This window comes from Micromonospora sp. NPDC004540 (assembly GCF_040610095.1).
Lineage (GTDB): Bacteria > Actinomycetota > Actinomycetes > Mycobacteriales > Micromonosporaceae > Micromonospora.
On the sequence record NZ_JBEXLR010000026.1, the window covers coordinates 1 to 56,198 of the forward strand.

General features: G+C 75.0%; 53 protein-coding genes and 1 pseudogene (1 of these 54 running past the window's edge). 16 read left to right on the forward strand and 38 right to left on the reverse strand.

What is annotated here, in order from left to right; genetic code table 11:
* Positions 1–1,101 (forward strand): alkaline phosphatase PhoX (locus ABZV78_RS11825; RefSeq protein ID WP_355637790.1); only part of this gene is annotated, 1,101 nt, incomplete at its 5' end.
* A 128-nt stretch (positions 1,102–1,229) separates the two neighbouring features.
* Here the strand turns inward: ABZV78_RS11825 and ABZV78_RS11830 are convergent.
* The gene (locus ABZV78_RS11830) at positions 1,230–1,811 is read right to left on the reverse strand and encodes a TetR/AcrR family transcriptional regulator (protein ID WP_355637792.1); all 582 of its coding nucleotides are present in this window, start codon (positions 1,809–1,811) and stop codon (positions 1,230–1,232) included.
* Positions 1,812–2,096: 285 nt separating this feature from the next.
* Here ABZV78_RS11830 and ABZV78_RS11835 point away from each other — a divergent pair, with 285 nt between their 5' ends.
* The gene (locus ABZV78_RS11835) at positions 2,097–3,557 is read left to right on the forward strand and encodes an MFS transporter (protein WP_355637794.1); all 1,461 of its coding nucleotides are present in this window, start codon (positions 2,097–2,099) and stop codon (positions 3,555–3,557) included.
* Positions 3,558–3,640: 83 nt separating this feature from the next.
* On the opposite strand, the gene ABZV78_RS11840 is transcribed toward ABZV78_RS11835, so the two are convergent.
* Positions 3,641–4,426, reverse strand: a complete 786-nt coding sequence (locus tag ABZV78_RS11840; protein ID WP_355637796.1) for an SGNH/GDSL hydrolase family protein — start codon at positions 4,424–4,426, stop codon at positions 3,641–3,643.
* A 200-nt stretch (positions 4,427–4,626) separates the two neighbouring features.
* Between ABZV78_RS11840 and ABZV78_RS11845 the strand changes: the two genes are divergently transcribed.
* Entirely contained in the window at positions 4,627–6,162 is a 1,536-nt protein-coding gene (locus ABZV78_RS11845) for a M1 family metallopeptidase (RefSeq protein ID WP_355637798.1), read from the forward strand.
* Positions 6,163–6,211: 49 nt separating this feature from the next.
* Here ABZV78_RS11845 and ABZV78_RS11850 read toward each other — a convergent pair whose 3' ends face one another.
* The 4 genes from ABZV78_RS11850 to gltB all read right to left on the reverse strand — a co-directional run bounded on the left by ABZV78_RS11850 (position 6,212) and on the right by gltB (position 14,882).
* Positions 6,212–6,724: a hypothetical protein gene (locus ABZV78_RS11850; RefSeq protein WP_355637800.1), complete on the reverse strand. Its 513-nt coding sequence runs from the start codon at positions 6,722–6,724 to the stop codon at positions 6,212–6,214.
* A gap of 92 nt (positions 6,725–6,816) precedes the next feature.
* Entirely contained in the window at positions 6,817–8,475 is a 1,659-nt protein-coding gene (locus ABZV78_RS11855) for an MFS transporter (protein WP_355637802.1), read from the reverse strand.
* A gap of 211 nt (positions 8,476–8,686) precedes the next feature.
* A complete protein-coding gene (locus ABZV78_RS11860) occupies positions 8,687–10,195 on the reverse strand; it encodes a glutamate synthase subunit beta (RefSeq protein WP_355637804.1) in 1,509 nt (502 codons plus the stop codon).
* Positions 10,188–14,882, reverse strand: a complete 4,695-nt coding sequence (gene gltB, locus ABZV78_RS11865; RefSeq protein ID WP_355637806.1) for a glutamate synthase large subunit — start codon at positions 14,880–14,882, stop codon at positions 10,188–10,190. Before gltB ends, ABZV78_RS11860 begins: the two co-directional genes overlap by 8 nt.
* A 146-nt stretch (positions 14,883–15,028) precedes the next feature.
* Between gltB and ABZV78_RS11870 the strand changes: the two genes are divergently transcribed.
* Positions 15,029–15,874, forward strand: a complete 846-nt coding sequence (locus ABZV78_RS11870; RefSeq protein WP_355637808.1) for a GNAT family N-acetyltransferase — start codon at positions 15,029–15,031, stop codon at positions 15,872–15,874.
* A gap of 8 nt (positions 15,875–15,882) precedes the next feature.
* Here the strand turns inward: ABZV78_RS11870 and ABZV78_RS11875 are convergent, their stop codons facing one another.
* Together ABZV78_RS11875 and lgt are read right to left on the reverse strand one after the other, a co-directional pair.
* Positions 15,883–17,070 carry an NAD(P)/FAD-dependent oxidoreductase gene (locus ABZV78_RS11875; RefSeq protein ID WP_355637810.1) on the reverse strand — a complete coding sequence of 396 codons (1,188 nt, stop codon included), beginning with the start codon at positions 17,068–17,070 and terminating at the stop codon, positions 15,883–15,885.
* An 11-nt stretch (positions 17,071–17,081) separates the two neighbouring features.
* Positions 17,082–18,338: a prolipoprotein diacylglyceryl transferase gene (gene lgt, locus ABZV78_RS11880; protein ID WP_355637812.1), complete on the reverse strand. Its 1,257-nt coding sequence runs from the start codon at positions 18,336–18,338 to the stop codon at positions 17,082–17,084.
* A 103-nt stretch (positions 18,339–18,441) separates the two neighbouring features.
* On the opposite strand from lgt, the gene ABZV78_RS11885 reads away from it, so the two are divergent.
* Positions 18,442–18,978, forward strand: coding sequence for an NUDIX hydrolase (locus tag ABZV78_RS11885; protein ID WP_355637813.1), 537 nt, complete (start codon positions 18,442–18,444; stop codon positions 18,976–18,978).
* 19 nt (positions 18,979–18,997) lie between these two features.
* Here the strand turns inward: ABZV78_RS11885 and trpA are convergent, their stop codons facing one another.
* The 3 genes from trpA to trpC are packed head-to-tail and all read right to left on the reverse strand — an operon-like array spanning position 18,998 to position 21,882.
* Positions 18,998–19,801: a tryptophan synthase subunit alpha gene (gene trpA / locus ABZV78_RS11890; protein ID WP_355637815.1), complete on the reverse strand. Its 804-nt coding sequence runs from the start codon at positions 19,799–19,801 to the stop codon at positions 18,998–19,000.
* 4 nt (positions 19,802–19,805) lie between these two features.
* Positions 19,806–21,038 (reverse strand): tryptophan synthase subunit beta, encoded by a 1,233-nt coding sequence (gene trpB, locus ABZV78_RS11895; protein WP_355637817.1) that lies wholly within the window; start codon positions 21,036–21,038, stop codon positions 19,806–19,808.
* Between the two features lie 40 nt (positions 21,039–21,078).
* Positions 21,079–21,882 (reverse strand): indole-3-glycerol phosphate synthase TrpC, encoded by an 804-nt coding sequence (trpC, locus tag ABZV78_RS11900; RefSeq protein WP_208863091.1) that lies wholly within the window; start codon positions 21,880–21,882, stop codon positions 21,079–21,081.
* A gap of 489 nt (positions 21,883–22,371) precedes the next feature.
* On the opposite strand from trpC, the gene ABZV78_RS11905 reads away from it, so the two are divergent.
* Complete coding sequence (locus ABZV78_RS11905) at positions 22,372–22,656, forward strand: hypothetical protein (protein ID WP_355637819.1); 285 nt, start codon at positions 22,372–22,374, stop codon at positions 22,654–22,656.
* A 24-nt stretch (positions 22,657–22,680) separates the two neighbouring features.
* Here ABZV78_RS11905 and ABZV78_RS11910 read toward each other — a convergent pair whose 3' ends face one another.
* The 6 genes and pseudogenes from ABZV78_RS11910 to ABZV78_RS11935 all read right to left on the reverse strand — a co-directional run bounded on the left by ABZV78_RS11910 (position 22,681) and on the right by ABZV78_RS11935 (position 27,683).
* On the reverse strand, positions 22,681–23,244 hold the full coding sequence (locus ABZV78_RS11910) for a Trp biosynthesis-associated membrane protein (protein WP_355637821.1): 564 nt from the start codon (positions 23,242–23,244) through the stop codon (positions 22,681–22,683).
* Positions 23,241–24,794 carry an anthranilate synthase component I gene (locus tag ABZV78_RS11915; protein WP_355637823.1) on the reverse strand — a complete coding sequence of 518 codons (1,554 nt, stop codon included), beginning with the start codon at positions 24,792–24,794 and terminating at the stop codon, positions 23,241–23,243. The genes ABZV78_RS11910 and ABZV78_RS11915 overlap by 4 nt, the downstream gene beginning before the upstream one ends.
* Entirely contained in the window at positions 24,791–25,225 is a 435-nt protein-coding gene (hisI, locus tag ABZV78_RS11920) for a phosphoribosyl-AMP cyclohydrolase (protein ID WP_355637886.1), read from the reverse strand. Before hisI ends, ABZV78_RS11915 begins: the two co-directional genes overlap by 4 nt.
* 180 nt (positions 25,226–25,405) lie before the next feature.
* Positions 25,406–26,077 (reverse strand): annotated as a pseudogene (locus tag ABZV78_RS11925) (phosphoribosyl-AMP cyclohydrolase); the annotation flags it as partial.
* Positions 26,078–26,292: 215 nt separating this feature from the next.
* Entirely contained in the window at positions 26,293–27,297 is a 1,005-nt protein-coding gene (locus ABZV78_RS11930) for an aldo/keto reductase (RefSeq protein WP_355637825.1), read from the reverse strand.
* Positions 27,294–27,683, reverse strand: coding sequence for a MerR family transcriptional regulator (locus tag ABZV78_RS11935; RefSeq protein WP_154227799.1), 390 nt, complete (start codon positions 27,681–27,683; stop codon positions 27,294–27,296). The genes ABZV78_RS11930 and ABZV78_RS11935 overlap by 4 nt, the downstream gene beginning before the upstream one ends.
* Before the next feature lie 105 nt (positions 27,684–27,788).
* Here ABZV78_RS11935 and ABZV78_RS11940 point away from each other — a divergent pair, with 105 nt between their 5' ends.
* Genes ABZV78_RS11940 through ABZV78_RS11950 form a run of 3 tightly spaced genes read left to right on the forward strand, consistent with a single transcriptional unit; the run spans position 27,789 to position 29,859 of the window.
* Positions 27,789–28,514, forward strand: a complete 726-nt coding sequence (locus ABZV78_RS11940) for an ABC transporter ATP-binding protein (protein WP_355637827.1) — start codon at positions 27,789–27,791, stop codon at positions 28,512–28,514.
* The gene (locus ABZV78_RS11945; protein ID WP_355637829.1) at positions 28,511–29,266 is read left to right on the forward strand and encodes an ABC transporter permease; all 756 of its coding nucleotides are present in this window, start codon (positions 28,511–28,513) and stop codon (positions 29,264–29,266) included. Before ABZV78_RS11940 ends, ABZV78_RS11945 begins: the two co-directional genes overlap by 4 nt.
* A complete protein-coding gene (locus ABZV78_RS11950) occupies positions 29,266–29,859 on the forward strand; it encodes a TetR family transcriptional regulator (RefSeq protein WP_355637831.1) in 594 nt (197 codons plus the stop codon). The genes ABZV78_RS11945 and ABZV78_RS11950 overlap by 1 nt, the downstream gene beginning before the upstream one ends.
* Positions 29,860–29,863: 4 nt before the next feature.
* Here ABZV78_RS11950 and ABZV78_RS11955 read toward each other — a convergent pair whose 3' ends face one another.
* Positions 29,864–30,610, reverse strand: a complete 747-nt coding sequence (locus tag ABZV78_RS11955) for a DUF2470 domain-containing protein (protein ID WP_355637833.1) — start codon at positions 30,608–30,610, stop codon at positions 29,864–29,866.
* A 68-nt stretch (positions 30,611–30,678) separates the two neighbouring features.
* Here ABZV78_RS11955 and rpsD point away from each other — a divergent pair, with 68 nt between their 5' ends.
* Positions 30,679–31,287, forward strand: a complete 609-nt coding sequence (gene rpsD / locus ABZV78_RS11960) for a 30S ribosomal protein S4 (protein ID WP_355637835.1) — start codon at positions 30,679–30,681, stop codon at positions 31,285–31,287.
* A 47-nt stretch (positions 31,288–31,334) separates the two neighbouring features.
* Here rpsD and ABZV78_RS11965 read toward each other — a convergent pair whose 3' ends face one another.
* Positions 31,335–33,110, reverse strand: a complete 1,776-nt coding sequence (locus ABZV78_RS11965) for an ABC transporter ATP-binding protein (RefSeq protein WP_355637837.1) — start codon at positions 33,108–33,110, stop codon at positions 31,335–31,337.
* Positions 33,107–34,981: an ABC transporter ATP-binding protein gene (locus ABZV78_RS11970; protein ID WP_355637839.1), complete on the reverse strand. Its 1,875-nt coding sequence runs from the start codon at positions 34,979–34,981 to the stop codon at positions 33,107–33,109. Before ABZV78_RS11970 ends, ABZV78_RS11965 begins: the two co-directional genes overlap by 4 nt.
* A gap of 217 nt (positions 34,982–35,198) precedes the next feature.
* On the opposite strand from ABZV78_RS11970, the gene ABZV78_RS11975 reads away from it, so the two are divergent.
* The 3 genes from ABZV78_RS11975 (at position 35,199) to ABZV78_RS11985 (ending at position 38,871) form a co-directional block, all read left to right on the forward strand.
* Positions 35,199–35,828 carry a TIGR03085 family metal-binding protein gene (locus tag ABZV78_RS11975; RefSeq protein WP_355637840.1) on the forward strand — a complete coding sequence of 210 codons (630 nt, stop codon included), beginning with the start codon at positions 35,199–35,201 and terminating at the stop codon, positions 35,826–35,828.
* 124 nt (positions 35,829–35,952) lie between these two features.
* Entirely contained in the window at positions 35,953–36,903 is a 951-nt protein-coding gene (locus tag ABZV78_RS11980; protein WP_355637842.1) for a terpene synthase, read from the forward strand.
* Positions 36,904–37,044: 141 nt separating this feature from the next.
* On the forward strand, positions 37,045–38,871 hold the full coding sequence (locus ABZV78_RS11985) for a long-chain fatty acid--CoA ligase (RefSeq protein ID WP_355637844.1): 1,827 nt from the start codon (positions 37,045–37,047) through the stop codon (positions 38,869–38,871).
* A gap of 72 nt (positions 38,872–38,943) precedes the next feature.
* Here ABZV78_RS11985 and ABZV78_RS11990 read toward each other — a convergent pair whose 3' ends face one another.
* From ABZV78_RS11990 to ABZV78_RS12000, 3 genes are all read right to left on the reverse strand, one after another.
* Positions 38,944–40,215, reverse strand: a complete 1,272-nt coding sequence (locus ABZV78_RS11990; protein ID WP_355637888.1) for a low temperature requirement protein A — start codon at positions 40,213–40,215, stop codon at positions 38,944–38,946.
* Between the two features lie 104 nt (positions 40,216–40,319).
* On the reverse strand, positions 40,320–41,597 hold the full coding sequence (locus ABZV78_RS11995) for a low temperature requirement protein A (protein WP_355637846.1): 1,278 nt from the start codon (positions 41,595–41,597) through the stop codon (positions 40,320–40,322).
* 68 nt (positions 41,598–41,665) lie between these two features.
* Positions 41,666–43,123: a PLP-dependent aminotransferase family protein gene (locus ABZV78_RS12000; protein WP_355637847.1), complete on the reverse strand. Its 1,458-nt coding sequence runs from the start codon at positions 43,121–43,123 to the stop codon at positions 41,666–41,668.
* Positions 43,124–43,181: 58 nt separating this feature from the next.
* On the opposite strand from ABZV78_RS12000, the gene ABZV78_RS12005 reads away from it, so the two are divergent.
* Positions 43,182–43,847: a hypothetical protein gene (locus tag ABZV78_RS12005; protein WP_355637849.1), complete on the forward strand. Its 666-nt coding sequence runs from the start codon at positions 43,182–43,184 to the stop codon at positions 43,845–43,847.
* Positions 43,848–43,987: 140 nt separating this feature from the next.
* Complete coding sequence (locus ABZV78_RS12010) at positions 43,988–44,449, forward strand: hypothetical protein (RefSeq protein WP_355637851.1); 462 nt, start codon at positions 43,988–43,990, stop codon at positions 44,447–44,449.
* Positions 44,450–44,510: 61 nt separating this feature from the next.
* Here the strand turns inward: ABZV78_RS12010 and hisF are convergent, their stop codons facing one another.
* From hisF to hisD, 12 genes are all read right to left on the reverse strand, one after another.
* Positions 44,511–45,278, reverse strand: coding sequence for an imidazole glycerol phosphate synthase subunit HisF (gene hisF, locus ABZV78_RS12015; protein ID WP_355637853.1), 768 nt, complete (start codon positions 45,276–45,278; stop codon positions 44,511–44,513).
* A gap of 71 nt (positions 45,279–45,349) precedes the next feature.
* Positions 45,350–46,348, reverse strand: coding sequence for an NADP-dependent oxidoreductase (locus ABZV78_RS12020; RefSeq protein ID WP_355637855.1), 999 nt, complete (start codon positions 46,346–46,348; stop codon positions 45,350–45,352).
* Complete coding sequence (locus ABZV78_RS12025; RefSeq protein WP_355637890.1) at positions 46,345–46,770, reverse strand: organic hydroperoxide resistance protein; 426 nt, start codon at positions 46,768–46,770, stop codon at positions 46,345–46,347. Before ABZV78_RS12025 ends, ABZV78_RS12020 begins: the two co-directional genes overlap by 4 nt.
* A gap of 5 nt (positions 46,771–46,775) precedes the next feature.
* Positions 46,776–47,222, reverse strand: a complete 447-nt coding sequence (locus ABZV78_RS12030) for a MarR family transcriptional regulator (RefSeq protein WP_355637857.1) — start codon at positions 47,220–47,222, stop codon at positions 46,776–46,778.
* 82 nt (positions 47,223–47,304) lie between these two features.
* Positions 47,305–47,748 carry a RidA family protein gene (locus tag ABZV78_RS12035; RefSeq protein WP_355637858.1) on the reverse strand — a complete coding sequence of 148 codons (444 nt, stop codon included), beginning with the start codon at positions 47,746–47,748 and terminating at the stop codon, positions 47,305–47,307.
* The gene (gene priA / locus ABZV78_RS12040) at positions 47,745–48,473 is read right to left on the reverse strand and encodes a bifunctional 1-(5-phosphoribosyl)-5-((5-phosphoribosylamino)methylideneamino)imidazole-4-carboxamide isomerase/phosphoribosylanthranilate isomerase PriA (protein ID WP_355637860.1); all 729 of its coding nucleotides are present in this window, start codon (positions 48,471–48,473) and stop codon (positions 47,745–47,747) included. The genes ABZV78_RS12035 and priA overlap by 4 nt, the downstream gene beginning before the upstream one ends.
* 19 nt (positions 48,474–48,492) lie before the next feature.
* A complete protein-coding gene (locus ABZV78_RS12045; RefSeq protein ID WP_355637862.1) occupies positions 48,493–48,813 on the reverse strand; it encodes a hypothetical protein in 321 nt (106 codons plus the stop codon).
* Complete coding sequence (gene hisH / locus ABZV78_RS12050; RefSeq protein ID WP_355637864.1) at positions 48,810–49,433, reverse strand: imidazole glycerol phosphate synthase subunit HisH; 624 nt, start codon at positions 49,431–49,433, stop codon at positions 48,810–48,812. Before hisH ends, ABZV78_RS12045 begins: the two co-directional genes overlap by 4 nt.
* A 76-nt stretch (positions 49,434–49,509) precedes the next feature.
* Entirely contained in the window at positions 49,510–49,683 is a 174-nt protein-coding gene (locus ABZV78_RS12055; RefSeq protein ID WP_355637865.1) for a hypothetical protein, read from the reverse strand.
* Between the two features lie 58 nt (positions 49,684–49,741).
* Positions 49,742–50,353 (reverse strand): imidazoleglycerol-phosphate dehydratase HisB, encoded by a 612-nt coding sequence (gene hisB, locus ABZV78_RS12060; RefSeq protein ID WP_355058556.1) that lies wholly within the window; start codon positions 50,351–50,353, stop codon positions 49,742–49,744.
* Between the two features lie 55 nt (positions 50,354–50,408).
* A complete protein-coding gene (locus ABZV78_RS12065; protein WP_355637867.1) occupies positions 50,409–51,479 on the reverse strand; it encodes a histidinol-phosphate transaminase in 1,071 nt (356 codons plus the stop codon).
* Entirely contained in the window at positions 51,476–52,798 is a 1,323-nt protein-coding gene (hisD, locus tag ABZV78_RS12070) for a histidinol dehydrogenase (RefSeq protein ID WP_355637868.1), read from the reverse strand. The genes ABZV78_RS12065 and hisD overlap by 4 nt, the downstream gene beginning before the upstream one ends.
* A 107-nt stretch (positions 52,799–52,905) precedes the next feature.
* Between hisD and ABZV78_RS12075 the strand changes: the two genes are divergently transcribed.
* Entirely contained in the window at positions 52,906–53,616 is a 711-nt protein-coding gene (locus ABZV78_RS12075) for an LON peptidase substrate-binding domain-containing protein (RefSeq protein ID WP_355637869.1), read from the forward strand.
* On the opposite strand, the gene ABZV78_RS12080 is transcribed toward ABZV78_RS12075, so the two are convergent.
* The 3 genes from ABZV78_RS12080 to ABZV78_RS12090 all read right to left on the reverse strand — a co-directional run.
* Positions 53,582–54,490 (reverse strand): DUF2567 domain-containing protein, encoded by a 909-nt coding sequence (locus tag ABZV78_RS12080; RefSeq protein ID WP_355637871.1) that lies wholly within the window; start codon positions 54,488–54,490, stop codon positions 53,582–53,584. The genes ABZV78_RS12075 and ABZV78_RS12080 overlap by 35 nt on opposite strands.
* 47 nt (positions 54,491–54,537) lie before the next feature.
* Positions 54,538–56,019 carry an AAA family ATPase gene (locus ABZV78_RS12085; RefSeq protein ID WP_355637873.1) on the reverse strand — a complete coding sequence of 494 codons (1,482 nt, stop codon included), beginning with the start codon at positions 56,017–56,019 and terminating at the stop codon, positions 54,538–54,540.
* A gap of 117 nt (positions 56,020–56,136) precedes the next feature.
* A protein-coding gene (locus tag ABZV78_RS12090; protein WP_355637875.1) for a hypothetical protein crosses the window boundary here: on the reverse strand, positions 56,137–56,198 show its final stretch. Its footprint extends 799 nt past the window's final position; the window shows 62 of its 861 coding nt (coding positions 800–861); its start codon lies beyond the right edge, outside the window; its stop codon occupies positions 56,137–56,139.

The window sequence follows — 56,198 nt, forward strand, 5'->3', positions numbered from 1 at the left end:
GGCGGCAGCGAGCCGTTCCCGGTGCCGGCGCTGGCCGGCCTGACCTACGACCCGGGTGCCCGGGGCGGCACCACCACCATCGAGGTGGACCAGCAGGGCCGGCGGCTGCGCGAGTACGTCAGCGTGGCCGGCACGCACAACAACTGCGCCGGCGGCATCACTCCGTGGGGCACCTGGCTGACCTGCGAGGAGACCGAGCAGAAGGCCGGCGGGCAGTACCTGAAGGACCACGGGTACGTCTTCGAGGTGGACCCGCACGACCGGGCCGCCAACCAGAACCCGGTGGCGCTCAAGTTCCTCGGCCGCTACTCGCACGAGGCGGTGGCGGTGGACCCGTACACCCACGCGATCTACCTGACCGAGGACGCGGGCGGCCCGAACGGCCTCTACTTCCGCTGGACCCCGCCGGCCGGCTTCCGGGCCGGCAAGGGCGCCCTGCGCGCGCTCGCCCAGCGCCCGGACGGCGACACCGCCGGCAGCCTCCAGGCGATGAGCTGCTTCCGCGGCAGCCAGCACGTGGCCGACCTCTCCGAGGCCACCACCCCGGGCACCCGCTACAAGGTGGAGTGGGTGGACGTGCCGGACCGGGACGCGAAGACGGTCTCCGTGCGCAAGCAGTTCACCGACGACGAGGTGACCCGCAGCCGCAAGCTGGAGGGCGCCTGGTGGGCCGACGGCGGCGCGTACTTCGTGGCGAGCTTCGCCCGGCACGACGACGGCAGCGTCAACGAGCACGACGGCCAGGTCTGGTTCTACGACCCGCGCACCGAGACGGTGACGCTGAAGACCATCTTCGGCGTCAACCCCGACCCGGACGCGGACAAGGGCAACTACGACGGCCCGGACAACATCACCGTCTCGCCGTACGGCGGCGTGATCCTGGCCGAGGACGGCGAGGGCGTGTCGCACCTGGTCGGCGTGACCGAGCAGGGCAAGGCGTACCCGCTGGCCCGCAACGAGCTCAACGACAGCGAGTTCACCGGCCCGACGTTCAGCGCGGACGGGAAGATCCTGTTCGCCAACATCCAGTCGCCGGGCTACGTCTTCGCGATCACCGGCCCGTGGGGTCGGCCGAGCAACGCGGATGTCGACGCGTCCTGAGTCGACGGTGACGGCCGGCGGCGCCACGGGGGTCGCCGGCCGTCACGCCGTCAGCGGGGGCGGCCGCCCGGATCCGGGCCGCCGTCGGCCACCCGGCCGATCCAGGTGAACGCCGCCGGCCGCGGGCGTCAGCGGGGCGTGGCGGGGTGGCGCAGGCCGTCCAGGGCGATGGTCAGGACCCGGTCGCGCTGGGCCGGCTCGAAGAACTGGTACGCCATGATGCCGCTGACCAGCCGCACCACGTCGTCGAAGGTGGCGTCCGGCCGAGCCGCCCCGGCCTGCTGGGCGCGGCGCAGCAGCGGCTCGCCCGCGGCGTAGATCTCGGTGCGGCAGCTGCGGAACACCTCGGAGTCGTGCACCAACTCCTCGGCGAGGGCCCGCTTGGTGCCGACGTAGGCGACGAACCGGTGCAGCCAGGCGACCAGGGCGTCCCACGGGGGACGGTCCGCCAGGTCGGCGGCGGAGGCGCTGAGCGCCCGCACCTCCTCGACGTAGACCGCCTCGAACAGGTCCCGCCGCTTCGGGAAGTTCCGGTAGAGCGTGCCGATGCCCACGCCGGCCCGCCGGGCGATCTCCTCCAGGGACGCGCCGGCGCCACACTCGCCGAACACCTCCTGGGCGGCGGCGATCAGCGCGTCGTAGTTGCGCCGGGCATCGGCCCGCTTCGGGCGCCGGGCGAAGACCTCGCCCAGCTGGTCAGCGCTGGCCATGACGGGCGTCACCCCTCTCCCCTTGCAAACGGAGGCACCCCTCCGCTACGTTAGTGGAGGCACCCCTCCGGAACTGACCGGAGCCTTGCCTCCGGATAGCTTACTCCGGCTTTCCCCGCCGATCCCACCCACCGCGGTCGGCGAACCAGACATCGGACCCGGGAGGTCCCACCATGCCCGCAACCCGCTGAGACACCTCAGCCCGCCGAGGCCGCCACCGTCGCTGATCCGCGCGAGCGGCCCCCGGAACACCTTTCCCACGTCATGCGAACGGGAGCCATTTCCGTGATCGACACCGTCCGGCGCGACTCGCGCCGGTTGACCTTCCTCGTCCTCGCGGCCGGCGCCGGCTTCTTCGCGATGCTCCAGTCGCTGATCACCCCGGTGCTGCCCACCATCCAGCACGACCTGCACACCTCGCAGAACACCGTGACCTGGGTGCTGACCGCCTACCTGCTGTCCGCGTCGATCTTCACCCCGGTCCTCGGCCGGGTCGGTGACATGGTCGGCAAGGAGCGGACCCTGGTCGTCTCCCTCGCCGCGCTCGCGCTGGGCTGCCTGCTGGCGGCCGTCGCGCCCAACATCGGCATGCTCGTCGTCGCCCGGATCGTCCAGGGCATCGGTGGCGCGGTCTTCCCGCTCTCCTTCGGCATCATCCGCGACGAGTTCCCCGCGGCCCGGGTGAGCTCGGCCGTCGCGGCGATCTCGGCGATCGTCGCCGCCGGCGGCGGCCTCGGCGTCGTGCTGGCCGGGCCGATCGTCGCCACCCTGGGCTACCGCTGGCTGTTCTGGATCCCGATGGTCGTCGTCGGCCTCACCGCGCTCGCGGCGCACCGGTTCGTGCCGGAGTCGCCGGTGCGCACCCCGGGCCGGGTCAGCTGGGCGGCCACCCTGCTCCTCTCCGGCTGGCTGGTGGCCCTGCTGCTGCCGGTCAGCAAGGGCGCCGCCTGGGGCTGGACGTCCGGCCGGGTGATCGGCCTGCTGGCGCTCGCCGGCGTGCTCCTGGCCGGCTGGCTGGTGGCCGAGACCCGCTCGGCGAGCCCGCTCATCGACATGCGGATGATGCGCCTGCCCGCGGTCTGGACGACCAACCTGGTCGCCCTGCTCTACGGCGCCTCGATGTTCTCCGTCTACGCCTTCCTGCCGCAGTTCGTGCAGATCCCGACCAGCGCCGGCTACGGCTTCGGCGCGAGCGTCACCCAGGCCGGGCTGCTCATGCTGCCCATGCTGGTCGGCATGTTCGTGGCCGGCCTCGTCGCCGGCCGACTGTCGGCCCGGTTCAGCACCAAGGCGCAGCTGGCCACGGGCGCCGTGTTCAACGTGCTCGCCGCGGCGATGCTGACCGTCGCGCACGACACCCGCTGGGAGATCGGCGTGGCCGGCGCCCTGGTGGGGCTCGGCATCGGGCTGGCCTTCGCCTCGATGGCCAACCTCATCGTGGCCAGCGTGCCGGCCCGGCAGACCGGCGTGGCGACCGGCATGAACGCCAACATCCGCACCATCGGCGGCGCGATCGGCGCCGCGGTGGCCAGCAGCGTGATCACCGCCCACCCGCAGGCGAGCGGGCTGCCCCGGGAGGCCGGCTTCACCATGGGCTTCCTGCTGCTCACCGGCATCTCGGTGGCCGCCGCGCTGGCCGCCCTGGCCGTTCCGTCCGGCCGCCGGGCGGCGCGCGGACGGCACGCCGAGCCGCCGGTGCGGAGCACCGGGCCGGAGCTGACCGGCGAACTCGTGCCGGCGCGCTGATCGGCCGGAGCCCGGGACGAACCGTCCCGGGCCGGCGGGCGGCCGGCGGTCCATCGCGGACCGCCGGCCGCCGTCGCGTCGGGTCAGCCGATGGCGGACGTCAGCGCGGCCAGGTAGCCGTAGCGGTAGCCGTCGGCGTCCGGGTGGTACGCCTCGATGAGCCCGCTGACGTCGTTGATCCACGGGTCGGCGGCACAGACGCCGTGGCCGGCGAAGAACTGCCGGGTGTCGACGAAGGTGGCCCCGGCGGCCCGGGCCCGGTCGGCGATCACCGTGGCGAGCAGGTCGGCGGCCTGGTTGAGGATGGTCCGCTTGTAGGTGCTCATGGCCAGCAGCCCGAAGTAGTTCGTCTCGAACAGCCGCGGGTAGCCCAGCACCACCAGCCGGGCGTTGGGCGCCCGGTTCCGGATGGCGGCGTAGGTGTTGTCGAGCCGGCCGGGCAGGGTGGCGGTGGCGAAGGCCCGGGCGTCGTTGACGGCGCTCTCGCAGGTCGAGGTGCTGCCGAACCGGCAGCTCGTGATGACGTCGGCGAAGCCGGCGTCGTTGCCACCGATGGTGACGGTGACCAGGGTGGTGCCGGTGCTCAGCGAGTTCACCTGGCTGCCGATGACGTCGGCGGTGACCGCGCCGCCGCAGGCCGGGAACCTGAAGCTGGTGACCGCGTGCGCGGCGGCCCAGAGCGGGGCGTACGACTTCTGGCTGCGCAGGCAGGTCGAGAGGTCGTACGGGCCGGCCCCGACGCCGGAGGAGTAGGAGTCGCCGAGGGCGACGTAGTTGACGGTGGCCGCCTTGGCGACGCCGGGGACGAGCACGGCGCCGAGGACGGCCGCGAGCAGTGCGGCCAGGGCGGTGCGGACGCGACGGGACATGACAGGACCTCCACGGGACAGGGGTGGTGGAGCCCGTAGACCGCGCGCGTGGCCAGGGGTCGGTGCCTTGTTACTAGTCGGTAATACTATCGAAACATCGGCATAAATTGAATAGCGCTCGGTCGCGTTCGGAGGCAGGCGCGTTCACAACCGTCGATTAGGTTGGCGGTGCGTACACCCCGATGGAGGGAGTCCACCCCGTGCGACGCGCTCTCACGGCGGCCATCGCCGCCCTGACCGTCACCACCGCCGGCACCGTCGTGACCGGCACCCCCGGCCAGGCCGCCCTACCGGGCTGGGGCCGGCCGAAGCCCGCGGCGGCCACCCCGACCCCGGGCAGCCCCGGGCTGGGCGACAGCTACTTCCCCGACTACGGCAACGGCGGCTACGACGTCGGCCACTACGACATCCGGCTGCGCTACGAGCCGGCCACCGACCGGGTCAGCGGCACCACGACGATCCTGGCCACCGCCACCCAGGACCTGTCCCGGTTCAACCTCGACTTCCTCCTCGGCGTCGAGTCGGTCCGGGTCAACGGCTGGTCGGCCGGCTTCGCCCGGGAGGGCGTCCACGAACTGGCGGTCACCCCGCCCCGGCCGATCCTCAAGGGACAGCAGCTCACCGTCGTGGTGAGATACGCCGGCATCCCGTCCGAGACGCTGGTCCAGGGCTACACGGGCTGGACCCGGGTGGCCGACGGCGCCCTCGCCGTCAACGAGCCCGAGTCGGCCTGGTGGTGGTTCCCGAGCAACGACCACCCCACCGACAAGGCCACCTGGGACGTCTCCGTCTCGGTGCCGACCGGCGTCGAGGTGGTCAGCAACGGCGTGCAGCCGCGCGACCCGCTGCCCGAGGCCGGCAACCGCACCCGGTGGAGCTGGCGCAGCGTCAAGCCGGGCGCCACCTACCAGGCGTTCCTGGCCATCGGGCAGTACGACATCGTCACCGACACCGCGCCGAACGGGCAGCCGGTGGTGAACGCGTACAGCACCACGCTGGGCGAGCGCGGGCCGGCCGCCCGGGCCAGCATCGAGCGCAGCGCCGAGGTGGTCGACTGGGCGAGCGGCCTGTTCGGGCCGTACCCGTTCGAGGCGCAGGGCGGCGTCGCCGGCCCCGTCGACGGCATCGGCTTCGCCCTCGAGACGCAGAGCCGCCCGGTCTACGGCCCCAGCTTCTGGCGACGCGGTTCCAACGCGTACGTCGTGGTGCACGAGAACGCCCACCAGTGGTTCGGCGACTCGGTCTCGGTGGCCGACTGGCGCGACATCTGGCTGAACGAGGGCTTCGCCTCCTACGCCGAGTGGCTCTGGTCGGAGGAGCAGGGCGAGGGCACCGCCCAGGAGCTGTTCGACTTCACCTACGCCAGCTACCCGGCCGACTCGGAGTTCTGGCAGGTCCTCCCCGGTGACCCGGGGGCCGGCGACATCTTCGCCGACGCGGTCTACGACCGGGGCGCGATGGCGCTGCACCAGCTCCGGCTGGCCGTCGGCGACGAGGCGTTCCTCCGGATCCTGCCGGCCTGGACCGCCGAGCACCGCTACGGCAACGGCACCATCGCCCGGTTCCAGGCGCTCGCCGAGCGGATCTCCGGCCGCGACCTCGACGCCGTCTTCACCACCTGGCTGTTCACCGCCGGGCGGCCGGAGCCGGCCACCGCGGCACGCCTCGCGCTCGCCCCGGTGCGACCGAGGTCGTGGGCGACGATCCGGGCCGCGCACGAGCTGCTGGAGCGCTGACCGGCGCCGGCCGGGGCCCGCTGCGCCACCGCGGGCAGGCCCCGGCCGGTCAGGCCGGCACGGGCGTGGCGGCCGCCGGGGCGGCCGCCTCGATCGCCCGGATGTGCCGGTAGGCGAACCAGAGCGGCGGGAACGCGCCGACCGCGAAGGAGAGGTCGACCAGCGTCCAGAACCAGGGGATGTCGCGCACCGGCCCGCAGATCAGCGCGAGCGGCACGATCCCGGCGCAGGCGATCATGCCGAGCTGCACCACCCAGACGTTGCGCACCGGGTCACGCAGCGGCCCCCAGAACGCCACCGCGAGCACCAGGTGCGCGAAGGCGAGCCAGTCGGTGCCGTAGAGCATGAACGGGTAGCGCTCGCCGGTCTCGACCAGTCCGGTGTGGACCCGCTCGATCCAGGCCACCAGCGCCGGGAACTGGCCGGCGAGCGGGTCCAGCGCCCGGAGCAGCCAGCGCACCTCCAGCTCCAGCGGGAACGCGGTCACCCCGCTGAGGAACAGACCCACCACCACGACCCAGAGCCACCGGCGGATTCGCCGCAGGCGTACCTCGACGTCCATACCGGCAGCGTAGTGACGATCTTCGCGCCGCCGGGCCCCGCCCGGCCCGGCGGCGGCATGACCTCGCTCACCGGGGGCCGGGCGGCGCCGGCTCAGGCGGCCGGGCAGCCGTCGCGGTGCGCGAACGGCGAGCGCAGGCTGGTCCACCGGGAGCGGCGCCGGCCCCGGCGGGGCGCACAGGCCGCGCAGTCCTGGACGGCGCGGGCGGCCCGGCTGGACCGGAGCCGGCCGGCACCGGGACGCGCGCCGGTCGCGGCGCCGGGCAGCGCCACCGGGGAGCCGCCGGCCAGCACGGCCGGCCGGGGCAGTGCCACGGCGGTTGCCGCGACCAGCCCCACACCGGCCGGACGAACGACCCCGGGGGCGGAATTGGCGACGACCGCACCGGCCGGGCGGACCACCCGGGCGGCGGTGGCGGTCGCCGCGACGAGCCCCGCACCGGCCGGGCGGACGACCCGGGCGGCGGTGACGGCGACCCGGCGGACCGGGCGGGCGGCGGGCCCGGCCAGCACCAGGGTGAGCCGGTGGCGCAGCCGCCGCTCGCGGAGCCGGTCCAGGGTCACCCCGGCCGCCGCGGTAGCCACCGCCGTGACCACGCCGGCCAGCACCAGGGTCTGCCGGGGGCCGGCGTGCTCGGCGAGCCAGCCGAGCAGCGGCGCGCCCACGGCCGCCGACACCGAGCCGGTGACCGCCAGGGCGGCCAGCACCCGGCCGCGCATGGCGTAGTCGGTGTCGAGCTGGGCCCGGGCGCCGACAGTGGTGTCGATGACCACCGCCGCGGCCGCCACCGGCAGGATCACCGCGGCGAAGCTCAGCGTGCCCGGGGCCAGTCCGGCGACAATCTGCAGCCCGCTGGCCAGCAGGCCGGCCCCGACGAGCACCGCGTAGCCGAGGTCCGCGCGGCGCGCCGCGAACAGGGCGCCGAGCACCGTGCCGACGGCGAAGACGGTGGAGAGGAAGCCGTAGCCGGACGCGCCGCCGTGCAGCGGCCCGTCGCTCATCGCGGCCATGGTGACCTGGTAGTTGCGGCCCAGGCTGCCGAGCACGAAGGAGAGCGCCAGGGCCACCAGCACGACCGGCTGGCCCAGCAGGTAGCGGAAGCCGGCCCGGATGCCGCCGTCGGCCGGGGCCGCGTCGGCCGACGCCGCCGCACCGGCGTGCCGCTCCCCCTCGCGTACGGCGAACAGGGCCACGACGACCGCGACGAAGCTGGCGGCGTTCACGGCGAAGAGCAGGGCGGGGCCGACGGCAGCGACCACGACGGCGCCGAGGCTCATGCCGAGGATCCGCCCGGCGGAGTTGGTGAGCGAGCCGAGCGCGAGGGCGTTGCCGAGGCTCTCCCGGTCCACCAGGGTGGAGGCCCAGCGGCCCATCACCGGCCCCTCGATCGCCGACACCGCCCCGGTGGCCAGCGAGATCGCGTAGATCGCCGGGAGGCCGCCGGTGCCCGTGACGGCGACCACGGCCAGCCCGGCGGCGAGCAGCGCGTGCGCGGCCTGGGCGCCGATCAGCAGCGGCTTGGCGGGCACCCGGTCGGCCAGCGCGCCGCCCCAGACGCTCAGCACCAGGGTGGGCAGCGCCTGGAGCAGGACGGTGAACCCCATCGAGGTGGCCGATCCGGTTTCCGCCAGCACGTACCAGTTGACGCCGAGCACCTGCATCCAGGTGCCGATGACCGACACGAACCCGGCCGCGGCCCAGATCCGGTAGTTGCGGTGGCGCAGCGCGGCGAACGTGGCGCCGAGGGCCATGAGTGTTTCCCCGTCCAGACGGTGACACGACGAAGCCGGACCCCCGCGGGTCCGGCCAGCGGACAAGTCTGGCGGCCGGTAAACCTCCCGACGACAGTTGGTGAGAGGGTTCACGACGGAGGTCGGGCGCGCGGGACGGCCGGGCACGAACCGGGCCCGGACGCACGACACCCCGGTCCGCCGGGGACCGGGGTGTCGGTGCTGTGCCGGGTCAGCGGGCGGCGAGCGGCTGGCGCGCCGGGTCGACCGGCGCGGGCAGCGTGCCGACCCCGCCCAGGTACGCGTGGATGGCCGCGGCGGCGGCCCGGCCCTCGGCGATCGCCCAGACGATCAGCGAGGCGCCCCGGTGCATGTCCCCGGCCACGAACACGCCGTCGGCGCCGGTCTGCCAGTCGGGGCGGGCGTCGACGGCGCCCCGGCCGTTGCGGGTCACCCCGAGCTGGGCCAGCAGCGGCTGGTCCTCGGTGCCCTCGAAGCCGATGGCGAGCAGCACCAGGTCGGCCGGGATCTCCCGCTCCGAGCCCGGCAGCGCCGTGACGATCCGCCGGCCGTCGACCTTCTCGACGGTCACCTCGGCGATCCGGACCGCCCGGACCTGGCCGGTGCCGTCGTCGACGAACTCCTGCACCGCCACGGCAAAGACCCGATCGCCGCCCTCCTCGTGCGCCGGATAGCTGCGCAGCACCCATGGCCAGGTGGGCCACGGGTCGCGGGCGGCGTCCCGGTCGGCCGGGGGCTCCGGGTAGAGGTCGAGCTGGTGCACGCCGGCCGCGCCCTGGCGGTGGGCGACGCCGAGGCAGTCGGCGGCCGTGTCGCCACCACCGATGATCACCACGTGCTTGCCGGCCGCGTCGATCGGCGTGCCGTCCGGGAGCGTGGCGAGGGCGGGCTGGCCCTCACCCGCCGCCGCGACCACCCGGTTCGCGGCCACCAGGTGCGCCATGGCCTGGTGTACGCCGCGCAGCGCCCGCCCCGGCGTCTCCGGCGTGTCCCGGCCCTGGAGCGCGCCGCAGGCGAGCAGCACGGCGTCGTGCTCGGCCCGCAGTTGCTCGGCGGTGACGTCGACGCCGACATCCACCCCGGTGCGGAAGCGCACCCCCTCGGCGGCGAGCTGCGCCAGCCGCCGGTCGACGTGCCGCTTCTCCAGCTTGAAGTCGGGGATGCCGTAGCGGAGCAGCCCACCGAGCGCGTCGTCCCGCTCGTACACGGTGACGGCGTGACCGGCGCGGGCGAGCTGCTGCGCGGCGGCGAGCCCGGCGGGGCCGGAGCCGACCACGGCGACGGACCGCCCGGTCGGCGCCGGCGCCGGCTGCGGGCGCAACCCGCCCCGGGCCGCCGCGGCGTCGGCGATCTCCACCTCGACCTGCTTGATGGTGACCGGCTGCTGGCCGCCCAGGCCGAGCACGCAGGCCGCCTCGCAGGGCGCCGGACAGAGCCGGCCGGTGAACTCGGGGAAGTTGTTGGTGGCGTGGAGCGACTCCACCGCGGCGTCCCAGCCGCCGGTGCGGACCAGGTCGTTCCAGTCCGGGATCCGGTTGCCGAGCGGGCAGCCGTCGTGACAGAAAGGGATGCCGCAGTCCATGCAGCGGGTGGCCTGCTCGCGGGTCAGCTCCTCGCCGGCCGGCGGGTAGACCTCCCGCCAGTCCATGATCCGCACCGGGACCGGGCGGCGGGCGGGCAGCCGCCGGTCGTAGCGCAGGAAACCGTTCGGGTCAGGCACGAGCCACCTCCTGGGCGACCGCCCGCGGGGCGGGCGGCATGGACGCGGCGGAGGCCGCCTGCGGAGCTGCTGCGGCGGCCGTCGCCGCCAGTGCGCTCATCACCGCGTCGTCGACGTCGTGGCCGGCGGCTTCGGCGGCCCGCATGATCTCCAGCACCCGGCGGTAGTCCCGGGGCACCACGGCGGTGAACTCCTCCACCGCCTCCGGCCAGCGCTTGAGCAGCTCCTCGGCGACCGCCGAGTCGGTCTCGGCGAAGTGCCGCTGGACCAGCTCGTGCAGCCGCTCCCGCTCCTCCTCGCGCAGCGGCGACAGGTCGACCAGCTCGGCGTTGACCAGGCGGCGGTCCAGCCGGTGCACGAACGCGGTGCCGCCGGACATCCCGGCCGCGAAGTTGCGCCCGGTCGGCCCGAGCACCACCACCGTGCCGCCGGTCATGTACTCGCAGCCGTGGTCGCCGACGCCCTCGACGACGGCCACCGCGCCGGAGTTGCGTACCGCGAACCGCTCGCCGACCCGGCCACGCAGGAAGACCTCGCCGCCGGTGGCGCCGTAGAGGATCGTGTTGCCGGCGATGATCTGGTCCTCGGCGCGGCGGCCCGGGTCGGCGTCCGCGCCGGCGAACGGCGCGGCCGCGTCCGGGCGGACGACGAGCCGCCCGCCGGAGAGGCCCTTGCCGACGTAGTCGTTGGCGTCGCCGTGCAGGCGCAGGGTGACCCCGCGCGGCAGGAACGCGCCGAACGACTGGCCGGCGGTGCCGCGCAGCAGGAACTCGACGGTGTCGTCGGGCAGGCCGGCGCCGCCGAAGCGGCGGGTCACCTCGCCGCCCAGCATCGCGCCCACGCTGCGGTGCTCGTTGCGCACGGCCACCTCGACCCGCACGGGGCTGCCGTCGCGCAGCGCCGGCTCGGCCAGGGCGACGAGCTGGTTGTCCAGCGCCAGCTCGAGGCCGTGGTCCTGGGCCCGGATCCCGCGGCGGGCCGCGCCCGCGGGCAGCTCGGGCAGGTGCAGCACCCGGCTCAGGTCGAGGCCGTGACCCTTCCAGTGGTCGATCGCCTCGGTGACGTCGAGCAGCTCGGTGTGCCCGATCGCCTCCTCGACGCTGCGGAAGCCCAGCTCGGCCAGATAGCCGCGGACCTCCTCGGCCAGGAAGAGGAAGAAGTTCTCCACGAACTCCGGCTTGCCGGTGAAGCGCTCGCGCAGCACCGGGTTCTGGGTGGCGATGCCGACCGGGCAGGTGTCCAGGTGGCAGACCCGCATCATCACGCAGCCCTCGACGATCAGCGGGGCGGTGGCGAAGCCGAACTCCTCGGCGCCGAGCAGCGCCGCGACCAGCACGTCCCGGCCGGTCTTGAGCTGGCCGTCGACCTGCACGGTGACCCGGTCGCGGAGCTTGTTGAGCAGCAGCGTCTGCTGCGCCTCGGCCAGGCCCAGCTCCCAGGGGGTGCCGGCGTGCTTGAGCGAGTTGAGCGGCGAGGCGCCGGTGCCGCCGTCGTGGCCGGAGATCAGGATGACGTCGGCCTTCAGCTTGGCCACGCCGGCCGCCACGGTGCCGACCCCGACCTCGCTGACCAGCTTGACGTGCACCCGGGCGGCCGGGTTGACGCACTTCAGGTCGTGGACGAGCTGGGCCAGGTCCTCGATCGAGTAGATGTCGTGGTGCGGCGGCGGGGAGATCAGGCCGACGCCCGGGGTGGCGTGCCGGGTCCGGGCGATCCACGGCCAGACCTTGTTGCCGGGCAGCTGGCCGCCCTCGCCGGGCTTCGCGCCCTGGGCCATCTTGATCTGGAGGTCGTCGGCGTTCACCAGGTACTCGCTGGTCACACCGAACCGGCCGCTGGCGATCTGCTTGACCGCCGAGCGGCGCCGCGGGTCGTGCAGCCGATCGACGTCCTCGCCGCCCTCGCCGGTGTTCGACTTGCCGCCGAGGCGGTTCATGGCGATGGCCAGGGTCTCGTGCGCCTCCGCCGAGATCGACCCGTACGACATGGCGCCGGTGGCGAACCGCTTGACGATCTCGCTCGCCGGCTCCACCTCGTCGAGCGGCACCGGCGGCCGCACCCCGGTGCGCAGGGTGAACAGCCCACGCAGCGAGCCGGCCCGCGCGGCCAGCTCGTCGACCTTGGCGGTGTACTGCCGGAAGACGTCGTACTGGCGGCTGCGGGTGGCGTGCTGGAGCAGGAAGACCGTCTCCGGGTTGAACAGGTGCAGTTCGCCCTCGCGGCGCCACTGGTACTCGCCGCCGACCTCCAGCCGGTCGGTCGCCCGGGCGCCCGGCGCCGGCCAGGCCAGCGCGTGCCGGGCGGCCACCTCGGCGTGGATCTCGGCCAGCCCGATGCCGCTGATCGTGCTCGGGGTGCCCCGGAAGTAGCGCTGGACCAGCCGGGTGTCCAGGCCGACCGCCTCGAAGACCTGCGCGCCGCAGTACGACGAGACCGTCGAGATGCCCATCTTCGACATGATCTTCAGGACGCCCTTGCCGAGCGCCTTGACGTAGTTGCGGACCGCCTTGCCCGCGTCCACGCCGGCCAGCGCGCCCGTGGAGATCATGTCCTCGACCGACTCGAAGGCCAGGTACGGGTTGACCGCCGCCGCGCCGTAGCCGATCAGCACGGCCGCGTGGTGCACCTCGCGGCAGTCGCCGGACTCGACGATCAGCGCCACCTGGGTCCGGGTCTGCTCCCGCACCAGGTGCTGGTGCACCGCGGCGGTGAGCAGCAGCGACGGGATCGGGGCCAGGTCGGCGTTGGAGTCCCGGTCGGAGAGCACCAGGATGCGCACGCCGTCCTCGATCGCCTCGGAGACGTGCCGGCAGATCTCGGTGAGCCGGGCCTTGATGCCGGCGCCGCCGTCGCGGATCCGGTAGAGCCCGGAGACCCGGACCGCCTTGAAGCCGGGCAGGTCGCCGTCCTCGTCGATGGAGAGGATCTTGGCCAGCTCGTCGTTGTCGATCACCGGGTAGGGCAGCACGATCTGCCGGCAGCTCGCCGGGCCCGGGTCGAGCAGGTTGCCCTCGGGTCCGATGGTGGACGCCAGGCTGGTCACGAGCTCCTCGCGGATGGCGTCCAGCGGGGGGTTGGTGACCTGGGCGAAGAGCTGGTGGAAGTAGTCGTAGAGCAGCCGCGGCCGGGTGGAGAGCGGGGCGATCGGGGTGTCCGTGCCCATCGAGCCGATCGGCTCCGCGCCGCTGCGGGCCATCGGGGCGAGCAGGATCTTCAGCTCCTCCTCGGTGTAGCCGAAGGTCTGCTGCCGGCGGCGTACCGAGTCGTGGGTGTAGACGATGTGCTCGCGCGGGGGCAGGTCGTCCAGCTCGATGAGGCCGGCGTGCAGCCACTCCCCGTACGGCCGGGCGGCGGCCAGCTCGGCCTTGATCTCGTCGTCCTGGACGATCCGGCCGTTGACCGTGTCGACAAGGAACATCCTGCCGGGCTGGAGCCGGCCCTTGGCGACCACGGTGGCCGGGTCGAGGTCGAGCACGCCCGCCTCGCTGCCCAGCACCACCAGGCCGTCGGCGGTCCGCCACCAGCGGCCCGGGCGCAGCCCGTTGCGGTCCAGCACCGCGCCGACGATCTCGCCGTCGGTGAAGGCGACCGAGGCGGGGCCGTCCCACGGCTCCATGAGGCTGGCGTGGAAGCGGTAGAACGCGCGCTTGTCGGCGCGCATCTCCGGGTCGTTCTCCCAGGCCTCCGGGATCATCATGAGCACCGCGTGCGGCAGGCTCCGCCCGGCCAGGTGCAGCAGTTCGAGGACCTCGTCGAAGTTCGCCGAGTCGGAGGCGGCCGGCGTGCAGACCGGGAAGACCCGGCGGATGTTGCCGGGCAGGTTCGGGCTGCGCAGCAGCGCCTCGCGGGCCTGCATCCAGTTGCGGTTGCCGCGGATCGTGTTGATCTCGCCGTTGTGCGCGATGAACCGGTACGGGTGGGCCAGCGGCCAGGACGGGAAGGTGTTGGTGGAGAACCGGGAGTGCACCAGCGCGATCGCGCTGACGACCCGCTCGTCGGTCAACTCCGGGTAGAACGCCGGGAGCTGGTCCGGGGTGAGCATGCCCTTCCAGACCATGGTCCGCCCGGACAGCGACGGGAAGTAGGCCGGCACGCCACGCTCGGCGCTCTCCCGCTCGACCTGCTTGCGCAGGCAGAACGCCACCCGGTCCAGGTCGAGCCCGGTCAGCGGGGAGCCGGCCGGCCCGGCGGGCGCATCGGTGAGCCGGTGCGCGGCCAGGAAGAGCTGCCGGACCCGGGGCATCGCCGCGAGGGCGGTCTCGCCGAGGCCGGACGGGTCGGTGGGCACCTCCCGCCAGCCGAGGATGTCGGCCCCCTCGACCAGCGCGTACTTCTCCACCACCCGGCGGGCCCGGGCCTCGGCCGCGTCGTCGTCGGGCAGGAAGACCAGGCCGGTGGCGTACTCGCCGACGGGCGGCAGCGGGAAGTCGACGACCGCACGCAGGAACGCGTCCGGCACCTGGATCATGATCCCCGCGCCGTCACCGGTGTTGTGCTCCGCGCCCCGGGCGCCCCGGTGGTCCAGCCGGCAGAGCGCCCCGAGGCCGTTCGCCACGACCTCGTGCGAGCGGCGCCCGTGCAGGTCGGCCACGAAGGCCACACCGCAGGCGTCGTGCTCGTGCGCGGGGTCGTAGAGCCCCGTCGTCCGCGGGGCCGGCTGGGGGCTGTGAGGGTACGGAAAGGCCACCGGGCCTCCTGTCGTCACTCAGGTTGGAACATGGTGGGGACGACGTCGGCCCTCGGGGGTTTTATTGAGTCTACGTTAGGGCTTCCGGCGCAAGGCCAGTTCAGATTGATCACACTTCCAGAATCTGGGACGTGTAGTCTCGCGCGGTGGATGTCGTACGCGCTGACGTGCTCGACCGGTTGGAGCGTTTCTACGACGCGGTGCCCCGGGACGGGGCCCGGACGGAGGAACACGGCGCCCTCGTGCTGTTCGTCCGGGACGGGGCCGGTTGGCCGTTCTACGCCCGCCCCCGGCTGGACGCCACCGAGCCGCCCTCGCTGGCCGACGTGACGGCCGTGCGGGCCCGGCAGCGCGAGCTGGGCCTGCCGGAGGCGTTCGAGTGGGTGCACGAGCTCACCCCGGACCTGCTGGCGGTGGCCCGCTCGGCCGGGCTGAGCGTGCTGGAGGCGCCGCTCATGGTGCTCGAGCCGGAGCGCCTGCCCGACCCGGCGACGCTCAGCGACGTGCCGGTGCGGGTCCTCGACCCCGCCGACCCCGGCTTCGCGGCGGACGTGGCGCTGCGCCGCGCCGTCGCCGCGGTCGGCTTCTCACACGGCGGCACCGCGCGCGGCGAGGCCGGCCCGGCCGAGCGGGACGCCGCGGTCTCCCGGCTGGACGTGGTCGCGCTGGAGGAGGAGGCGGTCCGCATCGCCGACGGCCGGCGCATCTCGGCGCTCGCCGAGAACCCCGGCGAGGGTGCGCTGGCCAGCGGCATGGCCATGCGGGTCGACGACGTGGCGGAGATCGCCGGGGTGGCCACCCTGCCGGCCGCCCGCCGGCGCGGCCTCGGCGCGGCGGTGACCGCCACCCTCGCCCACCGGCTGCGCGCCGCCGGCACCGACCTGATCTTCCTCTCCGCCGGCAGCGAGGAGATCGCCCGGGTCTACCTGCGGGTCGGCTTCCGCCGGGTGGGGACCGCCTGCATCGCCGAACCCACCGCCGTGATCGGCTGACCCGTGGGTCAGGCCGGTGGCTGCCAGGAGGCGGCGGCCGCCGCGGCCGTGTTGCGCAGCCGCGGGCTGATCGTGCCCAGCGCGGCGTCGCGGGCACGCAACGCCAGCCGGCCCCGGGTCTGCAGGACGGCAGACATCCGGCGGGTCTGCCGCACCATGGTCGCCGCGCGGGGCCGGCGCAGCCGGTCGTAGGCGGCCACGGCGTCGGGGAGCCGGGACTCCCGCAGCAGCGCCGACAGGGTGGCCGCGTCCTCGAAGGCGAGGCAGGCGCCCTGCCCGAGGTGCGGCGGCATGGCGTGCGCGGCGTCGCCGAGCAGCACCACCCCGCCCGGCCCGGCCGGGAAGCCGTACGCCCGGGGCAGCGGGCGCAGCTCCCGGATCTCCTGCTGCACCAGAGCGGCCGGGTCGGTCGCGTCGAGCAGCGTGCCGATCGGGGCGGGCCAGCCCGCGTACCAGCGCTTGAGCAGGGCGAGCTGGGTCTCCGGCGGCTCGGGGCGGGGTGCCCCGGCGGCCGTGGCCACCCAGTAGATGCCGCCCCGGCGGGAGGCGCCGCCGGCGCCCCGGTTGCCGAGCGAGGCGGCCACGAAGCGGTAGCCGGCGCCCAGCGTCTCGCCGTACACCGGCTGGTCGTCGGGGAACTGCGGGGCCCGGTACCAGGGGATGACGGCCCGCCAGGCGGCGCAGCCGGAGCTGACCACGGCCGTCTCCGGGGCGAGCTGCCGGCGGATCTCGCTGTCGGTGCCGTCGGCCGCGACCACCAGGTCGGCCTCGACGGTGTGCCGGCCGTCGCCGACCGCGGGACGCTCGCCGGGCGCCGCCCGCACCGTCCGCACGGTCACCCCGGTGCGCAGCTCCACCTGGTCGCCCAGCCCGGCGATCAGCGCGTCGTGCAGGTCCTCCCGGTGCACCACCACCGGCATCCGCTCGGCCGGGGCGGGGCGGGGCTGCACCAGCCAGTGCCCGTCGGGGCGGCGTACCCCGCCGTCGGGCAGCGGGGTGGCGATCGCGTCCAGCCCGGCGCCGAGGCCGAGGGCGCGCAGCGCGCGTACCCCGTTGGGCCAGAGCACCACGGCGGTCGTCTCCGGACGGACCCGGTCGGCCCGTTCGAGGAGGGTGACCCGCCAGCCGGACCGGGCCAGCGCGCCGGCCACCGCCAACCCGCCGAGGCCGGCGCCGACCACCACCGCGCTCCGCATGACTCCCCCGCTCAGCTGTCCCGGTCGGCGGGGCGGGCGCCGCCGGCGCCGGCCCGGTCCTCGTCCGTCCGGTCCTCGTCCGTCCGGTCCTCGTCCGTCCGCTCCGGATCGGGCCTCGCCTCGTCGGCCTCCGCCGGCTCGCGCTCCGCGGTGTCCGCGTCGGTCGCGGCCTCCGCGGTCCCCTCCTCGACGGTCGCGACCTCGTCGGCCTCGTCCCGGTCGGCCTCGGCGGCCGCCGCGGGCTCCTCGGCGGGGACCTCGCCGGTGTCCCGGTAGGCGCGGAACTGCTCCTCGGTCACGACCCGGTAGCCCTCCGGCGCGACCGGCCGAGCCCCGGCCTCCCGAGCGGAGAGGTCGACCTGGGACACGTCGCCGCCCGCGGGCGGGACCGGGGCGGCCGGCTCGCCGACCGGGATCAGGTATTCGCGCGGCCCGCGCACCCGCAGGAAGTAGACCAGCGCGCCGAGGAAGACCAGCGCCGCGGTCCACACGTTGAGGCGCACGCCGAGGATGTGGTTGGCCTCGTCGGTGCGCATCAGCTCGATCCAGAACCGGCCCGCCGTGTAGCCCATCACGTAGAGAGCGAAGGCCCGGCCGCGGCCCAGCCGCAGCTTCCGGTCGAGGACCAGGACCAGCGCGGCGACGCCGATGTTCCAGAGCGCCTCGTAGAGGAAGGTCGGGTGGTAGAGCCCCGGCTGGAGGACCGGGTTGCCGGCGTCGTCACGCAGCGCGTGCCCCGGGTTGTCCGGGTCCATCACGTGGACCTCCAGACCCCAGGGCAGGGTGGTGCGCCCGCCGTAGAGCTCGTTGTTGAACCAGTTGCCGAGCCGGCCGACCGCCTGGGCCAGCGGCAGCCCCGGCGCCAGCGCGTCGGCCACCACGGCGAACGGGATGCCCAGCTGCCGGGCGGCGAACCAGGCGCCGACCGCGCCGCCGGCCACCGCGCCCCAGATGCCGAGGCCGCCCTCCCAGATGGCGAACGCCTTGAGCGGCTGGCCGTCGGCGCCGAAGTATTTCTCGGGCGAGGTGATCACGTGGTAGATCCGGGCGCCGACGATGCCCGCGGGCACCGCCCAGACGGCGATGTCGAGCACCGCGCCCGGGGCGACGCCGCGGCGGCGCAGCCGGTATTCGGTGACCACGCAGGCCACCACGATGCCGACGATGATGCAGAGCGCGTACGCCCGGAGCGGAACCGGTCCGAGCTGCCAGACGGCGGTGCCGGGGCTGGGCAGGGCCGCCAGGGGGGTCATCGGGGCGAGGGTCACGGGTGCACACGGTACCGGTGCGGACCGTGCTCGCGGCACCCCGGTCCGGCCGGGTTCGCGGCTCGGATGACTTCTGGTTTGCGCGGTCGTAGGCTCTTTGTCCATGAGCGCGCTCACCTGGGCGGTCGCCGCGGTCGTCACCGACCCGTCCGGCCGGGTGCTGCTCTGCCGGCGGTCCGGCGGCGGCCGGCGCTGGGCGCTGCCCGGCGGGCGGCTGCGCCGCGACGAGAGCCCGGCCGAGGCCGCGCGCCGGGAGATCCGCGCCGAGACCGGCTGGGAGGTCGACCTGGTCGACCTCGTGGGCCTCTACCGGCTCGGCGACCCCGCCGCTCCCCCGCCTGCGGCCGGCCACTGCGGCGCCCTGCCCGACGTGCTCGTGCACGTGTTCCGGGCCGGGGTGCTCGGCGACGCGCCGGCCGGCGCCCCGGCGGGCGGCTGCCGCCTCGACTGGCACCCGCCGGACGCGCTGCCCGAAGCGCTCACCCCGACCACCCGCGCGGCCGTGACCGACGCGCTGGCCGGCCGCTCCGGCGTCCTGCACGAGACGACGCCGGGCGGCGGCGAGGTGGGGCCGGCCGGTGAGGCGACGGCCCCACCCGGGCAGCGGGCCGGGGGCGGGTTGGGCACCACCCTCCGGTGACACCCGCGTGGAGCAGCCGTCAGCGGGCGGGGTTGCGGACGCCCTCGGCGAGTTCGGCGCTGAGGGTGCGCAGGGCGGTCAGGCCGGCGGCCCGGTCGGGGGCGTCGAGCACGCAGCGGACCAGCGCGCTGCCCACGATCACCGCGTCGGCGTAGCCGGCGACGGTGCCGGCCTGGGCGCCGGTGCCCACGCCCAGCCCGACGCCGACCGGCAGGTCGGTGACCTCGCGCAGCCGGGAGACCAGGACCGGGGCCGCCTCGGAGGTCTGCGCCCGGGCGCCGGTCACGCCCATGATCGCGGTGGCGTAGACGAAGCCGCGGCAGTGCTCGGCGGTCATCTTCAGCCGGGCGTCGGTGGAGGACGGGGAGACCAGGAAGGTCCGGTCCAGGGCGTGCGCCTCCGAGGAGGCCAGCCACTCGCCGGCCTCCTCCGGGATCAGGTCCGGAGTGATCAGGCCGGTGCCGCCGGCCGCGGCCAGGTCGCGGGCGAACGCGTCGACGCCGTACTGCTCGATCGGGTTCCAGTAGGTCATGGTGACCACCGGCGCGCCGGTCGCGGCGACCGCCTCGATGATGCGCAGCGCGTCCGCGGTGCGTACGCCGCCGGCCAGGGCGATGTCGCTGGCCTTCTGGATGACCGGACCGTCCATCACCGGGTCGGAGTAGGGGATCTCCACCTCGATGACGTCGACGCCGGCCTCGACCATGGCGGTCATCGCGGCGATGCTGCCCTCGACGGTCGGGAAGCCGGCCGGCATGCAGCCGACCAGCACCGCCCGCCCGTCGGCCCGGGCCTTGTCGAAGGCGACCCCGATCCGGCTCACGCTCTCACTCCTTGTCGAGGATGCCGAAGTATTCACCGGCGGTGTGCACGTCCTTGTCGCCCCGGCCGGAGAGGTTGACCACGATGACCGGCTCCCGGCCCAGCTCGGCGGCGAGCTGCGGGGCGATCTTGCGGGCCCCGGCGAGCGCGTGCGAGCTCTCGATCGCCGGGATGATGCCCTCGGTGCGGCAGAGCAGCTCGAAGGCGGCCATCGCCTCGTCGTCGTCGACGGGCAGGTAGGTGGCCCGGCCGCTGTCGTGCAGCCAGGCGTGCTCCGGCCCGACGCCCGGGTAGTCCAGGCCGGCCGAGATCGAGTGCGACTCGACCGTCTGGCCGTCCTCGTTCTGCAAGACGTACGTCCGGGTGCCGTGCAGGACGCCCGCCGAGCCGCCGGTGATGCTGGCCGCGTGCCGGCCGGTCGCCACGCCCTCGCCGCCGGCCTCGAAGCCGTAGAGCCGCACGCCGGTGTCGGGCACGAAGGCGTGGAAGATGCCCAGCGCGTTGGAGCCGCCGCCCACGCAGGCCGCGACGGCGTCCGGCAGCGCGCCGGTGAGGTCGAGGCACTGCTGGCGGGCCTCCACGCCGATGCCGCGCACGAAGTCGCGGACCATCTCGGGGAACGGGTGCGGGCCGGCGGCGGTGCCGATCAGGTAGTGGGTGCTGTCGACGTTGGCGACCCAGTCCCGCATCGCCTCGTTCATCGCGTCCTTGAGCGTGCGGGAGCCGGTGGTGACCGGCACGACGGTGGCGCCGAGCATCCGCATCCGGGCCACGTTGAGCGCCTGCCGCTCGGTGTCCACCTCGCCCATGTAGACCACGCACTCGAGGTCGAACAGGGCGGCGGCCGTGGCGGTGGCCACGCCGTGCTGGCCGGCGCCGGTCTCCGCGATCACCCGCTGCTTGCCCATCCGCTTGGTGAGCAGCGCCTGGCCGAGCACGTTGCGCACCTTGTGCGCCCCGGTGTGGTTGAGGTCCTCCCGCTTGAGCAGGACCCGGGCCCCGAGCTGGGCGGAGAGCCGCCGGGCCTCGTAGAGCAGCGAGGGGGTGCCGGCGTAGTCGCGCAGCAGGGCGTCGAACTCGGCGAGGAAGCTCTCGTCGGTCATCGCCTTCCGGTACGCCGCGTCCAGCTCGTCGAGCGCGGCGACCAGGGCCTCGGGGACGAACCGGCCACCGAACCGGCCGAAGTGACCGGCGGCGTCGGGGAGCTGACCGGCCGGGGCCGCGGCGTCAGTGCTCATCGCGGGAGTCCTCTCGAGACGTGTCGGGACCCGGCGCGGGTCAGCGCACCGGGCGGGGCGTGGCCGGGTGGTTGCCGGCGTTGACCAGCTCGGCGACCGCCTCGCGGGGGCTCTTCTGGGTGACCAGGCCCTCGCCGACCAGGACCGCGTCGGCGCCGGCCGAGGCGTAGCGGATGAGGTCGTGCGGGCCGCGCACGCCGGACTCGGCGATCTTGACGACGCTGCTCGGCAGGCCGGGCGCGATCCGCTCGAACACCGAGCGGTCGACCTCCAGGGTACGCAGGTCACGGGCGTTGACGCCGATCACCTGCGCGCCGGCCTCCATGGCCCGGTCGGCCTCCTCCTCGGTGTGCACCTCGACGAGCGCGCACATGCCCAGCGACTCGATCCGCTCCAGCAGCCCGACCAGGACGTTCTGCTCCAGCGCGGCGACGATCAGCAGCACCAGGTCGGCGCCGTGCGCCCGCGCCTCGTGCACCTGGTAGCTGGAGACCACGAAGTCCTTGCGCAGCACCGGCACGTTCACCGCGGCGCGGACCGCGGCCAGATCGTCCAGCGACCCGCCGAACCAGCGGCCCTCGGTCAGCACGCTGATGGCCCGGGCGCCGCCGGCCGCGTAGTCGCTCGCCAGGTCGGCCGGGTCGGCGATCTCGGCCAGCCGCCCCTTGGACGGCGACGAGCGCTTCACCTCGGCGATCACGGCCACGCCGGGCCGGCGCAGCGCCGCGTACGCGTCCAGCGGCGGCGGTGCGGCGGCGGCCAGCTCGCGGATCCGCTCCAGCGGAACCTGCTCCTGCCGCCGGGCCACGTCCTCGCGCACGCCGGCCAGGATCTCGTCGAGCACGCTTGCGGACGCCGCCGATCCGGCCTCGTCCCCCTCCGCGTGCGCATGCTCAGCAGTCACCAACGGACTCCCCTCTCCGGGTGTCATGGGCCGATGCTAGGGGGCGCCACCTGGCGACAAGTGCCGGGGGTATGGCGCTCCTCACGAAATGGGCTGTGGCATGATGACGGACTTCCGGTGAACACGGTGTCACGCAGCGCCACCGCGCCCATCGACCGGCGTCACCCGGGCGCCTCCCGCGCCTCCGGCCGCCACATCGACCGCCGCCCATGACCTATCTCACCATGGCGGCCGATTCCGCGCAGGGCCGTGACGGCCGTCGATGCTGTGAGCAAGCTCAAGGACGAACGGCCCTGCCCAGGTCGGGGCGGCTGCCGCAGAGTTGACCTGGGCTTCACGGCGGCGAAACGTGAGCCCGGCAGCATCTCCCTCGGGCAGACTCGATGAGGCGGCTGCCGACCGTCGCCAACGATCTCGTGCGGGGTGACCATGAGCGCCAACGGGCCGAACCAGACCCTCGGATTCACCACCATCTCCCGGAGCGTCGCGTCGCTCGCCGTCAGCGTGGTGCACACCCTCGAAGCCATGGCCGGCGACGGCCGGACGCGCACCGCCCGGGGCAACGCCTGGGAGGCGGTCTGCGCCGACCGGGCCCGGGCCGCACAGCGCCGCGAACTGGACCGCCTGGTGGCCGAGCTGGCCGCCGCCCGCGCCGCGGCCGGGGCCGCGGTCCGGGAGCGCCGTGACGCGCGCGACGCCCAGCCGGTGAGCTGACCCCCGACCGGACGCCCGGCCGCGTCAGCTGACCGTCGGGTCCTCGCCCCGGTCGAGCGCCTCCCAGGCGTCCCGGGTGCCCCGCTCGACCGCCGGCCGCTGCGCCCCGGCGGGCTCGGTCGGCCGCGCCGCCCGCCGCTCGTAACGGGCGCCCATCGCCGGCCAGCCGCCGCCGCGCAGCGCCGTGAGCAGCCCGCCGGCCACCAGGACCAGCCCGCCCACCAGCACCAGCGCCGGCCACTGCCGGCTCACCCCGGTCTCGGTCAGGCCGTAGCCGCCGCCCGCCGCCACGCCCAGCCCGAGCAGGGTGAGCAGGCCGCCCAGCAGCCGCCGGACCCGCCCCCGGGTGGCCAGCACCGCGCCGCCGCCGGCCAGCCCGACCACGGCCAGCGCGGACACCCAGGGCAGCAGCTCCGCGCCGGTGCGGGTGTGCCGGCCGGGCGGCAGCGAGCCGCGGGCGGTCAGCTCGACCGACCAGGTCCGGGTCACCGCCCAGAACGCCAGGCCCGCGCCGGCCAGGCAGAGCAGCACGGCGTACGTCAGCTCGCGCCGGCCCCGCGCGGCGGGCGCGCCGGTCGACGCGCTCATCGCGCGGGCCGCAGGGTCTCGGCGGCGGCGATGGCGGCGAGCACCGCGGCGGCCTTGTTCCGGGTCTCCTGGTCCTCGGCGGCGGGATCGGAATCGGCCACCACCCCGGCACCGGCCTGCACGTAGGCCCGCCCGTCGCGGATCAGCGCGGTGCGGATGGCGATCGCCATGTCCAGGTCGCCACCGAAGCCGAAGTAGCCGACGGTGCCGCCGTAGAGGCCGCGCCGCACCGGCTCCAGCTCCTCGATGATCTCCATGGCCCGCACCTTGGGGGCGCCGGAGAGGGTGCCGGCGGGGAAGGTCGCGGCGAGCGCGTCGAAGGCGGTGCGGTCGGCCCGCAGCTCGCCGACGACCGTGGAGACGATGTGCATGACGTGGCTGTAGCGCTCGATCGTGGCGAACTCCGGCACCTCGACCGTGCCCGGCCGGCAGACCCGGCCCAGGTCGTTGCGGCCCAGGTCGACCAGCATGACGTGCTCGGCCCGCTCCTTCGGGTCGGCGAGCAGTTCGGCGGCCAGCCGGGCGTCCGCCGCCGGGGTGCCGCCGCGCGGCCGGGTGCCGGCGATCGGGTGCAGCAGCGCGCGGCGCCGCCCGTCCGCGGCAGTGCTCACCTTGAGGTGCGCCTCGGGCGAGGAACCGACGATGTCGAAGCCGTCGAAGCGCAGCAGGTACATGTAGGGGCTGGGGTTGGTGGTGCGCAGCACCCGGTAGACGTCGAGCGGGTCGGCGTGGGTGGGGCGTTCGAAGCGCTGGCTGAGCACGATCTGGAAGCACTCGCCGGCCCGGATCGCCTCCTTGGCCGCCTCCACCGCCTTCGGGTAGCCGCCTTCCGGCGTCCGGCTGACCACCTCGCCGACGCCGGGCCGGGCGACCGTCGAGATCATGGGCGGAATCGGTCGGGACAGCGCGGTGGTCATCGCGTCCAGCCGCCCCACCGCGTGGTGGTACGCGGCCGCGACCAGCGACTCCCGGTCGGGCGCGTCGGTCGGCGGCAGCACCGCGTTGGCGACCAGGATCGCCGAGCCGTCGTAGTGGTCGAGCACCACGAGGTCGGTGGCGAGCATCATGCCCAGCTCGGGCACGTCGAGTTCGTCCTCGGTCAGCTCGGGCAGCCGCTCGAAGCGGCGGACCAGGTCGTAGCCCAGGTAGCCGACCATGCCCCCGGTGAGCGGCGGCATGCCGCTGGCCGGGTCCCAGGCCGGGCCGGCCAGCGCCGCGACGGTCTCCCGGAGCGCGGCCACCGGGTCGCCGTCGGCCGGCACCCCGGCGGGCGGCTCGCCGGCCCAGACCGCCGCGCCGTCCCGCTCGGTCAGCGTGGCGCCGCTGCGCACCCCGATGAAGGAGTAGCGCGACCAGGCCATCCCGGCCGAGCCGACGCCCTGCTCGGCGGATTCCAGCAGGAACGTGCCGGGGCCGCCGGCGAGCTTGCGGTAGACGCCGACCGGGGTCTCCGCGTCGGCGAGCAGCCGCCGGGTGACCGGCACGACCCGCCAGCGGGCCGCCAGGTCGGCGAAGGTGCCCTGGTCCGGGCTGACCGTGCCGTCGGTCATGAGGTCGCCTCCGGGGAGCTGACCGGCAGCTCGGTGAAGAAGCAGGTGCGGTGCCCGGTGTGGCATGCCGCGCCGACCTGGTCGACGCTGACCAGCAGCGCGTCGCCGTCGCAGTCCAGCGCGACCGACCGGACGTACTGATGGTGGCCGGAGGTGGCGCCCTTGACCCAGTACTCCTGGCGGCTGCGCGACCAGTAGGTGGCCCGGCCGGTGGTCAGGGTGCGGTGCAGGGCCTCGTCGTCCATCCAGGCGACCATCAGCACCTCGCCCGAGTCGTGCGCGCGGACCACCGCGGCCACCAGGCCGTCGGGGGTACGGCGCAGCCGGGCCGCGATGGCCGGGTCGAGCCGGGAGGGGCGGGCCGGGCCGGGGGCCGCGGCGCCGCCGGAGCTGGCGGATGCGCCGGTCACCGGCGCGTCAGAGGCGGGCACGGTTGACCATTCTCCCGCACGGGGCACGGGCACCGCCGACGTGTCCCGGAGAGCGGGCCCGGGGCGGACCAGCGCCCGGGTGAGCTGGCCGAGGTAGCGGTCCAGGCGGCCGTCCACCAGGGCCTCGGCCAGGTCCCCGCCGCCGACCGCGGCGATCTCCCCGGCGTACGGGCGGATCAGCGGGACGATCCCGGTGACCAGCCGGCCGGCGGCGGCGCCCACCTCGGCGGCGCCGCCGGGGCGCAGCCCGAGGCAGCGCAGCATGTCCTCGCGGTAGCCGGGCGGCACGACCGGCAGGTCCAGCGCGGCGGCCAGGGCGGCCCGCCGGGACACCACCCGGACCGAGGGGTTGGCCGGCCGCAGCACCGACGGGCAGAGGCGGGCCAGGTCGGCGGCGGCGAGCCGGAGCCCCACCGGGTCGCCGGCCCAGCGGGCGCCGGCCACCTTGCCCAGGGTGGCGATCAGCTCCTCGAGGCGGGGCTCGTCGGCGGGCTGGCAGAGCACCGGCAGGTCGATCCGGCGCCGCCACGCCGGCGCCGCCCAGAGCAGCCGGGCCGGCGCGCTGACCGGCAGCCCGAACGCCCAGTCGGCGGGCTGGCCCAGCCGGCGCACCCAGGAGCGGACGTCCCGGACGGCCACCGAGACGTGCACCAGCCGGCCGTCGAACTCGGCCAGGTAGGCCCGGCGGGCCACGTACGGGGCGGGGCGGGCCGGACCCGCCGCCCCGGGCGCCGGGGTGGCGGGTGCCTCGCCGGCGTCGCCGGCCCGCTCGTCGTCGACCGCGACCAGCACGTCCACGTCGACGTCGCTGTGCTCGGTGGCGGCCCGCCGGGCGTGGCTGCCTCGCAGCATGATCCCGACGACGGGACGGTCGGCGTCCTGCCGGAGGCGGGCGGCCCAGTCGTCGAGGAATTCCGGCAACTCCAGCTCGGCGCGTCCGCCGCCGGGCTGCGACCTGGAGCTGCCGCCGGTCTCGGGCAACGGAGCGGGACCCACCGCGCCATGGTGCCGTAAGTCCGATCTTCGGCGCAATGACCGATGCCGGACCGGGTGTCCGATGCGAGCCGCTAGTGCCCGACCGTTCGCATTCCTGCCGGGGTGTACCTTTCCCCGGCGACCGCGCCGGCGGGCACCGCACCGCGCAGCCGGTCCTGCTGCTCGGGGGTGAGCCGCAGCTCGGCCGCAGCGGCGTTCTCCTCCAGGTAGCGGACCCGCTTGGTGCCGGGGATCGGCAGGACGTCCTCACCCTGGGCGAGCAGCCAGGCCAGCGCCGCCTGCGCGGGGGTGCAGCCCAGCTCGCCGGCCACCGCGCGGACCGCGTCGGCCAGCTTCAGGTTGGCGTCGAGGTTGCCGTCGGCGAACCGGGGCACGGTGCGCCGCCAGTCGTCGTCGGCGAGCTGATCCCGGCTGGTGATGGCGCCGGTGAGCAGCCCCCGCCCGACCGGCGAGTACGCCACCAGGGACACGCCCAGCTCCCGGCAGGTCGCCAGCATCTCCCCCTCGACGTCCCGGGTGAACAGCGAGTACTCCATCTGCACGGCCGAGATCGGGTGCACCGCGTGCGCCGCCCGCAGGGTCGCCGGGCTGACCTCGGAGAGGCCGATCAGCCGCACCTTGCCGGCCTGCACGAGCTCGGCCAGCGCGCCGACGGTCTCCTCGATCGGGGTGGCCGGGTCGCGCCGGTGCAGGTAGTACAGGTCGACGGTGTCGATGCCGAGCCGCGCCAGCGAGGCGTCGCACGCCTGCCTGGCCCAGGCGGCGCTGCTGTCCACGTAGGCGCCCGGGCTGCCGGTGCCGCCGAAGCTGTCGCCGCTGGTGCGGTTGCCGAACTTGGTGGCCAGGAAGACCTCGTCCCGGCGGGCCCGGACCACCGGGCCGAGGAGCCGCTCGTTCGCCCCGAAGCCGTACATGTCGGCGGTGTCGAGGTGGTTGACCCCGAGGTCGAGGGCCCGGTGCAGGGTCCGCGTCGACTCGGCGTCGTCGGCGCCGCCGTAGGCGAAGCTCATGCCCATGCAGCCGAGCCCGATTGCCGAGACCTCCGGGCCGGTCGCGCCCACCCGTCGCTTGATCATGCCAGCTCCTCCTCCGCCCGGCGGTACGCGTCGATCTTGTGGTCGAGGACCTTGAGGTCCTCCTCCAGCTCGGCCATCCGGGCCAGGACCCGGCTCCGGTGCGCCTCGAACAGCGCCCGCCGGGCGCCGAGCGTGCGGTCCCCCTGCCGGGCCAGTTCGGCGTAGCGCCGCATGTCCCGCACCGGCATGCCGGTGCGCCGCAGCCGGGTGAGCAGGAACAGCCAGTTGACGTCGGACTCGGTGTAGCGCCGGCGGCCCGCCGAGTCCCGGCCCACCGGGGCGACAAGGCCCTCCTGCTCGTACCAGCGCAGCGTGTAGGTGGTCAGGCCGACCCGTTCCGCCGCCTCACCGACGGTGAGGCTCATCTCCCGCGTGCTGATGTCCACGCGCCCCAGACTTCCAGTTCGAGGGCGCTCGAAGTCAACCTTGTGCGCGGGCAGGTAACTCATCTAGCGTTGAGTTCAACAGCTGATGAGTTTTTGGAGGCGGGCATGGACGACGCGGTGTCGGTCCGTGACCTGGTGGTCGAGCGGGGCCGGCGGCGGGTGCTCCAGGGCATCTCCTGCTCGGTGCCCCGCGGCGCGGTCACCGGGCTGCTCGGGCCGAGCGGCAGCGGCAAGACCACCCTGATGCGCGCGATCGTCGGGGTGCAGACGGTCGACTCGGGCACGGTCACCGTGCTGGGCCGGCCCGCCGGGGAGGCGGCGCTGCGCCGCCGCGTCGGCTACCTGACCCAGGCGCCCAGCGTCTACGCCGACCTCACCGTCCGGGAGAACGCGCGCTACTTCGCGGTGCTCCAGGGGCGCGGCCGGGCCGAGGCCGACCGGGCGGTCGCCGACGTCGGGCTGGCGAGCGCCGCCGACCAGCTGGTCGGCACCCTCTCCGGCGGGCAGCGCAGCCGTGCCTCGCTGGCCTGCGCCCTGGTCGGGGACCCGGAGCTGGTCATCCTCGACGAGCCCACGGTCGGCCAGGACCCGGTGCTCCGCGCCGACCTGTGGGCCCGGTTCCACGCCATGGCCGCCACCGGCACCACGCTGCTGGTCTCCAGCCACGTGATGGACGAGGCGGCCCGCTGCGACCGGCTGCTGCTCATCCGGGACGGCCGGCTGGTCGCCGACGACACCCCGGACGCGGTCCGCGCCACCACCGGCGTGGACGACCTGGAGGAGGCCTTCCTCCGGCTGATCAAGGCGAGCGAGCAGGAGGACGCAGCGTGAATCCCCGCATCCTCGCCGCCACCACCGGGCGGATCCTGCGCCAGCTCCGGCACGACCGCCGCACCGTGGCCATGCTGGTGGTCGTGCCCACCGTGCTGCTCACGCTGGTCTACTTCATGTACGTCGACCAGCCCACCCCGCCCGGCCGGCCGAGCGTCTTCGACCGCGTCGCGCTGATCATGCTGGGCTTCTTCCCGTTCATCATCATGTTCCTGGTGACCAGCATCGCCATGCTGCGCGAGCGCACCACCGGCACCCTGGAGCGGCTGCTCACCACCCCGCTCGGCAAGATCGATCTGCTGTTCGGCTACGGCATCGCGTTCGGGCTGGCCGGGGTGCTCCAGTCGACCCTCGCCTCGCTGGTGGCCTACCAGGTGTTCGGGCTGGACACCGCCGGCAGCCAGTGGCTGGTGGTGATGATCGCCGGCCTCAACGCGGTGCTGGCGGTGGCGCTCGGCCTGCTCTGCTCCGCGTTCGCCCGCACCGAGTTCCAGGCCGTGCAGTTCCTGCCCGTGGTGGCCCTGCCGCAGCTGCTGCTCTGCGGGCTCTTCGTGCCGCGCGGCGAGATGGCCGGCTGGCTCCAGGCGATCAGCGACGTGCTGCCCCTGTCGTACGCCGTCGAGGCGCTCCAGGAGGTCGGCGCGCACGCCGACCCGACCGGGACGATGTGGCGGGACGTGGCGATCGTCGCCGGGGCGGCGGTGGCGGCGCTGGTGCTGGCCGCCGCGACACTGCGGCGGCGCAGCGGGTGATGGCCCGGCGCACCGGCCGGCGGCCCGGCAACCCGGACACCCGGGAGGCCATCCTCGCGGCGGCCCGGGCGGCGTTCGCCGAGCGCGGCTTCGACGCCGCCTCGATCCGGGCGATCGCCACCGCCGCGGGGGTGGACCCGGCGCTGGTGCACCACTACTTCGGCACCAAGGAGGAGCTGTTCCGGGCCACCGTGGCGATCCCGATCGACCCGGCTCGGCTGCTGCCCGCGGTGCTGGCCGGCGGCCCGGACGGGGTGGGCGAACGCCTGGTCCGCACCTTCCTGACCGTCTGGGACTCGCCCGTCGGCGGGGCCGGGGTCGCCCTGCTCCGCTCGGCGGTGAGCAGCGAGTGGACCGCGCGGATGCTGCGCGAGTTCCTGGTCACCCAGGTGCTGCGGCGGGTCCTCGACCAGCTCGACGTCGACCCGGCGCAGCTACCGCTGCGGGGCGCGCTGGTGGCGACCCAGGTCGCCGGCCTGGCCATGATGCGCTACGTCATCCGGCTGGAACCGGTGGCCTCCGCCGACCCGGAGACCCTGGTCGCCGCGATCGGCCCGACCGTCCAGCGCTACCTCACCGGCGACCTGGACTGACCCGTCAGGCGCGGCCGGCGGCGCGCGGGCAGAGCATCGGGTGCAGGAGCCGGGCCAGCTCGGCCGGGTCGGCGACCGGGGAAGCGAAGGCGAGCCGGGTGCGGCGACGGGCGCCGGGCCGGCCGTGGGAGACCAGCAGCCCGTACCGGTCGATCCGGACCACCCGGGGCGGGCCGCCGGCCTCGGACCCGGCGAGGCCCAGCCGCCCGCGCAGGTAGGCGGCCACCTGGTCGCCGTGGTGGTCGGCGAGGTCGGCCAGCAGCTCCGCCTCGACCGGGTGCAGCGGATCGGGCTCGGCCTCCGCGTACGCGTCGGGGTCGATCCGGCGGGTGGCGCCGGCGCGTTCCCAGCGGGCCTCGACCACCTCGAAGCGGTGCAGGTGGAAGCGGATGCCCACGTCGAGCAGGTCGCCGGTGGGCTGCACGGTGGCGAAGTCCACCGCGGCGTTGCGGGCCTCGTCGCCGTCGAGGCGGGCGGCCCACCCGGAGACCCAGGCCCGGCCGAGCGACGGCGCGCCGGCGGCGGGCGGGAGGTCGAGCACGTCCAGCACGGTGGCCACCTCGGTGTCGCCGTCCGGCGGGACCAGCGCCGCGGCCAGGTCGCTGACCACCGGCACCAGCAGCAGGACCCGCCCGTCCGGGTCGGTGACATGCCGGGCCTGGTGCGGACCGGGGCGCCGGGCCAGGTGGACGAGGGCGGGCAGCCGGCCCGCGACCAGGGTACGCACGATCTCCGCCGGGCTGGGCCGCATGATCCCTCCTCATAATAGGTTAGGCTTACCTAAGTAGCAGGCTAGACCATCCGATCGGAGACGTCGACGTGAACCACCCCCGGCCCAAGGCCCGGCTCTCCCGGTCCCTGGGCATCCCGCTGACCCGCAAGTGCGTGCGGTACTTCGAGCGGCGCCCCTACCCGCCGGGCGTGCACGGCCGGTCCCGGCGCGGCACCTCCGACTACCAGGTGCGGCTGCTGGAGAAGCAGCGGCTGCGCCACCAGTACAACGTCAGCGAGGGCCAGCTCCGGCGGGCGTTCGACGACGCGGTCCGGGGCGCCGGGAAGACCGGCGAGACCCTGGTCGCCCTCCTGGAGCGGCGGCTCGACGCGGTGGTGCTCCGGTCCGGGCTGGCCCGCAGCATCTACCAGGCGCGCCAGCTCGTCGCGCACGGCCACTTCACCGTCGACGGCCGCAAGGTGGACCGGCCCTCCTACCGGCTCCGCCCGGGCCAGGTGGTCGCGGTCCGCGAGCGCAGCCGGACGCTGCCGCCGTTCCAGCTCGCCGCCGCCGGGGCGCACGCCGACGAGAGCCCCCGGCCGTACCTGTCGGTGGAGCTGAGCGGGCTGCGGGCCACCCTGCTGCGCGAGCCGGCCCGGCGCGAGGTGCCGGTCATCTGCGACGAGCAGCTCGTGGTGGAGTTCTACTCCCGCTGACCCGCAAGATCAGCGGGTCTGTTCCAGCCCAGGTGGACCCGCGACGATCAGCGGGTCTGTTCCAACCAGGAGGCGTAGAGCAGGGCGTAGACCGACTCCGGATCCCGCAGCAGCTCGTCGTGCGGGCCGCGCTGCACGACCCGCCCCCGGTCCACCACGATCACCTCGTCGGCGGCCTGGGCGGTGGAGAGCCGGTGGGCGATGGCCAGCGTCGTCCGGCCCCGGGTGACCGCGTCCAGGGTGCGCTGGAGGCGCACCTCGGTGGCCGGGTCCACGGCGCTGGTCGCCTCGTCGAGCACCAGCAGGTCGGGGTCGGCCACGTACGCCCGCGCCAGCGCGACGAGCTGCCGCTCGCCGACGCTGAGCGCCTCGCCGCGCTCGCCCACCGGGGTGTCCAGCCCGGCCGGCAGCCCGTCCAGCCAGTCGGCCAGGCCCAGCTCGGTGAAGGCGGCGGTGAGCTGCGCGTCGGTCAGCTCCGGGCGGGCGAAGCGGACGTTCTCCCCGACCGTGGTGTCGAAGAGGAAACCGTCCTGCGGCACCATCACCACCCGGGAGCGCAGCGAGTCGAAGCGCACCTCCCGCAGCGCGACGCCGGAGAGCAGCACCTCGCCCTCGGTGGGGTCCATCAGCCGGGTGAGCAGCTTGGCGAAGGTGGTCTTGCCGCTGCCGGTCTCGCCGACCACGGCCACCCGGCTCTTCGCCGGGATCTCCAGCGTCACGTCGTGCAGCACCGGCGGCCCGCCCGGGTAGGCGAAGGTCACCCCGGCGAAGCGGATGTCCAGCGGGCCGGGCGGCAGCTCCCGGCCCTGCCGCCCCGGGTCGGCCACGTCCGGCGCGACGTCCAGCACGTCGAGCACCCGACGCCAGCCGGCGATCGCGTTCTGCGCCTCGTTGAGCACCTCGGTGGCGATCTGCACGGGCTGGATGAAGAGCGTCACCAGGAACAGGAACGCGGTGAGCTGGCCGATGGACAGGGTGCGGTCGACGCCGAGGTTGACCCCGACCACCACCACGCCCGCGAGGGCCAGGCCGGCCGCCAGCTCGCCGACCGAGCTGCCCAGGATGCTGATCCGGATCGCCTTCTGCTGGGCCCGCCGCTGCCCCTCGATCGCCGCGTCCAGCCGCCCGGCGGTGCGCCCGGCGATCCCGTACGCCCGGATCACCGGGGCACCCACCACGCTCTCGCCGATGGTGCCGAGCAGCGTGCCCATCCGCTGCCGGACCAGCCCGTAGGCGCCGGCCAGCCGGCGCTGGAGCAGCCGGATCACCAGCACCGCCGGCGCGAACGCGACGAGCACCACGAGGGTCAACTGCCAGGAGTAGGCCAGCATCACGGCCGTGGTCACCACGAGCTGCCCCAGGTTGACGATCAGGATCACGCCGCCCCACTGGAGGAACTGGGTGATCTGGTCGACGTCGCTGGTGACCCGGGAGACCAGCGAGCCGCGCCGCTCGGACTGCTGGTGCAGCATGGACAGGTCGTGCACGTGCCGGAACGCGCGGGTGCGCACCCCGGCCAGCGCGGTCTCGCTGACCGTGAACAGCCGGCGCATCATCAGGTAGCCGCAGGTGGTGGTGACCACCAGCACGGCGGCGGTGACCACCACGGTCAGCGTGACCACGTCCAGGTCGAGGCCGCCGACGATGCCGTGGTCGATGCCGCGCTGCACGGCCACCGGCACGGCGACCCGGCCGATCATATAGATCAGGGCCAGCGCCACGGTGCCGGCCAGCCCGGTCTTCAGTTCCGGGGAGAGCGCCAGCCCGCGCCGCAGCGTCCGCCAGGTGGACTCGGTCCGCTGTTCGGCAGCCACACTGGTCACCGGTCAACCTCGACTTCCAGGCCGGAGGTCAGCGGGGTGACCTCGTCGTACGTGCGGGTCTGCTCGCGTTCGTGCTCGGCCTGCTCGTAGGCCGTGACCAGGTCGGCGTAGCCGGGGACGGTGGCGAGCAGGTCGGTGTGCGTGCCGCGGGCCAGCACCCGGCCGTGCTCGACGTAGATCACCTCGTCGGCGAGCGCGATGGTGGCCCGCCGGTAGGCGACCACCAGGATCGAGGCGGGCGCACCGCCCGCCGCCGGGGCGCGCAGGCCGGCCAGGATGGCCGCCTCCACCCGCGGGTCGACGGCGCTGGTGGCGTCGTCGAGCACCAGCAGCCGGGGCCGGCCGGCGATCGCCCGGGCCAGAGTGAGGCGCTGCCGCTGCCCGCCGGAGAGCGACGTGCCCCGCTCGCCGACCATGGTGTCCAGCCCGTCGGGCAGCGCGGCCACGAAGCCGTCCGCCTCGGCCAGCCGCAGCGCCGCCCAGACCTCCTCGTCGCCGATGCCGGCACGGTCCAGGGTGATGTTGGCGCGCACGGTGTCGTCGAAGACGAACGGCACCTGGGCGACCAGGGCCACCGTCGAGGCCAGCGAGGCAGCGGTCAGCTCCCGCACGTCGATCCCGTCGAGGGTGACCATGCCGGTGCGCGGGTCGACCAGCCGCACGGCCAGCGAGGTGATGGTGGACTTGCCGGCGCCGGTCGGCCCGACCAGGGCGACCGTCTTACCGGCCGGCACGGTGAAGGTGACCTCGCCGAGCACCTCGGTGCCGGGCAGGTGCGCCTCGGCCGGCTCGTACCCGAAGTGCACGTCGTGGAAGGCGAGGGTGGCCGGCGCCGGCGTGGCCGGGTCGAGGGTCACCTCGCCGTACGGCATCTCGCCGGTGGCGTCGAGGACCCGGCGGACCCGGTCCCAGCCGGCGACGCTGCGCGGCAGCTCGGCCAGCACCCAGCCGATGGCCCGGACCGGGAAGGCCAGCACGGTGAAGAGGAAGGCCACGCTGACCAGCTCGGTCACGGTGATCGCGCCCTGCCGGAGCCGGATCGCGCCGACCACCAGCACGGCCAGCGTGCCGAGGCTGGGCAGCGTCTCCAGCATCGGGTCGAAGACGCCGCGGAGCCTGCCCACGGAGATCAGCGCGTCGCGCAGGTCGCCGGCCCGGGCCGCGAACCGGGCGGTCTCCTGGGCCTCGCGACCCATCGTCTTGACCACCAGGGCGCCGTCGAAGCTCTCGTGGGCGATGCCGCTGACCTCGGCGCGCAGCCGCTGCGCGCGGGCCTGGCGGGGCGCCATCCGGCGGGAGTAGACCACGTTGAGCGCGAACAGCGCCGGGAACACGGCGAGGCCGACCAGCGCGAGGGCCCAGTCGGTGAGGAAGAGCGACACCACCGCGCCGACGAGCATCACCAGGGTGCCGACGGCGAAGGGCAGCGGCGCGATCGGGTACCAGGCGGCCTCCACGTCGGAGTTGGCGTTGGAGAGCAGGGTGCCGGTGGCGTTGCGGTGGTGCCAGGCCAGCGGCAGGTCGAGGTAGCGGCGGGTGACCCGGCGGCGGTAGGCGGCCTGGAGCCGGTACTGCATGTAGCCGGCGCCCAGCCGGCGGCCGAAGATGCCGACCACCCGCAGCACGCTGATCCCGAACAGCGCGGCCGCGGCGAGCGCCAGGGCGCCGCCGGTCACCGAGCCCCGGGCGACCGCCGGGACCACGATCTTGCCGACCACCGCGCCGACCACGAACGCGCTGGCGATCACCATGAGGCCGAAGAGCACGCTGCCGGCCACCGCGACCGCGAAGATGCGCGGCTGCTCCCGGATGGCCCGGCCGAGTACCCGTAGTCCCCTGCCGAGCACGTCCCGACTTGTCTTGCTCGCCACGCTCTCCCCCGCCGTAAGCGACAGTTTTCTCCCTCATCCTTACCGCTCGACACCGGCTTCGCCGACCCGGCCCCGATATGTCCGCCGTCACTCCTTCCCGGTCGACCCCGCCCACCAGGGCGGATGCCCGGGCGGCCGGCCGGCCGCCGGCCGGCGGACGCCGGCGCCGGGCCGCGCCGGGCACCCCGACCGGCCCCGCCGGGCCTACGATCGGGCCATGCCGCGGTACGCCCGAGCGGAGCGCGAGGCGCTCGCCGACCTGATGCTGGAGCTGGGACCGGACGCGCCGACGGTCAACGACGGGTGGACCACCCGTGACCTGGCGGCGCACCTGCTGGTGCGGGAGCGCCGGCCGGACGCGGCGGGCGGCATCCTGCTGCCGCCGCTGCGCGGGCACGGCGAGGCGGTCCGCCGGCGGGTGGCCGCCGGGCCGTACGCGGACCTGGTGGCCCGGGTCCGCCGCCCGCCGCTGTGGAGCCCGGTGAGCAACCCGCTCACCGACGAGCTCGCCAACGGCCTGGAGTTCTTCATCCACCACGAGGACGTGCGCCGGGCCCGACCCGGTTGGCTCCCCCGCGACCTGCCGGCCCGGCAGCAGGCGGCGCTCTGGAAGCGGGCCGCCGTGCTGGCCCGGCTGGCGTTGCGGCGCTTCCCGGCCGACCTGCTGATCCAGGCCCCCGGCTACGGCGAGCGCGCCGTCGGTCGCGGCGGCGAGCGGCTGCGGGTGGTGGGCGCCCCGGGCGAGCTGGTGCTGTTCGTCTCCGGCCGGCAGCGGGTGGCCCGGGTCCAGGTGGACGGCCCGGCCGAGCCGGCGGAGCGGTTGCGGGCGGCCAGCCTGGGCCTCTGACCGGGCGTGCCGGCCCCGTCGCCGGCCCGGCGGGAACCGCCTCGGGCCAGCGACGGTGGCCGATCCCGGCTGCCGTACGCTCCTGCCGCCGCCCAACCCCGGGGCGGCGGGACAGGGGAGACGGATGCGAGGCTTCGCGCTCTCGGCACTGCACGAACCCCCCTTCCCGGCGCGCCGGCACGCCGCCGTCGAGCTGGTCGCCGGGGAGAGCGCCGACTGGGTGGGCGACCTGGGCCTGATCGACACCCCGGCCGGGCTGCGCCGGCTGGCCGGCGCCCACCCGGTGGAGCTGGCCGGACGGGCCTGCCCCGACGCGTCGGTCGACGGCCTGCGGCTGCTCGCCGACCTGATCAGCTGGCTGTTCGTGATGGACGACGCCTGCGACGAGGACGGCCTGGGCGCCAGCCCGACCCGGCTGGCGCCGACCGTGGCGGCGCTGCTGGAGGTCCTCGACCGGCACGGCGACCCGGCCGTGCCGCCCCCGGCGGGCGCCGGCCCGCTCGCCGTGGCGCTGGACGACCTGTGCCGGCGGGTCCGCGAGCGGAAGCGGCCGGGCCTGCTGTTGAGGCTGGTCAGCCAGTTGCGGGAGTACCTGCTGGCGCTGCTCTGGGAGGCGGCCAACCGGGAGCACCGCCGGGTGCCCGGGGTGGCCGAGTACGTGCAGATGCGCCGGCACACCGGGGGCGTCCGGCCCAGCTTCACGGTGACCGACCTGGCGCACCCGGAGCGGTCCGACCCCGGCCGACGGGCGGACCCGACGCTGGCCGACCTGGATGCGCTCGCCACCGACCTGGTCTGCTGGTGCAACGACCTCTTCTCCTATGACAAGGAGCGGGCGACCGGCCCGGACGCGCACAACCTGGTGACCACGATCGCCAGCGAGACCGGGCAGGGCGAGGAGCCGGCGTTGCGCGCGGCGGCCACCCGGTTCAACGAGGCCCTGGCGGCGTACGCCGAGCGGGACGCGGCGCAGGCCGCCACGGGCGACGACGGGGTGCGGGCCTTCCTCGCCACCCGACGGAACTGGATCCGGGCCACCTACGACTGGTCCCGCGCCGCCACCCGGTACGCCTGAACGCGCGTTCCACCTCCCGGGACGCGGATCGCCGCAGGCCAACAGGGCTAGCCGCTACCCGGGTCGAGGCAATACTCTTCGGTAACCGCAGAATGGCGTGACCCCCGTCACGTCCCTCCACCCTCGAAGGCGGCTACAGCGATGGCTCTCGATGTACCGTACCGTTCCGTACCCGACATGTTCCTCAAGCGTGTGGCGGACTCCCCCGACCGCCACGCGTTCGCCCATCCCGCCCCGGACGACTCGGGGCCGGTCTGGCTGACGTGGGACCAGGTCGGGCAGCGCGCCAAGGCGATCGCCGCCGGCTTGCACGGGCTCGGCGTCGGCCTGGAGGACCCGGTGGCGATCCTGGCCAACACCCGCCTGGAGTGGGTGCTCGCCGACTTCGGGATCATGTGTGCCGGCGGGGCCACCACCACCGTCTACCCGACCACCGAGCCGGACGACGCGACCTACATCGTCGCCGACTCCGGGTCGAAGGTGCTCTTCGCCGAGAACCCCACCCAGGCGGCGAAGATCGCCGGCACGGCGGTGCCGGCGCTGACCCACGTCGTGCTCTTCGACGGCGCGCCCGATCCGGCCGCCTCCGTCCCGCAGCTCACCCTGGCCGAGCTGGAGGAGCGGGGGGCCCGGGCCCTGGAGAACGAGCCCGACCTGATCGACATGCTGGTCGCGGGGATCGGCCCGGACCACCTGGCCACCCTGATCTACACCTCGGGCACCACCGGCCGGCCCAAGGGCGTCGAGCTGCTGCACGGCGGCTGGTGCTGGGAGGGTGTGGCGCAGGCCGAGCTGGGCCTGCTGCGCGTCGACGACCTGCAGTACCTGTGGTTGCCGCTGTCCCACTCGTTCGGCAAGACGCTGCTCTGCGGCGCCACCCACGTCGGCCTGCCCACCTACGTCGACGGGCGGGTGGACAAGCTGGTCGACCTGCTCGGGGTGATCCGGCCGACGCTCATGTGCGGCGCGCCCCGGGTCTTCGAGAAGGTCTACAACAAGGCCGTGACCACGGCACAGGGCGCCGGCGGCGCGAAGGCGAAGATCTTCGCCTGGGGCGTCGCCGTGGGCAAGGAGAAGGTCGCGCTGGAGCAGGCCGGCAAGCCGGTCCCCGCCGGCCTGAAGCTCAAGTACGCGCTGGCCGAGAAGCTGGTGTTCAGTAAGCTCCAGGCCCGGCTCGGCGGCCGGATGCGGGTGCTGGTCTCCGGCGCGGCGCCGCTGAGCAAGGAGATCGGCACCTTCTTCGCCGCGGCCAACCTGCCCATCTCGGAGGGCTACGGGCTCACCGAGACCAGCGCCGGCGCGTTCGTGAACCCGCCCGGCGGGCTGAAGATCGGCAGCGTCGGCCGGGCCATGGGCGACCTGGAGTGCCGGCTCGACACCGACGGCGAGATCCTGGTCCGGGGCAAGCCGGTCATGCGCGGCTACCACAACCTGCCCGAGGAGACCGCGGCCTCGTTCACCGAGGACGGCTTCTTCCGCACCGGGGACATCGGCACCCTCGACGACGACGGCTACCTGTGCATCACCGACCGGAAGAAGGACCTGGTCAAGACCTCCGGCGGCAAGTACATCGCGCCGTCGCACATCGAGGGCATGTTCAAGGCCGTCTGCCCGTACACCTCGCAGGCGGTGGTGATCGGGCAGGCGCGCAACTACTGCACCATGCTGGTCACGCTCGACCCGGACGCGATCAAGGCGTGGGCCGCCGGCACGCCGCTGGAGGGCCGCGACTACACCGCGATCGTCACCTCGCCGGAGGCGCAGGCCATGGTCGAGGGCTACGTGGCCGAGCTGAACGGCAAGCTGAACCGCTGGGAGACGATCAAGAAGGTGGCCATCCTCCCCCGGGACCTCACCATCGAGGACGGCGAGGTCACCCCGTCGCTGAAGATCAAGCGCCGGAGCGTGGAGACCAACTTCGCCGACGAGATCGACAAGATGTACGCGGGCACCCTGGCCGAGCTCTAGCCGGCCCGCACCGCCCGGCGGCCGTGCCCCTCCGTCCCGGGGCACGGCCGCCGCCGCGCTTCCCGTGCCGGGTCAGAGGTGCCCCTGGCGCCAGTGGCTCTGGTCCGCCTCCGTGGCGAGCTGCTCCTCCAGCGCGAGCTGCCGGACCTGGCGCCGCCGGCCGTCCTCGCTGAACGTCTCCGCGAGCACCCCGATGGTGGTGAGCACGGCCAGCAGCCCCAGCGCGGCCAGCTCCGGGATCCGGGCGGCGAACGGGGCGACGGCGGCGAGCACCACGACCGTGACCAGCAGCGGCCGGTGCACCTCCCGCAGCGCCACCAGCGCGCAACCGGCGAGGCTGAGCAGGTAGAGGCCCACCCCGCCGTAGAAGACCGTGACCCAGAAGCCGCCCAGCGGCTCGCCCCAGGTGGGGGTGGCCGGGCTGGCCGACTCGGCGAGCAGATCCTTGAGACCGAGGGCGAAGAAGATGATGCCGGCGACGATCGGCAGGTGCAGGAACGTGTAGACGTCCCGGGCCAGCCGGAGCCGGGCGTCCGCGTCCCGGGCGTGGTGCAGCGCCTGCTCCAGCGCGAACGCCAGGGTGTCGAAGTACGCCCACCAGAGCGCGGCCACGACCAGGACGCCGAGCAGCGCGGCGACCGCCACCGGGCGGGTGAGCGGCAGCCCGGTCTTCGGGCCGAGCCCGAGCGCGATGATCGACTCGCCGAGCGCGACCAGCACCATGAGGGCGTGCCGTTCCGCCCAGTGCCCGGCGGAGACCACCACCCACCACCGCCCGGCCAGGGTCACCCCGCCGACGTACTCGACCAGCAGCGCGACGGTCCAGAGCGCCAACTGCAGCGCCACGGCGAGCGGCCGGTCGTCGAGCCGCTGGGGCAGCGTGCCGCCGACCACCAGCAGCACGGTGGCCACGGCCGGCGGCGTGGCGCGCAGCAGCAGCCGCTGACGCAGGACCGCGTCCGCCCGGTCCACCCAGGCGAAGACCGCGAGCTGGGCCATCCGGATGAAGAAGTAGCAGCCCGCGAAGACCAGCGGCCCGTTCAGCCCGCCGGGCTGGTCGACGAACGCGCCGGGCACGCTGAGCACCAGCAGAAAGGTCGCGGCCACCGTGAGGAAGCCGACCAGCGGCAGCAGGCCCTGGTCCGCGCGGACCGCGTTGCCGAGCCGGGCGAAGCCGGTCCACGACCACCAGAGCAGCGCCAGCACCAGCAGGCAGCGATAGAGGTTCACCGGCGTGGGGATGGTGGCGGTCAGGCTCGTGACGTTGAGGAACGCGAGGACGAAGACCAGGTCGTAGAAGAGCTCCAGCCGGGTCGTCCGGGAGCCCGGCGCGCCGGGCCGCACCACACGCGACCACCGCGCACCCCCGCCGTTCCCCACCCCGGCAGTCTGCGCAGTTCCCGGCCGGCGCCGGAGCCGATCGGCGGATCCGTACCGGAACGGGCAGCCTAGCGCCCGGGTGCGCCGCCGGCGCCGTGCTCGTCCAGGAACTCGTCGCGCAGCGCGCGGCGGGCCGCGCCGAAGAGCACCATCTCGGTCACCACCATCCCGGCGCAGACCACGGCGAGCAACCCCAGCGCCGCCAGCGCCGGCAGGTGGTCGGCCACCGGCAGGAGCAGCACCAGCAGCACCGTGGTGGCGGCTCTCGGCCAGTTGACCGAGCGCATGTTGCGGAGCCGGAAACCCAGGTGCCCGAGCAGGTAGACGATCACGCCGCCGTAGAGGGCGAGCAGGCCCAGCCCGTGTAGCGGATCGGTGAGCCGGTGGTGGCTCTCGTCCCCGACGTACGCCAGCACCTTCTTGAGGCCCAGGGCCAGCAGGATGATCCCGGTGACCATCGGCAGGTGCAGGTAGGTGTAGGAGTCCCGGCCCAGCGCGGCCCGCTCGGCGCCCCGCGCCCGGGCCAGCACCCGCTCGGCGGCGATCGCCACCACGTCGAAGTACGCCCACCACAGCGCCGCCGCCACCGTGACGCCGAGGAACGAGGCCACGATGATCGGCCAGGAGATCGGCAGCGCGGTGATCCCGACGCCGATGGCGACCAGGGACTCCCCCAGCGCCACGATGATGATCAGGCCGTGCCGCTCCGTCCAGTGCGCGGCGGAGAAGATCTGCCAGCCCGCCGCGCCGATGGCCATGATGCCGCCGTAGTCGACGGCGAGGGCGAGCACCCAGAGCAGGGTGCGCAGCGCGACGACCCGCCCCGGGTCGTCGGTGAGAGACGGGGGCAGCAGCGCGGCGGCGAAGAGCAGCACCGCCCCACCCAGCATCGGCAGGGCGGCCCGCACCAGCTGTCGGCGCAGCCCGCCGTCGCCGCGGGCGGCGTACCAGTAGATGGTCAGGTGCAGCACCCGGACGACCAGGTAGCAGGCGGCGAAGACGACCGGGCCGGAGAGCCCGCCGGGCAGGTCGACGAAGGCCTCCGGGATGGTCTCGGCGACCACGAACATGGTGGCGATCACCGCGAAGAGCACCACCCGGACCACGCCCTCGTCGGCCCGGACGGTGTTGCCGAGCCAGGCGTAGCAGCACCAGCACCACCAGAGCAGGGCCAGCACCAGCAGGCCCCGACCCACGCCGGGCCAGGTCAGGTCGGCCGCCATCAGCGCGGTCACCTGGGTGAGCGCGTAGACGAACACCAGGTCGAAGAAGAGTTCCAGCGGGGTGACCGAGGCGCCCTCGGTCATCACCCGCATCCGTGGCCCGCGCCGTGTCCCGTCCGTCACGGCGGCCAGTCTGGCAGCCGCGCGGCCGGGGCGCTGTCCCCCGCGCGCCCGGCGCGCCACGGCCGGGGTCAGGCGATGACGGAGGGCTCCCGCCACTGCGGGCGGCCGGTCCGGTCCAGGTCGTAGCGGACCGCGGCGAGCCGGCCGACGGCCTCCACCAGGTCCGCGGCGGGCAGGGTGAAGGGCAGCCGGAGGAACCGCTCCAGGGTGCCGTCCAGGCCGAACCGGGGTCCGGGCGCCAGGCGTACGCCGACCTCCTCGGCGGCCCGGGCCAGCGCGCTGGAGATCGGGCCGTCGAGCTCCACCCAGAGCGTCACGCCGCCGCGCGGCACGGTGACCCGCCAGTCGGGCAGCCGGTCGGCCATCGCCTTCACCAGGGCGTCCCGCTGGGCGGCGAGCTGGACCCGCCGGGCGGCCACGATGCTCGGGCCCTCGGCCAGCAGGTGCACCGCGACGAGCTGGTCGAGCACCGGGCTGGCCATGTCCACGCCGACCCGGGCGGCGGCCAGCCGTTGCACCTGCGGGGCGGACGCCCGGACCCAGCCGATCCGCAGCCCACCCCAGTACGGCTTGCTCATCCCGCCGATGCTGATCACCCGGGAGTGCCGGTCGAAGGTGGCCACCGGCGGCGGCAGCGGGGTGCCGTCCAGCGGCAGGTCCACGAAGGACTCGTCCACGACGAGGTCGGTCCCGGCGGCGTGCGCCGCGCCGACCAGCCGCTCGCGCAGGTCGGTCGCCATCAGGTGGCCGGTCGGGTTGTGGAACTCGGGGATCACGTACGCCAGCTTCGGCCGGGTCTGCCGGATGCTGCCCAGCAGCAGGTCGGCGTCCCAGCCCTCCCCGTCCGCGGCAAGCCCGTGGGTGGTGATCCGGGCCCGCCGGGCGGAGAGCGCGGCGAGCGCGTTCGGATAGGTCGGGGACTCCACCAGCACCCCGCCGCCGGGCGACAGGGCCAGCCGCAGCACCAGGTCCAGCGCGTGCTGGGTGCCGCTGGTCACCATGATCTGCTCCGGGCTGGTCGGCAGCCCGCGGTCGGTGTATGAGCGGGCCACCGCCTCGCGCAACTCGATGATGCCGGTGGGGTGGTAGCCGGCCCCGCCGAGGTAGCGCGGCAGGTCCTCGGCGGCCGCCCGGGCCGCCGGCACGAGCTGCGCCGGGGCGGAGAGCGCGGCCACCCCCAGGTCGATCATGTCCCGGTCGTCCAGCGGGGTCCAGAGCCCGGTGCTGGCCACCCGGTGGGTGCCCGGGAGCATGGTCCAGCTCCCGGCGCCCCGCCGGCTGGCCAGGTGGCCGGTCTCCCGCAGCTCCCGGTAGGCGGCCGTGACCGTGGTCCGGCTGATCCGCAGCGCCTCGGCCAGGTCCCGCTCGGCCGGCAGGCGCACCCCGAGCGGGAGCCGGCCGTCGGCGAGCAGCCCGCGGACCGCGGCGGCGAGCGCCGCGTAGTCCGGGCTCCGCCGGCGGCCCGGCAGGGCATGCCATTGCCCGAGGAGCCGAGCCAATTGGACGCCACGCACCTGGCTCGTCATGGCCACCCCTCCTAAATTGGCTCTATCACGGGCAGGATTGGCCCCTAGGGTGGCATGCATGGCACAAATTGGCAATCTGCGGTACCGGCCGACCCGGCGGCTCATCCAGCTCTACGCCGGGCTCGCCCTCTACGGGATCAGCATGGCGCTGATGATCCGGTCCGGCCTCGGGCTCGACCCGTGGGACGTGTTCCACCAGGGGCTCGCCCGGCAGACCCACCTCTCGTTCGGCACCGTCACCATCGCGGTCGGCGCGCTCGTGCTGCTGCTCTGGATCCCGCTGCGGCAGCGCCCCGGCCTCGGCACCATCAGCAACGTCGTGGTGATCGGGCTGGTCGTCGACGCCACCCTGGCCGTCCTGCCGCCCGGCGACGGCCTGCCGGTCCGCGCCACCCTGCTGGTCGTCGGCATCGTCGCCAACGGCGCCGCCACCGGCCTCTACCTGGGCGCCGGGCTCGGCCCCGGCCCGCGCGACGGCCTGATGACCGGCTGGACCGCCCGCCGGCCCCGCTACTCCATCCGACTGGTCCGGACCGTCATCGAGGTGACCGTGCTGAGCCTGGGCTGGCTGCTCGGCGGCACCGTGGGCCTGGGCACCGTCGCGTACGCGCTGGCCATCGGGCCGCTCGCCCAGTTCTTCATCCCGATCTTCGCGGTGCCGGCCCGACCGGCCGACGAGCCGGCGGTCCCCTGCGCGCCGCGGCCGGCCGGCGAGACGGCCTGACCCGCCGTCGACCACGCAGCGTCACCTCCACCGCGCCGACCGCCACACGGTGGGACGCCCCGGACGTCGCTGAGCTGCGGCGACGTCCGGGAGCGAAACCGGGTGTTTTCTCCGCCGTCGTCGCCGGGCATCATGCGTTCATGGGGGAGAACGGTTGGCGTTGGAGCGACGCCTGGATCTTCGTCTCACTTGTCATCGCGAGCGGCGCCGGTCGGCACCGCCGGGCCGCCGCCACCCGGCGCCCGGAGGGCGTGCGCCTCGCCGACGTCCTCTCCACCGCCGACCACCTCAACCAGGCCATCCCCGAGCGGCACGAGGTGGAGGGTGCGGTCCGCCGGCTCGCCGGCGCGGGCCTGGTCAGCGTCACCGACGGCTGGTTCCGGGTCACCCCGGACGGCGAGCGGCTCTGGCGCACCCGGCCCAGCGCCGGGCTGGGCACCACGGTGGACACCGTGCAGGGCGTGCTGAGCCGACGCCCCACCCCCGGCGAGTCCGACTGGCGCCTGGACGAGGACGACCACGCCGCCGCGGTCCAGGAGTACGTGGTCCGCTCGATCCCGATGCCACGCCGCTCCCCCGAGGGCCACTCCGGCCGCCCCTGACCGGCGCTTGCTGCCGGACCGGGGGGCCGGCGCCGCGCAGGGCGTCCTTGACCGGCGCTTTCTAGCGGACCGGGTGGCCGGCGCCGCGCAGGGCGTCCTTGACCTCGCCGACGGTCAGCTCACCGAAGTGGAAGACGCTGGCCGCGAGCACCGCGTCGGCGCCCGCGCCGATGGCCGGCGGGAAGTGGGCCACCTGGCCGGCCCCGCCGCTGGCGATCACCGGCACGTCGACGACCGCGCGGACCGCCTCGATCAGCGGCAGGTCGAAGCCGGCCTTGGTGCCGTCGGCGTCCATCGAGTTGAGCAGGATCTCCCCCGCGCCCAGTTCGGCGCCGCGCGCCGCCCACTCGACCGCGTCGAGGCCGGTGCCCCGGCGCCCGCCGTGGGTGGTCACCTCGAAGCCGCTGGGCGTCGTGCCCGCCGGCGCGCGGCGTACGTCGAGGGAGAGCACCAGCACCTGGCGGCCGAACCGGTCGGCGATCTCGGCGATCAGCTCGGGGCGGGCGATGGCCGCGGTGTTCACCCCGACCTTGTCCGCGCCGGCGCGCAGCAGGGTGTCGACGTCGGCGACCTGGCGGACGCCGCCGCCGACGGTGAGCGGGATGAAGACCGACTCGGCGGTGCGCCGCACCACGTCGAGCATGGTGCCGCGGTCGCTGCTGGAGGCGGTGACGTCGAGGAAGGTCAGCTCGTCCGCCCCGGCCCGGTCGTACGCGGCCGCCAGCTCGACCGGGTCGCCGGCGTCGCGCAGGTCGAGGAAGTTGACCCCCTTGACCACCCGCCCGGCGTCCACGTCCAGACACGGGATCACCCGTACCGCCACCGTCATGCGGCGAGCCTATCCAACGCGGCCGCGGCGGTGGCCGACCTGTGAGGCCGGCCACCGCCAGGCGTCGGGACTCACACCCGGACGAGCATCTTGCCCAGGTTCTCGCCGCGCAGCAGGCCGAGGAAGGCCTCCGGGGCCCGCTCGATGCCGTCGACCACCGTCTCGTCGTAGGAGATCCGGCCGTCCCGCAGCCAGCCGGCCATCTCCTGGACGAACTGCTCGCGCAGGTGCCCGTGGTCGCCGACCAGGAAGCCGCGCAGGGTGAGCCGCTTGCCGATGAGCAGCGCCAGGTTGCGCGGGGCGGCGGGCGGCTCGGTGGCGTTGTACTGCGCGATCATGCCGCAGATGGCGGCCCGGCCGTGCAGGTTCATGGCGCCGATGGCGGCCTCCAGGTGCTCGCCGCCGACGTTGTCGAAGTAGACGTCGACGCCGTCCGGCGCGGCGGCCCGGAGCTGGTCCCGGACCGGGCCGTCGTGGTAGTCGAACGCGGCGTCGAAGCCGAGCGCCCGGAGCCGGTCGACCTTGGCCGGCGAGCCGGCGCTGCCGACCACCCGGCCGGCGCCGCGCAGCTTGGCGATCTGCCCCACCATGCTGCCGACCGCGCCGGCCGCGCCGGAGACGAAGACCGTCTCGCCCGGCTTCATGGCCGCCACGTCGAGCAGCCCCGCGTACGCGGTCAGCCCGGTCATGCCGAGCACGCCCAGATAGGTGCTGACCGGGGCCAGGTCGGGGTCGACCTTCCGGGCGCCCTTGGCGTCGACCAGCGCGTACTCCCGCCAGCCCAGGCCGTGCAGCACGACGTCGCCGGGCGCGAAGCCCTCGGCCTCGCTGGCCACCACCTCGCCGACCGCGCCGCCGTCGAGCGGGGCGTCGAGGGCGAACGGCGGCACGTACGACTTCACGTCGTTCATCCGACCGCGCATGTACGGGTCCACCGACATGAACCGGTTGCGGACCACGAGCTGGCCCGGCCCCGGCGTGGGCACCTCGGTGGTGACCAGCCGGAAGTTGTCGGCGGTCGGCCAACCCTGCGGGCGGGACGCCAGGTGGATCTCCCGGTTGGCGGTCATCGGGCCTCCCGGACGGTCAGGGTGACCTCGATGTTGCCCCGGGTCGCGTTGGAGTAGGGGCAGACCTGGTGGGCCGCCTCGACGAGCTGCTGCGCGGCGGACCGGTCGACGGCGGGCAGGTCGACCACCAGGGTGACGGCCAGGCCGTAACCCCCGGTGCCGTTCGGGCCGATGCCGACCTCGGCCTCGACGACCGAGTCGGAGACGTCCGCCCGGGCCTTCCGGGCCACCACGCGCAGCGCCGAGTGGAAGCAGGCCGCGTAGCCGGCCGCGAAGAGCTGCTCCGGGTTGGTCGCGCCGCCGGCGCCGCCCATCTCCTTGGGGATGGCCAGGTCCAGGTCGAGGCCGCCGTCGGAGGTGCGGACGTGGCCGTCCCGGCCGTCGCCGGTGGCCTGCGCGGACGCGGTGTAGAGCACCTGCATGGTGGTCACTGCTCCTTCTGTCGGTGGATCGTCTCGGTGACCCGGGTGAGGGTGTCCCGCAGGGCGACCAGCTCGGCCTCGGTGAGGCCGGTGGCCAGGGCCACCCGCCGGGGCACCTCGTCCATCCGCTCCCGCAGGGCCCGGCCCTGCGGGGTGAGGCCCACCTCGACCCGGCGCTCGTCGGCCGCCGAGCGGGTGCGCACCACGAACCCGGCCGCCTCCAGCCGCTTGAGCAGCGGGGAGAGCGTGCCGGAGTCGAGCCGGAGCCGCGCGCCGAGCTCGGAGACCGTGGGGGCGTCGTCGCCGCGCTCCCAGAGCACCAGCAGCACCAGGTACTGCGGGTAGGTCAGGCCGTGCTCGTCGAGGATGGGCCGGTAGACGTCGGTGAGGGCGCGCGACGCCGCGTAGAGGGCGAAGCACACCTGCCGGCGCAGCACCAGATCATCGGTCACCCCGGAAACATAGCGCCCGATTAAGTTGTGCACAACCTAATGGGCCGCGGAGTGGCCGCCCCCACACCTGCGGGGACGGCCGTCAGCGGTCGCCGAGCCAGGCCTCCAGCTCGACCTCGACCAGGTGGTCCGGGTCGATCAGCCCGGCCACCACGACCATGGTGGCCACCGGGCGGACCACGCCGAACACCGCGTTGTGCGCCCGGCCCACCTCGTCGGCGTACATCCGGTCGGTCACGTACATCCGGGTGCGCACCACGTCGGCCGGTTCGGCGCCGACCTCGGCGAGCGCGTCCAGGCCGATCCGGATCGCCTGGGCGGTCTGCGCGGCGGCGTCCCCGACATGGGCCACCCGGCCGTCCACCGTGGAGGTGCAGCCGGCCGTGATGGCCAGCCCGCCGGCCCGGACCACCCGGCAGTAGCCATAGAGCGCCTCCCACGGGCCGCCCGAACCGAGCCGGGTGACGGCCGCGCCACCCGGCAGCTCCAGCTCCGACCTGGAACTGTCGCCCGCGACGGCCGTCACGCGCCGGCCCGCAGGGTGGCGAGCGCCTCGGCGACGGTGAACGCCCCGGCGTAGAGCGCCTTGCCGGCGATCACGCCCTCCACGCCCACCGGCTCCAGGGTGGCCAGCGCGCGCAGGTCGTCCAGGGTGGACACGCCGCCGGAGGCGATCACCGGGGCGTCGGTGCGGGAGCAGACCTCGCGCAGCAGGTCCAGGTTGGGCCCGCGCATGGTGCCGTCCTTGGTGATGTCGGTGACCACGTAGCGGGAGGCGCCGGCCTTGTCCAGCCGGGCCAGCACCTCGTAGAGGTCACCGCCGTCGCGGGTCCAGCCGCGCGCCGAGAGGGTACGGCCGCGCACGTCCAGCCCGATGGCCACCCGGTCGCCGTACTCGCCGCAGACGCGGTCGCACCACTCCGGGTCCTCCAGCGCCGCGGTGCCGATGTTGACCCGGGCCGCTCCGGTGCCCAGGGCGGCCTGCAACGACTCGTCGTCCCGGATGCCGCCGGAGAGTTCGACCTTCACGTCGAGCTGCCGGGTCACCTCGGCGAGCAGATGGGCGTTGGTGCCCCGGCCGAAGGCGGCGTCCAGGTCGACCAGGTGGATCCACTCCGCACCGTCGGACTGCCAGGCGAGGGCGGCCTCCAGCGGGTCGCCGTACGCGGTCTCGCTGCCGGCGGCGCCCTGGACGAGCCGGACGGCCTGGCCGTCGGCGACGTCCACGGCGGGCAACAGGGTGAGGCTCAACGCTTCTCTCCTCGCATCTTCAACGTCGGTCCAGCGCGATCACCACGACCGCGGGCAGGACCAGCAGCAACAACACGACCAACGCCAGCCGCAGCGCCAGGTCGTCGACGAAACTCCAGATGCCGGCCACCGCCGCGCCGGTGAGCAGCACGATGGCCGCCCGCTCGCCGCGGCTGTGCCGGCGCAGCCGGCCGGTCCGGCCCCGCCGCACCGTGGGCGTCAACCGGCGTACGACGGCTCGCCGCCGCTCCCGGCGCGCCAACCGGCGGGCGCGGGCGGCGCGCTCCCGCTCCACCTCGGCCTGGCGCGCCTCCCGGCGCCGGGCCCGCTCTTTGCTCAAAGGGTGGCCAGCCAGTTGCCCAGCAGGATGGCCCCGGTGTCGGCCGACTTCTCCGGGTGGAACTGGGCCGCCGACAGCGGGCCGCGCTCGACCCCGGCGACGAAGTCGGTGCCGTGGTGCGCGGTGGTGACGGTGGCCCCGGCGGCGGCCAGCGCGGCCGGTTCGGTCACCCCGTAGGAGTGGACGAAGTAGAACCGGGCGTCGGCCGGCAGGCCGGCGAAGAGCACCGAGCCGGCCGGTGCGTGCACCGTGTTCCAGCCCATGTGCGGCAGCCGCGGCGCGGCCAGCCTGGTCACCCCGCCGGGCAGCAGCCCGAGCCCCTTGGTGACCACGCCGTGCTCGTCGCCGTGCTCGAAGAGCACCTGCATCCCGACGCAGATGCCGAGCACCGGGCGGCCGGCGGCCACCCGCTCGGCGATGACCGGCCCCGCGCCCAGTTCCTCGATCCCGGCCATGCAGGCGGCGAACGCGCCGACGCCCGGGACCACCAGGCCCTCGGCCTCGGCCGCGGCGGTCAGGTCGGCGGTGACGGTGACGTCCGCCCCGGCCCGCTCCAGGGCCCGCTCGGCCGAGCGCAGGTTGCCCGAACCGTAGTCGAGCACCACGACCCGCCTACTCATGACGGCACTCCGCTGCGCTCCGTGCCGTCCTGAGGCACCAGCGCGCTGTGCTTGATGATTCGCTCGCTGCGCTCGCTCATGCGCCCTCCCCGGGAAGCAGCCAGAGGAGCCCGCCGGCGGTGGCCAGCACGGCCAGCAGCCCGGTGATCACCACCGCGCCACGGGCGGCGCCCTGCTTGTAGAGCGACCAGGTCCCGCCGACCAGCACGCCGGCGAGGATCAGCAGCAGCGTCGGCAGCGCCCGCCCCATCAGAGCCGTCCTTCATTCGCGACTGCGGTACTCCGCTGCGCTGCGTTCCTCGCGCTCATCAGAGAGCTCCCTTCGTGCTGGGGATCGCGCCCGCCGCCCGCGGGTCGATCGAGGTGGCCTCGCGCAGCGCCCGGGACACCGCCTTGAACTGGGCCTCCACCACGTGGTGGGCGTCCGGGTGGCCGCCCGGCCGGGCCGCCCGCAGCACGTCCACGTGCAGGGTCACCCGGGCGGCCTGGCCGAACGACTCCCAGATGTGCCGGGTCATGCTGGTCGGGTAGACCGGCCCGATGTACGGCGCGAGCGCCGGCTCGTCGTGCACCACGTACGGCCGGCCGGAGAGGTCGACGGCGGCCCGGACCAGCACCTCGTCCATGGGGACGGTGGCCGAGCCGTACCGCCGGATGCCGGCCTTGTCCCCCAGCGCCTGGTCGAACGCGGCGCCCAGGGCGAGCGCGGTGTCCTCCATGGTGTGGTGGGCGTCGATCTCCAGGTCGCCGACCGTGTGGACGGTCAGGTCGAAGCCGCCGTGCCGGGCGATCTGGTTGAGCATGTGGTCGTAGAAGCCGACGCCGGTCTCGATGTCGGCCTTGCCGGTGCCGTCGAGGTCGATCTCGACGAGGACCTTGGTCTCCTTGGTGATCCGCTCCACCCGGGCGGTCCGGCTCATTGCTCGCCTTTCGGTCGCGACTGCGGGGCTCGCAAGCTCACTCCTCGCGCTCCCACTACAACTTCTCCACTGCAGACAAAAAGGCGTCGGTCTCGGCGGGGGTGCCGGCGGTGACCCGCAGCCAGCCGGGCAGGCCGACGTCGCGGACCAGCACGCCGGCGTCGAGCAGGGTGCGCCAGGCGGTCGCCTGGTCGCCGCCGACCTCGAAGAGCACGAAGTTGGCGTCGCTGTCGGCCACCCGGTGCCCGCGGGCGCGCAGCTCGGCGACGATCCGGTCGCGCTGCTCCATGATCGCGGCGACCGTGCCGAGCAGGGCGTCGCGGTGGGCCAGCGCCGCGCGGGCGGCGGCCTGGGTGAGCGCCGAGAGGTGATACGGCAGCCGGACCAGCTGCACCGCCTGCACGACGGCCGGGTCGGCGGCCAGGTAGCCGAGCCGGCCGCCGGCGAAGCCGAACGCCTTGCTCATGGTCCGGGTGACCACCAGCCGGGGGTGCCCGGGCAGCACGGCCAGCGCGCTGACCGTGCCGGGCCGGGCGAACTCGGCGTACGCCTCGTCCACGACCACCATGCCGGGCGCCTCGGCCAGCACGGCGGCGACCACGGCCGGGTCGAGGGCGGTGCCGGTCGGGTTGTTCGGCGAGCAGAGGAAGACCACGTCGGGCCGGTGTGCCCGGACCTGGGCGACCGCGTCGGCGGCGGTCAGCCCGAAGTCCGCGTCGCGGGCGGCCGGGATCCAGCCGGTGCCGGTGCCGAGCGCCAGCAGCGGGTGCATCGAGTAGGCCGGGGTGAAGCCGAGCGCGGTGCGCCCGGGGCCGCCGAACGCCTGGAGCAGCTGCTGCTGGATCTCGTTGGAGCCGTTGGCCGCCCACACCTGCTCGACGGTGAGCCCGTGGCCGAGGTATTCCGCGAGGTCGGCGCGGAGCGCCACGGCGTCCCGGTCGGGGTAGCGGTTGAGGTCCCGCAGCTCGGCGGAGAGGGCCTTGCCGATCGCCTCCACCACCGGCTCGGGCACCGGGTAGGAGTTCTCGTTGGTGTTCAGCCGCACCGGCACGTCGAGCTGCGGCGCCCCGTAGGGCTTCAGGCCCCGCAGGTCGTCGCGGATCGGCAGGTCGTCGAGGGTGGTCACGGCGTCGCCCCCGGGAAGCGCGCGCTGACCGCCTGGCCGTGCGCCGGCAGGTCCTCGACGCCGGCCAGGGTGACCACGTGCGGGGCCACCTCGCGCAGCGCGTCGCGCGTGTATTCCACCAGGTGGACGCCGCGCAGGAAGGACTGCACGGACAGGCCGGAGGAGTGCCGGGCGCAGCCGCCGGTGGGCAGCACGTGGTTGGAGCCGGCGCAGTAGTCGCCGAGCGACACCGGCGACCAGGCGCCCACGAAGATCGCGCCGGCGTTGCGCACCCGCAGCGCCCACTCGCGGGCGTCCGCGGTCTGGATCTCCAGGTGCTCGGCCGCGTACGCGTCGACCACCCGCAGCCCCGCCTCGAGGTCGTCGACCAGGACGACGCCGCTCTGCTCGCCGCGCAGCGCGGTGCCGATCCGCTCGGCGTGCTTGGCGGCCGGCACCTGCCGGGCCAGCTCGGCGTCGACCGCGTCGGCGAGCGCCGGCGACGGGGTGACCAGCACGCTGGCCGCGAGGGGGTCGTGCTCGGCCTGGCTGATCAGGTCGGCGGCGACGTGCGCCGGGTCGGCGGTGTCGTCGGCCAGGATGGCGATCTCGGTGGGGCCGGCCTCGGCGTCGATGCCGACCACGCCGCGCAGCAGCCGCTTGGCGGCGGTGACCCAGATGTTGCCCGGGCCGGTGATCATGTCGACCGGGTCGCAGCGCTCGGCGCCCTCGGGGTCGACGGTCGCGCCGTACGCCAGCATGGCCACGGCCTGGGCGCCGCCGACGGCGTAGACCTCGTCGACGCCGAGCAGCGCGCAGGCGGCGAGAACCCGCTGGTCGGGCAGGCCGCCGTTGTCCTTCTGCGGCGGGCTGGTCACCACCAGCGAGCGGACCCCGGCCGCCTGGGCGGGGACCACGTTCATCACCACGGTCGACGGGTACATGGCCAGCCCGCCGGGGACGTAGAGGCCCACGCGGTCGACCGGCACCCAGCGCTCGGTCACCGTGCCGCCCGGCACCACCTGGGTGGTGTGGTCGGCGCGGCGCTGGTCGGCGTGCACCTTGCGGGCCCGGGTGATCGACTCCAGCAGCGCGGCCCGGACCTGCGGGTCGAGGGTGTCCTCGGCGGCGCGGATCACCTCGACCGGCACCCGCAGGCGCTCCGGGGACACGCCGTCGAACCGCTCGCTCGCCTCGCGGATCGCCGGGTAGCCATGCTCGCGGACCGCCTCCACGAGGGGGCGGATCCTCTCGACGGCCACGGAGACGTCGAGCTGGGCACGGGGCAGCAGGCGGCGCGGGTCACGCGCGCCGCCGCGCAGGTCGATCCGATTCAACACCCTTGCGAGTCTAGGCCGCCGGCCCGCGCGCCGGCCGGAGCCGCCCGTACGCCGGGACGGTGAGCCGGGACACGCCGCCGGGACGCGATCGGGATAGTCTCGATCACGTGACCGCACGGCTGCCGGTTTTCCCGCTCGGGACGGTCCTCTTCCCGGGGCTGGTCCTCCCGCTGCACATCTTCGAGGAGCGTTACAAAGCGCTGGTTCGCCACCTGGTCGGGCTGCCCGAAGGGGCGCCGCGCGAGTTCGGGGTGGTGGCCATCCAGGCCGGCTGGGAGGTTGCGCCGGCCGGGCCGCCGGGCGGGTCCGGGCCCGTCGCCGGCAGCGGCGAGGTCACGCTGCACGAGGTGGGCTGCACGGCCGAGCTGCGGCAGGTCACCGAGCTGGCCGACGGCGGGTTCGACATCGTCACGGTGGGGCGGCGCCGGTTCCGCGTCGCCGAGGTCGACGACGCCGCCGCGCCCTACCTGACCGCCGAGGTGGAGTGGCTGCCCGAGCCGGCCGGCACCGACGAGGTCGCCGACCTGCTGGCCGCCCGGGTGATCTCGGTGTTCCGGCAATATCTGAGCCTGGTCCGGCCCGACCCGCAGGAGATCTCCGAGCAGCTGCCGGAGGACCCCACGGTGCTGTCGCACCTGGTCGCGGCGACCGCGGCGCTGACCGTCGACGACCGGCAGCGGCTGCTCGCCATCGACGACACCGCCGGCCGGCTCCGGGCCGAGCTGCGCCTGCTCAACCGGGAGACCACGCTGCTGCGCCAGGTCCGGGCGGTCCCGGTGCCGCTCAGCGAGCTGGCTGGTCCCCCGGTTCCGAACTGATCCCCGGCCCGCCGGGCGCCCAGCCGCCGTCCCACTCCGGCTCCGGCCGCAGCGAGGGCCACCGCGACCAGCCGGCCAGCAGGGTGTACGTGACGGCCGCGCCGAACGCCGCCAGCAGCAGGTTGCCGTGCGGCACGGGCAGCGGCCCGTACCAGTCGACGCCGCCGGCGCGCAGGTCGGCGGGCTTGGTGAAGTCGGTCCCGGGCGGCGCGGTGTCGAGCAGCCGCTGGTAGGCGCCGAGCCCGATCCGGCGGCCGACCTGCCAGGCCACCACCGCCGCGCCGAGCCCGCCGAGCGCACCGGCGACCAGGCCGACCGGGCCGCGCCGGCGGCGCAGCACCACCCAGAGGGTGATCGCGGCGAGCACCCCGAAGCCGAGCCCGAGCAGGCTGAACCAGCCGTCCGCGGCGATCGGCTGCTCCGGCTGCGGGGTGGCGTAGACCGCCCCCTCGGCGGTCATCTGCACCGGCGTGCCCGGGGCCACCAGCGCCCACAGCAGGCCCAGGGGCGCGCCGAGCACGGTCAGCAGCAGCGCCGCGCCGAGGGCGAGCGCGGCGACCCGGCCGCCGGCCCGCCGGGTGCCGGACGGCGCACCGGGCACGGCCCCGACCACGCCCGGGTAGCCGGCGAGCGGGTCCGCGCCGGGCGCGGTGACCGGGGTGCCGGCGGGCACCGGCAGGCCGCCGGGCCAGGCGGGCGCCTCAGCCTCGCCGGGCGACCGGTCGGGCGCCGGTCCCGCGCCCGGGGACCGGTCGGGCGCGGCGCCGTCGGTGGGCCGGTCGGGCCGCGGGGAGCTCTGCGCGCCGGCGGGCGGGCGGTCGGCGGCGCCGGGACCGTCGGCGGCCCGCTCGGGATCAGGGGTGTCCGGACTCACCCGGTGATCCTCTCAGGCGGCGGGGCGGCGCGGGGCCGCGGTGGCGGTCAGCGGGTGAACGGCTCCAGCATCACCGCGGCGGCCTTGAGCCAGGCCTGCCGGGTCTCCGCCTGGAGCTGGTGGTACTCGATCGAGGAGCCGGTCTCCAGCGCCGGGTCGTAGGGCACCACGGCGACCGCCCGGGTGCGGGTGGCGAAGTGCCGCTCCAGGTCGTCCTGGAGCGGGGTGCGACCGGGGGTGGGGCAGGAGATCAGGGTGACCGCGTTGTCGGCCAGCTCGCCCATGCCCACCTCGTGCAGCAGGTCGAGCATCCAGTCGGCGCTGAACGCGGCGTCCTCGCGCGGCACGGTGGTCACCACGAGCTGGTCGGCGGCCTGCATCACGGTGCGCCAGTTGGGGCTCTCCACGTTGTTGCCGGTGTCCACACAGACCACGTCGTGGGTGCGACGCAGCAGCTCCAGCACCCGCTTGACGGTGAACTGGTCCAGCCGCTGGGCGAAGCGCGGGCTCTCCTCGCCGGCCAGCACGTCGTACGAGCCGTCGGAGGCGTGCCGCAGGTAGTCGTCGAGGTGCTCCAGCAGGGTGTCGCCCTCCAGGATCTCGATCTGCGCGAGGTCGTGGATCAGGTGCCGGATGGTGCGCGCGTGCCGGGCGCTGCCGGCGCGCAGGCCGAGGGTGCCGCGCAGCTCGTTGTCGTCCCAGGCGAGCACCCCGCGCCCGCGGACGCTGCCCACGGTGGCCGCGGCGAGCACGGTGGCGGTCGTCTTGTGCACCCCGCCCTTGGGGTTGGCGAAGGCGAGCACCCGGGGCCCGCCCAGCTCGCGGCGGAGCACCGCGGCCGCCCGTTCCACGTCGGTCTCCGGCTCGGGGGCGCGCCACTCCACCCGGGCCGGCTCGATGCGGGCCGGGTAGCCCTCGGTCTGCGTGGGATAGGCCGGGGCCGGCTCGGGGGCCGGTGGGGCCTCCGGCCGGTAGCGGCCCCGGTCGAGCAGCGCGTAGCGGGACTCCACCGGGGGCGGGTCGGGCTGGTAGCCGCCGTCGAGCAGGGCGTACCGGGACTCGACCGAGGCGATGCCCCGGCCGCGCGCCTCGGGCTCGGGGTAGCCCGGCTCCGGCTGGTGGACCGGCTCGGCGCGCCAGGACGGCTCCGCGCGCGGCTCGGGCTCGGCGCGGTACGCGGGCTCCGCCCGGTAGGCCGGCTCGCCGCCGTAGCGCGGGTCGACCCGGTAGGCCGGCTCCACCCGGTAGGTCGCCTCGACCCGGTAGGCCGGCTCGGCGCCGAACGACCCGTCGGCGGGGCGGGCCACGGCCTGCGCCCGGCCCGTCCAGCCGGTGCCGGCGGCGCGCCGGGGCAGCGGCTCCGGGGGCGGCGGGCTCTCCTCGACATGGTGGTCGACATCGGGGTGCTCCGCGCCGCGGCCGCCGAGCCGGGCCCGGTCGAGCAGCGCCCGCCACCGTGGTGCCGGCTCAGCCTGCCGACCCCAACCGGTCTCGCTGCCGTCCAAGGCCTCGCCCCTCCCCCAGCCCATCGATCTCCGCCTGACAGGCTACGAACGAAACCCTATTCGGACCACACCCCGGTTCGCACATCCCCCGGTGGCCCTCCTCACCGCCCGGCCGGGCCCGGTGCCGCCCACCTGCACGTCTCAGGAGGTGGGAGCGGGATTGGGCGGTCCCGCTCCGGCGCCGGGCCGGCGCGCGGCCGGTG

Excerpts from the sequence above, each read along its gene's own strand:
- ABZV78_RS11840 (WP_355637796.1), bottom strand. The coding sequence starts at position 4,426 with ATGTCCCGTCGCGTCCGCACCGCCCTGGCCGCACTGCTCGCGGCCGTC.
- ABZV78_RS11915 (WP_355637823.1), bottom strand. The coding sequence starts at position 24,794 with ATGACCGACGGCACGGTCAGCCCGGACCAGGGCACCTTCGCCGACCTG.
- ABZV78_RS12000 (WP_355637847.1), bottom strand. The coding sequence starts at position 43,123 with ATGACGAGCCAGGTGCGTGGCGTCCAATTGGCTCGGCTCCTCGGGCAA.
- trpB (WP_355637817.1), bottom strand. The coding sequence starts at position 21,038 with ATGAGCACTGACGCCGCGGCCCCGGCCGGTCAGCTCCCCGACGCCGCC.
- ABZV78_RS11905 (WP_355637819.1), top strand. The coding sequence starts at position 22,372 with ATGAGCGCCAACGGGCCGAACCAGACCCTCGGATTCACCACCATCTCC.
- ABZV78_RS11830 (WP_355637792.1), bottom strand. The coding sequence starts at position 1,811 with ATGGCCAGCGCTGACCAGCTGGGCGAGGTCTTCGCCCGGCGCCCGAAG.
- ABZV78_RS11980 (WP_355637842.1), top strand. The coding sequence starts at position 35,953 with ATGCGAGGCTTCGCGCTCTCGGCACTGCACGAACCCCCCTTCCCGGCG.
- ABZV78_RS11950 (WP_355637831.1), top strand. The coding sequence starts at position 29,266 with ATGGCCCGGCGCACCGGCCGGCGGCCCGGCAACCCGGACACCCGGGAG.
- ABZV78_RS11855 (WP_355637802.1), bottom strand. The coding sequence starts at position 8,475 with ATGGCCCTCGGCGCCACGTTCGCCGCGCTGCGCCACCGCAACTACCGG.
- hisB (WP_355058556.1), bottom strand. The coding sequence starts at position 50,353 with ATGAGCCGGACCGCCCGGGTGGAGCGGATCACCAAGGAGACCAAGGTC.
- ABZV78_RS12025 (WP_355637890.1), bottom strand. The coding sequence starts at position 46,770 with ATGCAGGTGCTCTACACCGCGTCCGCGCAGGCCACCGGCGACGGCCGG.
- ABZV78_RS12020 (WP_355637855.1), bottom strand. The coding sequence starts at position 46,348 with ATGACCGCCAACCGGGAGATCCACCTGGCGTCCCGCCCGCAGGGTTGG.
- hisF (WP_355637853.1), bottom strand. The coding sequence starts at position 45,278 with ATGACGGTGGCGGTACGGGTGATCCCGTGTCTGGACGTGGACGCCGGG.
- ABZV78_RS12085 (WP_355637873.1), bottom strand. The coding sequence starts at position 56,019 with ATGGGCTGGGGGAGGGGCGAGGCCTTGGACGGCAGCGAGACCGGTTGG.
- ABZV78_RS12055 (WP_355637865.1), bottom strand. The coding sequence starts at position 49,683 with ATGGGGCGGGCGCTGCCGACGCTGCTGCTGATCCTCGCCGGCGTGCTG.
- ABZV78_RS12005 (WP_355637849.1), top strand. The coding sequence starts at position 43,182 with ATGGCACAAATTGGCAATCTGCGGTACCGGCCGACCCGGCGGCTCATC.
- ABZV78_RS11930 (WP_355637825.1), bottom strand. The coding sequence starts at position 27,297 with ATGATCAAGCGACGGGTGGGCGCGACCGGCCCGGAGGTCTCGGCAATC.
- ABZV78_RS11850 (WP_355637800.1), bottom strand. The coding sequence starts at position 6,724 with ATGGACGTCGAGGTACGCCTGCGGCGAATCCGCCGGTGGCTCTGGGTC.
- ABZV78_RS11940 (WP_355637827.1), top strand. The coding sequence starts at position 27,789 with ATGGACGACGCGGTGTCGGTCCGTGACCTGGTGGTCGAGCGGGGCCGG.
- ABZV78_RS11975 (WP_355637840.1), top strand. The coding sequence starts at position 35,199 with ATGCCGCGGTACGCCCGAGCGGAGCGCGAGGCGCTCGCCGACCTGATG.
- ABZV78_RS11955 (WP_355637833.1), bottom strand. The coding sequence starts at position 30,610 with ATGCGGCCCAGCCCGGCGGAGATCGTGCGTACCCTGGTCGCGGGCCGG.
- ABZV78_RS11910 (WP_355637821.1), bottom strand. The coding sequence starts at position 23,244 with ATGAGCGCGTCGACCGGCGCGCCCGCCGCGCGGGGCCGGCGCGAGCTG.
- ABZV78_RS12010 (WP_355637851.1), top strand. The coding sequence starts at position 43,988 with ATGGGGGAGAACGGTTGGCGTTGGAGCGACGCCTGGATCTTCGTCTCA.
- ABZV78_RS11985 (WP_355637844.1), top strand. The coding sequence starts at position 37,045 with ATGGCTCTCGATGTACCGTACCGTTCCGTACCCGACATGTTCCTCAAG.
- hisH (WP_355637864.1), bottom strand. The coding sequence starts at position 49,433 with ATGAGTAGGCGGGTCGTGGTGCTCGACTACGGTTCGGGCAACCTGCGC.
- ABZV78_RS11885 (WP_355637813.1), top strand. The coding sequence starts at position 18,442 with ATGAGCGCGCTCACCTGGGCGGTCGCCGCGGTCGTCACCGACCCGTCC.
- ABZV78_RS11875 (WP_355637810.1), bottom strand. The coding sequence starts at position 17,070 with ATGCGGAGCGCGGTGGTGGTCGGCGCCGGCCTCGGCGGGTTGGCGGTG.